The 57,071-nt window shown below is 60.0% G+C and carries 50 protein-coding genes and 2 pseudogenes (1 of these 52 running past the window's edge); 19 read left to right on the top strand and 33 right to left on the bottom strand.

The window, feature by feature from the left end; all coding sequences use genetic code 11:
- On the bottom strand, window positions 1-1,272 hold the 5' portion of the coding sequence (locus tag B9Z39_RS14440) for an ABC transporter ATP-binding protein (RefSeq protein ID WP_108302224.1). Its footprint begins 237 nt before the window's first position; only the first 1,272 of its 1,509 coding nucleotides appear in the window; the start codon lies at window positions 1,270-1,272; the stop codon falls past the left edge of the window.
- A 275-nt stretch (window positions 1,273-1,547) separates the two neighbouring features.
- On the opposite strand from B9Z39_RS14440, the gene B9Z39_RS14435 reads away from it, so the two are divergent.
- From B9Z39_RS14435 to B9Z39_RS14415, 5 genes are all read left to right on the top strand, one after another.
- The gene (locus tag B9Z39_RS14435) at window positions 1,548-2,657 is read left to right on the top strand and encodes an ABC transporter permease (protein WP_233249022.1); all 1,110 of its coding nucleotides are present in this window, start codon (window positions 1,548-1,550) and stop codon (window positions 2,655-2,657) included.
- Window positions 2,657-3,580 (top strand): ABC transporter permease, encoded by a 924-nt coding sequence (locus B9Z39_RS14430; RefSeq protein ID WP_108302178.1) that lies wholly within the window; start codon window positions 2,657-2,659, stop codon window positions 3,578-3,580. Before B9Z39_RS14435 ends, B9Z39_RS14430 begins: the two co-directional genes overlap by 1 nt.
- A 56-nt stretch (window positions 3,581-3,636) precedes the next feature.
- Window positions 3,637-4,716 (top strand): BMP family ABC transporter substrate-binding protein, encoded by a 1,080-nt coding sequence (locus B9Z39_RS14425; RefSeq protein ID WP_233249021.1) that lies wholly within the window; start codon window positions 3,637-3,639, stop codon window positions 4,714-4,716.
- Window positions 4,717-4,730: 14 nt separating this feature from the next.
- The gene (locus B9Z39_RS14420; RefSeq protein WP_108302223.1) at window positions 4,731-5,393 is read left to right on the top strand and encodes a cysteine hydrolase family protein; all 663 of its coding nucleotides are present in this window, start codon (window positions 4,731-4,733) and stop codon (window positions 5,391-5,393) included.
- A gap of 143 nt (window positions 5,394-5,536) precedes the next feature.
- Entirely contained in the window at window positions 5,537-6,589 is a 1,053-nt protein-coding gene (locus B9Z39_RS14415) for an adenosine deaminase (protein WP_108302176.1), read from the top strand.
- Window positions 6,590-6,601: 12 nt separating this feature from the next.
- On the opposite strand, the gene B9Z39_RS14410 is transcribed toward B9Z39_RS14415, so the two are convergent.
- Window positions 6,602-6,982 carry a HEPN domain-containing protein gene (locus B9Z39_RS14410; protein WP_233202729.1) on the bottom strand — a complete coding sequence of 127 codons (381 nt, stop codon included), beginning with the start codon at window positions 6,980-6,982 and terminating at the stop codon, window positions 6,602-6,604.
- Window positions 6,979-7,320 (bottom strand): nucleotidyltransferase domain-containing protein, encoded by a 342-nt coding sequence (locus B9Z39_RS14405; protein WP_108302175.1) that lies wholly within the window; start codon window positions 7,318-7,320, stop codon window positions 6,979-6,981. The genes B9Z39_RS14410 and B9Z39_RS14405 overlap by 4 nt, the downstream gene beginning before the upstream one ends.
- Before the next feature lie 36 nt (window positions 7,321-7,356).
- Between B9Z39_RS14405 and dcd the strand changes: the two genes are divergently transcribed.
- Both dcd and B9Z39_RS14395 read left to right on the top strand, forming a co-directional pair.
- Window positions 7,357-7,926, top strand: coding sequence for a dCTP deaminase (gene dcd, locus B9Z39_RS14400; protein WP_100147930.1), 570 nt, complete (start codon window positions 7,357-7,359; stop codon window positions 7,924-7,926).
- Window positions 7,927-7,987: 61 nt separating this feature from the next.
- Window positions 7,988-9,418 (top strand): DEAD/DEAH box helicase, encoded by a 1,431-nt coding sequence (locus B9Z39_RS14395; RefSeq protein WP_100147965.1) that lies wholly within the window; start codon window positions 7,988-7,990, stop codon window positions 9,416-9,418.
- Window positions 9,419-9,435: 17 nt separating this feature from the next.
- On the opposite strand, the gene B9Z39_RS14390 is transcribed toward B9Z39_RS14395, so the two are convergent.
- Window positions 9,436-10,284 carry a symmetrical bis(5'-nucleosyl)-tetraphosphatase gene (locus tag B9Z39_RS14390; protein ID WP_100147931.1) on the bottom strand — a complete coding sequence of 283 codons (849 nt, stop codon included), beginning with the start codon at window positions 10,282-10,284 and terminating at the stop codon, window positions 9,436-9,438.
- Window positions 10,285-10,413: 129 nt separating this feature from the next.
- On the opposite strand from B9Z39_RS14390, the gene B9Z39_RS14385 reads away from it, so the two are divergent.
- From B9Z39_RS14385 to B9Z39_RS14375, 3 genes are read left to right on the top strand one after another with little or no spacing between them, the layout of a single operon-like run.
- On the top strand, window positions 10,414-10,737 hold the full coding sequence (locus B9Z39_RS14385) for a type II toxin-antitoxin system RelE/ParE family toxin (RefSeq protein ID WP_108302174.1): 324 nt from the start codon (window positions 10,414-10,416) through the stop codon (window positions 10,735-10,737).
- A complete protein-coding gene (locus tag B9Z39_RS14380; RefSeq protein WP_108302173.1) occupies window positions 10,737-11,021 on the top strand; it encodes a helix-turn-helix domain-containing protein in 285 nt (94 codons plus the stop codon). The genes B9Z39_RS14385 and B9Z39_RS14380 overlap by 1 nt, the downstream gene beginning before the upstream one ends.
- A gap of 49 nt (window positions 11,022-11,070) precedes the next feature.
- A complete protein-coding gene (locus tag B9Z39_RS14375) occupies window positions 11,071-12,384 on the top strand; it encodes a hemolysin family protein (RefSeq protein WP_108302172.1) in 1,314 nt (437 codons plus the stop codon).
- On the opposite strand, the gene B9Z39_RS14370 is transcribed toward B9Z39_RS14375, so the two are convergent.
- Window positions 12,362-12,991, bottom strand: coding sequence for an alpha/beta family hydrolase (locus B9Z39_RS14370; RefSeq protein WP_146183341.1), 630 nt, complete (start codon window positions 12,989-12,991; stop codon window positions 12,362-12,364). The genes B9Z39_RS14375 and B9Z39_RS14370 overlap by 23 nt on opposite strands.
- A gap of 135 nt (window positions 12,992-13,126) precedes the next feature.
- Window positions 13,127-13,867, bottom strand: coding sequence for a class I SAM-dependent methyltransferase (locus B9Z39_RS14365; protein ID WP_100147935.1), 741 nt, complete (start codon window positions 13,865-13,867; stop codon window positions 13,127-13,129).
- Window positions 13,868-13,905: 38 nt separating this feature from the next.
- Here B9Z39_RS14365 and B9Z39_RS14360 point away from each other — a divergent pair, with 38 nt between their 5' ends.
- Together B9Z39_RS14360 and B9Z39_RS14355 are read left to right on the top strand one after the other, a co-directional pair.
- Complete coding sequence (locus B9Z39_RS14360; RefSeq protein WP_108302170.1) at window positions 13,906-15,627, top strand: NADH-ubiquinone oxidoreductase-F iron-sulfur binding region domain-containing protein; 1,722 nt, start codon at window positions 13,906-13,908, stop codon at window positions 15,625-15,627.
- A 12-nt stretch (window positions 15,628-15,639) separates the two neighbouring features.
- Window positions 15,640-18,669: a molybdopterin-dependent oxidoreductase gene (locus B9Z39_RS14355; protein WP_108302169.1), complete on the top strand. Its 3,030-nt coding sequence runs from the start codon at window positions 15,640-15,642 to the stop codon at window positions 18,667-18,669.
- Here B9Z39_RS14355 and B9Z39_RS14350 read toward each other — a convergent pair.
- Window positions 18,602-19,273 carry a hypothetical protein gene (locus B9Z39_RS14350; protein ID WP_199173008.1) on the bottom strand — a complete coding sequence of 224 codons (672 nt, stop codon included), beginning with the start codon at window positions 19,271-19,273 and terminating at the stop codon, window positions 18,602-18,604. The two genes, B9Z39_RS14355 and B9Z39_RS14350, sit on opposite strands and share 68 nt — an antisense overlap.
- A gap of 126 nt (window positions 19,274-19,399) precedes the next feature.
- Window positions 19,400-20,107: a hypothetical protein gene (locus B9Z39_RS14345; RefSeq protein WP_108302168.1), complete on the bottom strand. Its 708-nt coding sequence runs from the start codon at window positions 20,105-20,107 to the stop codon at window positions 19,400-19,402.
- A gap of 115 nt (window positions 20,108-20,222) precedes the next feature.
- Here B9Z39_RS14345 and B9Z39_RS14340 point away from each other — a divergent pair, with 115 nt between their 5' ends.
- Window positions 20,223-21,212, top strand: a complete 990-nt coding sequence (locus B9Z39_RS14340) for a tripartite tricarboxylate transporter substrate binding protein (RefSeq protein ID WP_100147938.1) — start codon at window positions 20,223-20,225, stop codon at window positions 21,210-21,212.
- Window positions 21,213-21,215: 3 nt separating this feature from the next.
- On the top strand, window positions 21,216-22,022 hold the full coding sequence (locus B9Z39_RS14335) for a class III extradiol ring-cleavage dioxygenase (RefSeq protein ID WP_233249020.1): 807 nt from the start codon (window positions 21,216-21,218) through the stop codon (window positions 22,020-22,022).
- Between the two features lie 209 nt (window positions 22,023-22,231).
- On the opposite strand, the gene B9Z39_RS17190 is transcribed toward B9Z39_RS14335, so the two are convergent.
- A complete protein-coding gene (locus tag B9Z39_RS17190; protein WP_233249019.1) occupies window positions 22,232-22,726 on the bottom strand; it encodes a hypothetical protein in 495 nt (164 codons plus the stop codon).
- A gap of 121 nt (window positions 22,727-22,847) precedes the next feature.
- Here B9Z39_RS17190 and B9Z39_RS14320 point away from each other — a divergent pair, with 121 nt between their 5' ends.
- The gene (locus tag B9Z39_RS14320) at window positions 22,848-24,074 is read left to right on the top strand and encodes an HD domain-containing phosphohydrolase (RefSeq protein WP_108302165.1); all 1,227 of its coding nucleotides are present in this window, start codon (window positions 22,848-22,850) and stop codon (window positions 24,072-24,074) included.
- Window positions 24,075-24,094: 20 nt separating this feature from the next.
- On the opposite strand, the gene B9Z39_RS14315 is transcribed toward B9Z39_RS14320, so the two are convergent.
- Window positions 24,095-25,138 carry an isopenicillin N synthase family oxygenase gene (locus B9Z39_RS14315; protein WP_146183340.1) on the bottom strand — a complete coding sequence of 348 codons (1,044 nt, stop codon included), beginning with the start codon at window positions 25,136-25,138 and terminating at the stop codon, window positions 24,095-24,097.
- 407 nt (window positions 25,139-25,545) lie between these two features.
- Between B9Z39_RS14315 and B9Z39_RS14310 the strand changes: the two genes are divergently transcribed.
- Window positions 25,546-25,782 carry a hypothetical protein gene (locus B9Z39_RS14310; protein WP_100147943.1) on the top strand — a complete coding sequence of 79 codons (237 nt, stop codon included), beginning with the start codon at window positions 25,546-25,548 and terminating at the stop codon, window positions 25,780-25,782.
- Between the two features lie 71 nt (window positions 25,783-25,853).
- The gene (locus tag B9Z39_RS14305) at window positions 25,854-26,168 is read left to right on the top strand and encodes an RNA-binding protein (RefSeq protein WP_100147968.1); all 315 of its coding nucleotides are present in this window, start codon (window positions 25,854-25,856) and stop codon (window positions 26,166-26,168) included.
- 123 nt (window positions 26,169-26,291) lie between these two features.
- Here B9Z39_RS14305 and B9Z39_RS14300 read toward each other — a convergent pair whose 3' ends face one another.
- The 14 genes from B9Z39_RS14300 to B9Z39_RS14235 form a co-directional block, all read right to left on the bottom strand.
- Window positions 26,292-27,419: a hypothetical protein gene (locus B9Z39_RS14300; protein ID WP_100147944.1), complete on the bottom strand. Its 1,128-nt coding sequence runs from the start codon at window positions 27,417-27,419 to the stop codon at window positions 26,292-26,294.
- Between the two features lie 52 nt (window positions 27,420-27,471).
- Window positions 27,472-28,353, bottom strand: coding sequence for an alpha/beta hydrolase (locus B9Z39_RS14295; protein ID WP_158269510.1), 882 nt, complete (start codon window positions 28,351-28,353; stop codon window positions 27,472-27,474).
- Window positions 28,325-29,029 (bottom strand): ABC transporter ATP-binding protein, encoded by a 705-nt coding sequence (locus tag B9Z39_RS14290; protein ID WP_108302163.1) that lies wholly within the window; start codon window positions 29,027-29,029, stop codon window positions 28,325-28,327. Before B9Z39_RS14290 ends, B9Z39_RS14295 begins: the two co-directional genes overlap by 29 nt.
- A complete protein-coding gene (locus B9Z39_RS14285; protein WP_199221223.1) occupies window positions 29,026-29,793 on the bottom strand; it encodes an ABC transporter ATP-binding protein in 768 nt (255 codons plus the stop codon). Before B9Z39_RS14285 ends, B9Z39_RS14290 begins: the two co-directional genes overlap by 4 nt.
- Window positions 29,790-30,764 carry a branched-chain amino acid ABC transporter permease gene (locus tag B9Z39_RS14280; RefSeq protein ID WP_100147947.1) on the bottom strand — a complete coding sequence of 325 codons (975 nt, stop codon included), beginning with the start codon at window positions 30,762-30,764 and terminating at the stop codon, window positions 29,790-29,792. Before B9Z39_RS14280 ends, B9Z39_RS14285 begins: the two co-directional genes overlap by 4 nt.
- Window positions 30,761-31,681, bottom strand: a complete 921-nt coding sequence (locus B9Z39_RS14275; RefSeq protein ID WP_108302162.1) for a branched-chain amino acid ABC transporter permease — start codon at window positions 31,679-31,681, stop codon at window positions 30,761-30,763. The genes B9Z39_RS14280 and B9Z39_RS14275 overlap by 4 nt, the downstream gene beginning before the upstream one ends.
- Window positions 31,682-31,733: 52 nt before the next feature.
- Window positions 31,734-32,906: an ABC transporter substrate-binding protein gene (locus tag B9Z39_RS14270; protein ID WP_100147949.1), complete on the bottom strand. Its 1,173-nt coding sequence runs from the start codon at window positions 32,904-32,906 to the stop codon at window positions 31,734-31,736.
- Window positions 32,907-32,964: 58 nt separating this feature from the next.
- Window positions 32,965-33,579, bottom strand: coding sequence for a 3-hydroxyanthranilate 3,4-dioxygenase (locus B9Z39_RS14265; RefSeq protein WP_100147950.1), 615 nt, complete (start codon window positions 33,577-33,579; stop codon window positions 32,965-32,967).
- Between the two features lie 5 nt (window positions 33,580-33,584).
- Window positions 33,585-35,060 carry an FAD binding domain-containing protein gene (locus B9Z39_RS17005; RefSeq protein WP_158269509.1) on the bottom strand — a complete coding sequence of 492 codons (1,476 nt, stop codon included), beginning with the start codon at window positions 35,058-35,060 and terminating at the stop codon, window positions 33,585-33,587.
- Complete coding sequence (locus B9Z39_RS14255; RefSeq protein ID WP_108302161.1) at window positions 35,057-35,542, bottom strand: (2Fe-2S)-binding protein; 486 nt, start codon at window positions 35,540-35,542, stop codon at window positions 35,057-35,059. The genes B9Z39_RS17005 and B9Z39_RS14255 overlap by 4 nt, the downstream gene beginning before the upstream one ends.
- Window positions 35,543-35,567: 25 nt before the next feature.
- A complete protein-coding gene (locus tag B9Z39_RS14250) occupies window positions 35,568-36,548 on the bottom strand; it encodes a dihydrodipicolinate synthase family protein (RefSeq protein ID WP_108302160.1) in 981 nt (326 codons plus the stop codon).
- Window positions 36,548-38,668: a xanthine dehydrogenase family protein molybdopterin-binding subunit gene (locus B9Z39_RS14245; RefSeq protein ID WP_199221222.1), complete on the bottom strand. Its 2,121-nt coding sequence runs from the start codon at window positions 38,666-38,668 to the stop codon at window positions 36,548-36,550. The genes B9Z39_RS14250 and B9Z39_RS14245 overlap by 1 nt, the downstream gene beginning before the upstream one ends.
- Window positions 38,669-38,754: 86 nt before the next feature.
- Window positions 38,755-39,726, bottom strand: a complete 972-nt coding sequence (locus tag B9Z39_RS14240) for a PA2778 family cysteine peptidase (protein WP_100147954.1) — start codon at window positions 39,724-39,726, stop codon at window positions 38,755-38,757.
- On the bottom strand, window positions 39,726-40,085 hold the full coding sequence (locus tag B9Z39_RS14235) for a PA2779 family protein (RefSeq protein WP_100147955.1): 360 nt from the start codon (window positions 40,083-40,085) through the stop codon (window positions 39,726-39,728). Before B9Z39_RS14235 ends, B9Z39_RS14240 begins: the two co-directional genes overlap by 1 nt.
- A gap of 292 nt (window positions 40,086-40,377) precedes the next feature.
- Here B9Z39_RS14235 and B9Z39_RS14230 point away from each other — a divergent pair, with 292 nt between their 5' ends.
- Complete coding sequence (locus tag B9Z39_RS14230; protein ID WP_108302159.1) at window positions 40,378-41,304, top strand: LysR family transcriptional regulator; 927 nt, start codon at window positions 40,378-40,380, stop codon at window positions 41,302-41,304.
- Between the two features lie 57 nt (window positions 41,305-41,361).
- On the opposite strand, the gene B9Z39_RS14225 is transcribed toward B9Z39_RS14230, so the two are convergent.
- The 9 genes and pseudogenes from B9Z39_RS14225 to B9Z39_RS14195 all read right to left on the bottom strand — a co-directional run bounded on the left by B9Z39_RS14225 (window position 41,362) and on the right by B9Z39_RS14195 (window position 49,138).
- On the bottom strand, window positions 41,362-41,757 hold the full coding sequence (locus B9Z39_RS14225) for a RidA family protein (RefSeq protein ID WP_108302158.1): 396 nt from the start codon (window positions 41,755-41,757) through the stop codon (window positions 41,362-41,364).
- A 12-nt stretch (window positions 41,758-41,769) separates the two neighbouring features.
- Complete coding sequence (locus B9Z39_RS17295; RefSeq protein WP_369908139.1) at window positions 41,770-42,039, bottom strand: hypothetical protein; 270 nt, start codon at window positions 42,037-42,039, stop codon at window positions 41,770-41,772.
- A gap of 4 nt (window positions 42,040-42,043) precedes the next feature.
- Window positions 42,044-42,121, bottom strand: a pseudogene (locus B9Z39_RS17290) (hypothetical protein); the annotation flags it as partial.
- Window positions 42,122-42,270: 149 nt separating this feature from the next.
- Window positions 42,271-43,449: pseudogene (locus tag B9Z39_RS14220) on the bottom strand (AMP-binding protein); the annotation flags it as partial.
- Between the two features lie 18 nt (window positions 43,450-43,467).
- A complete protein-coding gene (locus tag B9Z39_RS14215; RefSeq protein WP_233249017.1) occupies window positions 43,468-44,655 on the bottom strand; it encodes an acyl-CoA dehydrogenase family protein in 1,188 nt (395 codons plus the stop codon).
- Between the two features lie 2 nt (window positions 44,656-44,657).
- Window positions 44,658-45,518 (bottom strand): enoyl-CoA hydratase family protein, encoded by an 861-nt coding sequence (locus tag B9Z39_RS14210; RefSeq protein ID WP_108302157.1) that lies wholly within the window; start codon window positions 45,516-45,518, stop codon window positions 44,658-44,660.
- Entirely contained in the window at window positions 45,515-46,021 is a 507-nt protein-coding gene (locus B9Z39_RS14205; protein ID WP_108302156.1) for a MarR family winged helix-turn-helix transcriptional regulator, read from the bottom strand. The genes B9Z39_RS14210 and B9Z39_RS14205 overlap by 4 nt, the downstream gene beginning before the upstream one ends.
- Window positions 46,018-46,812 (bottom strand): SDR family NAD(P)-dependent oxidoreductase, encoded by a 795-nt coding sequence (locus B9Z39_RS14200; protein WP_108302155.1) that lies wholly within the window; start codon window positions 46,810-46,812, stop codon window positions 46,018-46,020. The genes B9Z39_RS14205 and B9Z39_RS14200 overlap by 4 nt, the downstream gene beginning before the upstream one ends.
- Before the next feature lie 4 nt (window positions 46,813-46,816).
- A complete protein-coding gene (locus B9Z39_RS14195) occupies window positions 46,817-49,138 on the bottom strand; it encodes a bifunctional salicylyl-CoA 5-hydroxylase/oxidoreductase (RefSeq protein ID WP_100147962.1) in 2,322 nt (773 codons plus the stop codon).
- A gap of 219 nt (window positions 49,139-49,357) precedes the next feature.
- Between B9Z39_RS14195 and B9Z39_RS14190 the strand changes: the two genes are divergently transcribed.
- Window positions 49,358-57,071, top strand: a 7,714-nt coding sequence (locus B9Z39_RS14190; RefSeq protein WP_199221221.1) for a VCBS domain-containing protein, incomplete at its 3' end; no start/stop codon positions are given.

Genomic DNA, 57,071 nt, shown 5'->3' with positions numbered 1-57,071 from the left:
CACCACCATCACTTTGGGCTTGAGCATGATCTCGCGACCCACGATGAACTTTTGCAAGTTGCCACCCGACAAGCTGGTGGCCAGTGCGTTGGGGCCACCGCAGGCCACTTTGAAGCGTTCAATCACCGCACGTGCAAAGGTGGTGGTGGCTTGGCGTTGAATCACACCCAGTTGCACCATGCCTTGGCGAGCCCCCGTGAGCAAGGCGTTGTTGGACAAACTCATGGGTGGCACTGCACCGCGCCCCAAGCGTTCTTCGGGCACAAAGGTCAGGCCCACGCTGCGTCGCTGCGCCGGGTTCATGCGTCCAACCGCTTGACCGCACAGAGTCACCGTGTGTGCAGCCTCTTGCGGCACTTCGCCTGAAATGGCGGCCAGCAGTTCTTTCTGGCCATTGCCCGAGATGCCTGCAATGCCCACGATCTCGCCGGCGCGCACTTGCAGGTCAATGTGCTGCAAGTGGGTGCCAAAAGGGTCCGCGCTGTGCAGGCTCAAGTCTTTGACTTCCAGCAGCACGGGACCAGCTTCTTGCGGCTGACTGGCGCATTCGGGCAGGTCGGTGCCAATCATCAGGCGCGCCAGTTGGCTGGATGTTTCTTGTTTGGGGTTGGCATAGCCCGTGACTTTGCCGCCGCGCAGCACGGTGGCGGTGTCGCACAAGGCACGAATTTCGTCGAGCTTGTGGCTGATGTACAAAATGCTGCACCCTTCAGCCGCTAAGCGGCGCAAGGTGTCAAACAAGACCAGCACGGCTTGCGGCGTCAGCACCGAGGTGGGCTCGTCCATGATCAGCAGCTTGGGGTTTTGCAGCAGGCAACGCACGATCTCCACCCGTTGCCGCTCACCCACCGACATGGTGTGCACCATGCGGCTGGGGTCGATCGGCAGCCCATAGCGTTGCGACACCTCGGTGATGCGGCCCGACAGGGCCTGGATGGATTCAGGCTCGTCCAACGACAGGCTGATGTTCTCGGCCACGGTGAGCGACTCGAACAAGGCGAAGTGCTGAAACACCATGCCAATGCCAAGGCGTCGCGCTTGGGCTGGGCTGTCGATGGTGACCTCGCGGCCTTCCCACACGATGTCACCGGCGTCGGGCTTGGTGACGCCGTAGACGATTTTCATGAGCGTGCTTTTGCCCGCACCGTTCTCGCCGAGCAAGGCGTGAATTTCGCCAGCGCGCACGGTGAGGTCGATGCCTTGGTTGGCGATGACGGTGGGGTAGCGCTTGCTGATACCACTCAAGACAAGCCGTGGGGTGTTGGAAGTCATGCGCAAGCAGGCCGCAATAACTGTGCCGTATGGCTGCGACGCATTGGCGCTGTCTGCGCTGCTTGATTTGTGTACGTCTCGCACTGCACCAGTGATTTGCATAGTTTTGTATGCGTCAAGCTGGTGCGATGCGCCTCTTTGTGGGGCTCTTTGAGGGTGGGGCTGCCGTGGGGTCTTGGTATGCAACTTGCGTCGCATACAGCACCTTCACTTGTTGCCATGAAACGCCTACCCCAAACCCTTCTCGCTCGTGCGATGTTGCGCCTGGTGTTGCCATGAGGCTCAAACTCGTTCCTCGCGCAGAGCCTTTGCAGTCGATGCGGGTGTGGGCACCCGTGATTGCGATTGGCCTGACCTTGCTGGCGGGTTTTTTGATTTTTATGGTGTTGGGCAAGAACCCTTGGTTGGCTTACCAAGCGTTTTTCATCGATCCGCTGCGTGACGCCAACGGCGTCAGCGAGTTGCTCTTGAAGGCCTCGCCTCTGTGCTTGATTGCGCTGGGATTGGCGGTGGGTTACCGCGCCAACATTTGGAACATCGGTGCCGAGGGGCAGATGTATGTGGGCGGCATTTTTGCCAGTGGCTTGGCGATTTATTTCCATGAGGTCGATGCGCCCTGGGTGCTGCCCTTGATGGTGGTGGCCGCTGCGCTGGGTGGGGCGCTGTGGGCGTCGCTGACTGCGCTGTGCCGGGCCCAGTTTCATACCAACGAAATTTTGGTGAGCTTGATGCTCACCTATGTGGCCGATCTGGTGGTCAAGTTTTTGGTTTACGGCCCTTGGCGCGATCCGATGGCCAACAACTTTCCCATCACCGTGTCGTTTTCCGACGCGGCCTTGTTTGCGCCGTTGGCTTCTTATGGCTGGGACCTGTGGGAGGGCACGCGCATCAACAGCTCGGTGTTCATCACCTTGGTGGCCATTCCTGTGGCGTGGTTCTTCATGCAAAGCTCTTATGCGGGCTTTCAGCACTTGGTGACGGGTGAGGCCCCAGCGGCGGCACGTTATGCGGGCTACCGAGACCGCTGGATCATCTGGATCACCTTGCTGATTGGTGGCGCTGCGGCGGGCTTGGCTGGTGTGTCGGATGTGGCCGGTCCGCTGGGGCAACTCAACGACCGCTGGACGCCAGGCTATGGCTTCACCGCCATCATCGTGGCAACCTTGGGCCGCTTGCACGCGCTCGGGATTGTGTTGGCCTCGCTGCTCATGGCCTTGCTGTACTTGGGCGGCGAAGCGGTGCAGGTGACCATGCAATTGCCCAAGGCGGTGAGCGAGGTGTTTCAGGGCTTGCTGCTGCTGTTCTTGTTGGCCTGCGATGTGTTGGTCAAGTACCGCGTGGTGTCGCTTGACGCCAACCCCAAAGCGCTGGGAGGCACCGCGTGATGGAGTCTCTCACCCCCTTGTTGGCCAGTGCCTTGGGTGCGGCTATTCCTTTGCTGTTGGCCGCTCTGGGCGAGCTGATTGCCGAGCGCGCCGGCGTGTTGAACCTCGGGCTGGAAGGCATGATGTTGTTGGGTGCCTTGGCCAGCTTCATGACGGTGGCCAACGGTGGCTCGTTGCCGCTGGCGGTGTTGGTGGGCATGGCGGTGGGCGTGTTGGCGTCGCTGGTGTTTGGTTTTGTCACCATCACCTTGCAGGCCAACCAAGTGGCGGCGGGTTTGTCGCTCACCATCTTGGGCTCGGGCATCACGGCCGTGTTGGGTCGCCCCTATGTGGGTTTCAGCGCCCCCACCAGTTTTGCGCCTGCGCCCATTCCTTATTTGCAAGATCTGCCGTTGTTGGGTGCGTCGTTTTTCTCGCTCGACCTGCTGGGCTATGCCGCGCTGGTGTTGCTGTTGGTGGTGATGTGGTTTCTGCGTCATACCCGCGCTGGGCTGACCTTGAAGGCCGTGGGCGAGTCGCCGGTGGTGGCGCGCTCCTTGGGGCTGCATGTCACGCGTGTGCGTTATGCAGCGGTGGCGTTTGGTGGGGCCTTGTCGGGCCTGGCGGGCACCTACTACTCGGTGGCGCAATTCAAGATGTGGCAAGACGGCCTGACCTCGGGCAACGGCTGGATTGCCTTGGCCTTGGTGGTGTTTGCCACCTGGCGGCCACACCGCGTGGCGATTGGGGCCTTGCTGTTTGGCAGCGTCACGGCGCTGGGGCTGTACTTCCAGGCCATTGGCATCAAGGTGTCTACCTTTGCGTTGGCCAGCTTGCCCTACCTTGCCACGGTGGTGGTGTTGGTGGTGCTGTCGTCCAACCAAGAAACCATCCGCCGCCATGCACCTGCATGGTTAGGCAAACCTTTTTACGACGACGCCTGAGGCGTCGGGTTGCTTTTTTCTCGCGCTTATCCCTTCATCCACTTAGGAGTTTTGACATGACATTTATGAAGATCAAATTGGCTTGCGCTCTGGCGCTTGGCGTTGTGGGCGTGACCCAAACCGCAGTGGCTGCGCCTCCTGTGAAAGCGGCCTTTGTGTACTTCGGCACACCGGGCGACGGCGGCTGGACCTTTGCCCACGACATTGCCGTGAAGCAGGCCAAAAAAGAACTGGGTGATGCGGTGGAAACCACCATTGTGGAAAACGTGCCTGAGAGTGCCGATGCAGAGCGCGTGATCCGCGACCTGGCCAGCAAGGGCAACCAGTACATCTTCACCACCTCGTTTGGCTACATGGAGCAAACCTTGAAGGTGGCCAAGACTTTTCCGAAGGTCGAGTTCTATCACAACACGGGTTTCAAATCGGCACCCAACGTGCACACCTACAACTCGCGCATGTACGAGCCCGCCTATTTGGCTGGCATCATTGCCGGGCGCATGACCAAGTCGAATGTGCTGGGCTATGTGGCTTCTTTCCCTATTCCTGAAGTGGTGCGCAACATCAACGCCTACACCATGGGTGCACGCAGCGTGAACCCCAAAGTCAAAACCAAGGTGGTGTGGATCAGCTCTTGGTATGACCCTGCCAAAGAGCGCCAAGCCGCTGAAACCATGATTGGCCAAGGCGCTGACATGCTGATGCAAAACACCGACTCTTCAGCCACCTTGCAAGCCGCTGCCGACAAGGGCGTGTTCGCCTTTGGTTGGAACTCGGACATGTCGGCTGTGGCCCCCAAAGCGCACCTGGCCTCTGTGACCCAAGTCTGGGGCAACTACTACACCGCCGTGCTCAAAGGCGCGGTGGCTGGCAAACCCATGAAAGACAACGTCTGGGGTGGCTTGAAAGAAAAGATGAACGGCTTGGTGTCGTTGAACAGCAGCTTGCCTGCCAGCGTGAAAAAAGAAGTCGAAGCCAAGCAGGCCGAGATCGTGTCTGGCAAGTTCAAGGTCTTCTCTGGCCCCATGAAGTTGCAAGACGGCACCATGAAGCTGGCCGCTGGTCAAGCCTTCACCGACGCTGACATCGACAGCATCAAGTTCTACGTCGAAGGCGTAGAAGGCCAGTTGCCCAACTGATGCCTGAGCTGACCATGTCAGACATTGCGGCCCAGCCCTTTGCCTTTGCCCTGCGGCCTGCACAGGCCGCGCTGCTGATCATTGACATGCAGCGCGACTTTGTGGAGCCGGGCGGCTTTGGCGAAAGCCTGGGCAACCGTGTCGAGCCCTTGCAAGAGATTGTGCCTACGGTGCGCCGAGTGTTGGACCATTGGCGAGCCATTGGGGGCTTGGTGGTGCACACCCGTGAGTCCCACGCGCCTGATTTGAGCGACTGCCCGGATGCCAAGCGCTTGCGTGGCAACCCCAGCCTGCGCATTGGCGATGTGGGCCCCATGGGGCGTGTGCTGGTGCGCGGTGAACCGGGCAATCAAATTGTGGAGGCCCTGGCCCCCATCGCGGGCGAGTTGGTGATTGACAAGCCGGGCAAGGGTGCGTTTTATGGCACCGACTTGATGGCGCAATTGCAGCAGCGTGGCATCACACAGCTGGTGGTCATGGGTGTGACCACCGAGGTGTGCGTTCAGTCCACGATGCGTGAAGCCAATGACCGAGGCTACGACTGCTTGTTGATCGAAGATGGCACGGCCAGTTACTTTCCTGAATTCAAAGCCGCCACCCTGGCCATGATCACCGCCCAAGGCGGCATCGTGGGCTGGATCTGCAAGGCCCAAGACCTGCTGTCAGCCAGCGTCTGAGCCGGTTTTTGCCACACTGGCAAAGCCCTAAAAATCATCTCTACCTTGGCCGTGTGCGGCCACCACGGCGTCTGCTATGCCGTGTTGTTCGCGGCATGGCTTTTTTTCTTTGTAGTATCTCCACACACAGCCAGGAGGTTTCTATGTTCAAAGTTCACGCCGTCGCCGCCCACCGTTTGCCCCAGCTCTTGCGTCAAATGCCCAAGGCTGAACTGCACATCCACATCGAGGGCTCGCTGGAGCCTGAGTTGATTTTTGCGCTGGCGCAGCGCAACGGTGTGGCCTTGCCCTACGCCAGTGTGGAGGCGTTGCGTGCGGCCTATGCCTTCACCAACCTGCAAAGCTTTTTGGACATTTACTACGCCGGGGCCAGCGTGTTGTTGCACGAGCAAGACTTTTACGACATGGCCTGGGCCTACTTGCAGCGCGCAGCGGCCGACCATGTGGTGCATGCCGAACTCTTTTTTGACCCGCAGACCCACACCGAGCGTGGCGTGCCGATGGCGACGGTGATCCACGGTTTGCACCGCGCCTGCGTGGACGCCAAGGCGCAGCTGGGCGTGGATGCCCAACTCATTCTGTGTTTCTTGCGCCACCTGAGCGAAGAGGCCGCCTTGCACACGCTGCAAGAGGCCTTGCCTTTCAAAGACAAGTTCATTGGTGTGGGGCTCGATTCCAGCGAAGTGGGGCACCCGCCCGAGAAGTTCACCCAAGTGTTTGCGCTAGCCAAGTCCCATGGGCTGCACTTGGTGGCGCATGCGGGGGAAGAGGGGCCACCCGCCTACATCTGGAGCGCGCTCGATGTGTTGCATGTCGAGCGCATCGACCATGGCGTGCAGGCCATCCACGACCCCGTGCTGATGGCGCGCTTGGCCAAAGACCGGGTGCCGCTGACGGTGTGTCCTTTGTCCAATCAAAAGCTGTGCGTGTTCCCCAACCTGGCCGACCACAACATTGCGCAACTGCTGGATGCGGGCTTGTGCGTCACCATCAACTCAGACGACCCGGCCTACTTTGGCGGCTACATGAACGACAACTTTGTGCAGACCTTTGCCGCCACGGGCATGAATGCCCAACAGGCCTATGCCCTGGCACGCAACAGCTTTGAAGCCAGCTTTGTCAGCGAGGTTCAGCGCCAGCACTGGCTGCATGAACTCAAGGTCTGTTTTGAGCGCTTTGTTGAGCACGATGACTGAGCCGTTGCGAGGTCAGAAAAACTGTTGCTCAATGGTGGTGACGAATGTATGAGCCTGTTCGGTTGCCCATTGTGCGTCGTCGATGGAAAGTGGATCACCCTTGTAATCAGCGATCAGGCGCAAGTCTTCAACTTTATTCAGCGCACGTCCTAACTCTAGCGATAGCCGACCCGTTTTGACAAGATGCAAAGAGAAAGCAGTGATCAACCCACTGTGTGTTTTGGCAATGTCTGGTGGCACGGGTGAATGGCTGGCCAATAAGGCGGCTCTTGCTGCATCGAACATGGCGTAATAAGCGCGATTGCAAGCCCCATCACTGTCGCCTTCCTTCAGAAGCGCAAAAGCTGATGCAAGGGCGCGGTGTGCCTTGTTCATCAGCTCTTTCGTGTTCATAGTTTGACCCCATCGCGGGCGATATTGCTCAGAAGTTGTGGGTTGGTGTACGCACTGGGATGTGCCCACTCATCTTCCCAAATGGGCAAGGGTTGTATACGAATGCCCGTGTCGAGCAAAACGTCATACGCGATGTCATCCATTGCAAGCTTGGTCGCTACAAAAGGGGCCGATGCGCCGCGCAATAAGACGGCTACATCGGCGTCGCTTTCTTCATGTGCTGTGCCGCGCGCGTGACTACCAAACAAAAAAACTTCGCTGATATCGTAGGTGCGCGCCAGTGCACGTGCAAACTGTTTTGCAGCTAGCAAAGTGGAGATATCAACGTGCGGAATCATGAAAATATTGTAGGCCGAAGCCCCTAAAATGCACCCATGAGCATCAAATCAGACAAATGGATTCGCCGCATGGCAGAGCAGCACGGCATGATCGAGCCGTTCGAGCCAGGTCAAATTCGCCAAAACGCGGCGGGCGAAAAAATCGTCAGCTACGGCACCAGCAGCTACGGCTATGACATCCGTTGCGCGCCCGAGTTCAAAGTGTTCACCAACATCTACAGCACGGTGGTGGACCCCAAGAACTTCGACGAGCGCAGCTTTGTCGACATGAACTCGGATGTCTGCATCATCCCGCCCAACAGCTTTGCATTGGCGCGCACCGTGGAGTACTTCCGCATTCCGCGCAATGTGCTGACCGTGTGCTTGGGCAAAAGCACCTACGCGCGCTGCGGCATCATCGTCAACGTGACGCCGTTTGAGCCCGAGTGGGAAGGCTATGTGACGCTGGAGTTCTCCAACACCACACCGCTGCCCGCCAAGATTTACGCCGGTGAGGGCTGTGCCCAGGTGTTGTTCTTTGAGAGCGACGAAGTGTGCGAGACCAGCTACAAAGACCGTGGCGGCAAGTACCAGGGCCAAGTGGGTGTGACCCTGCCCAAGACCTGAAATCGGCGGATTGGGTCCGATTTTGGGAGATTCGCCAGGGGTGCGACAATCAGCACCTGACATGACGACCTCTTTTTCCAATTTGCAGCTGGCCCCCGCGCTGGCACGCGCCGTAGCCGAAATGGGCTACGAGTCCATGACCCCCATCCAAGCCCAGGCCATTCCGGTGGTTCTGACGGGCCAAGACGTGATGGGCGCCGCCCAAACCGGCACGGGCAAAACAGCGGCTTTCTCGCTGCCTTTGTTGCAGCGCCTGCTCAAGCACGAAAACAGCTCCACTTCGCCTGCGCGCCATCCTGTGCGCGCCTTGGTGTTGCTGCCTACGCGCGAGCTGGCCGACCAGGTGGCCCAACAGGTCAAGGCCTACGCCAAGTACTGCAACCTGCGCAGCGCGGTGGTGTTTGGTGGCATGGACATGAAGCCCCAAACCTTGGAGCTGAAAAAAGGCGTCGAGGTGCTGGTGGCCACACCCGGGCGTTTGCTCGACCACATCGAAGCCAAGAACGTGGTGCTCAACCAAGTGGAATATGTGGTGCTCGACGAAGCTGACCGCATGTTGGACATTGGTTTCTTGCCCGACTTGCAACGCATCTTGAGCCACTTGCCCAAGCAGCGCACCACACTGTTGTTCTCGGCCACCTTCTCGCCCGAGATCAAGCGCCTGGCGGGCAGCTATTTGCAAAACCCCGTCACCATCGAAGTGGCGCGCCCCAACGAGACCGCGTCCACCGTGACGCAACATTTCTACAGCGTGGGTGTGGACGACAAATACCGCGCGCTCAAGCAGTTGGTCAAAAGCAATGGCATCACCCAAGCCTTTGTGTTTTGCAACAGCAAACTCGGCTGCGCCCGCTTGGCTCGCTCGCTCGAACGCGATGGCCTGCGCACCACCGCCTTGCATGGCGACAAGAGCCAAGACGAGCGCTTGAAAGCCCTCGAAGCCTTCAAGCGCGGCGAGGTGGACTTGCTGGTGTGTACCGATGTGGCCGCACGCGGCCTGGACATCAAAGACGTGCCTGCGGTGTTCAACTTTGACATTCCGTTCAACGCCGAAGACTATGTGCACCGCATTGGCCGCACCGGTCGTGCAGGTGCCTTGGGGCAGGCCATCAGCTTTGTTTCGGGCAGCGACCAGCGCTTGGTGGCTGACATTGAGAAGCTGCTCAAGACCAAGATCGAACTCGAAGCCGTGGAGTTTGAAGAAGACCGTCCGCGTGGCCGCATCAACACGGGCCGCCGTGCCTGGGGTGAAGATGACCCACGCGACGTGCTCGACAAGCCCCGTGCCCCAGAAGGTCAAGCCCGTGCTCGCCGCGAAAGCAACTACGCGCCTGTTGCACCCCGTCCTTCGCGTGACCCGTTCTTTGACAAACCCTACGAAGCACCGGTGCGGGCTGAGGGCGAATCGACCGCGCCCAAAGAACCCCTGCGCAAGTCGCCCAACATCAAGCCCAAGCGCAAAGTGGCGGCGTTGTTCAAAACCGTCGAGTGAGCCTCATGCCTTGAGTCTCATGCCAGCGGGTCCAGGGCTTGCTGGCATTTCACGCTCAGAACGGGGAGTTGACGCACATCGCCAATGACCTCTGGCTGCTCGATGCGCAAGGCACTCAAGCAGCCGCCCCACACACAGCCGTCGTCCAGACACACCACGTTGGGTTGGTTCACCTTTTTGAGCGTGGACCAATGGCCAAAGGCCACTGTTACATGGGCGCTGCGCCTGCCTGGCACCTCGAACCAGGGCATCAAGCCCTCAGGCGCTTGGTCTGCGCTTTCTTTCACACTGAAATCCATTGCGCCTTGCGCATCGCAAAAACGCATGCGCGTGAGCGCGTTGACGATCACACGCAAACGGTCGGCACCTTGCAAGTCATCGTGCCACTGGTTGGGTAAGCCGCCATACATCTGCGGCATGAAGGTGGCCAGCGCATCACCGCGCAACACGTCTTCCACTTCGCCGGCCAGTGCCAAGGTTTGCTCAGGTGTCCACTGCGGCAGCACGCCGGCATGCACCATCAGCACCTGTCCCAGGCGAATCGCCATGCGTTGCTGGCGCAACCAATCGAGCAACACCGTGCGGTCGGGAGCGTTCAAGATATCGGCGATGGTGTCTTGCCGGTGTGCAGCGCGCACCCCTTGTGACACCGCCAACAGGTGCAAATCATGGTTGCCCAAAATGCATTGCGCACTGCTGCCATAGGCCATCAAGCGGCGCAGCACACCCACGTTGTCGGGGCCTCGGTTGACCAAGTCGCCCAAGAGGTAGAGCGTGTCACGGCTCGGAGAAAAATCGACGTGGGTGAGTAAACGTGCCAAGGCTTCGTCGCAACCTTGTACGTCACCAATCAAGTAAGTCGTCATGATGGAATTGTCTAACGCTTTTTGGGTGCAACTTCACGCTCTGGATTGAGATTGCGTTCACATTTGCCTGCGTGTGATCGGGATGTCTCGGTGCCAATCGTTTGTATACTCAAATGGATATAATTCAAGATGAAACCTGTTCAATTTCTTGGCGACTCCCTCAAGAGGATTCGTGAATTTCCTGATGCAGCACGTCAGGACGTCGGGCGTCAACTCGATCTTGTGCAAAAGGGGAGGCAGCCCAATGACTTCAAATCCATGCCATCTATTGGCAAGGGTGTCGAGGAGATCCGTGTCTGGGATGAAGCAGGAACATTTCGTGTCATCTACACCGCTCGAATGAAAGAGGCGATCTATGTTTTGCATGCTTTTCAAAAAAAGACGCAAACAACCTCTAAGAACGATGTGGAAATTGCAACGGCTCGATTTAAATTGTTGAGAGGAGAAAAGTGATGAAGTCCAAACCAGACAGATTCAAAAGCGTTTGGGATGCCCTCGCCGATACACCCGAAGAGGCAGCCAACTTGCGCGTGCGTGCAGAACTCATGGACAAAATTATTCACTTGATCGCCAGCCATGGATGGACGCAAGCCGATGCAGCCATTCATTGCAAGGTGACGCAGCCACGTATCAACGACTTGGTTCGCGGAAAGATTTCCCGGTTTTCCCTCGATGCATTGGTCAATATTGCGGCAGCACTCGGGCAACATGTTCACGTTGAACTTGAGGCTGTCTGACGTTGACTCAGCTTCTATTTTTTAATCTTGTTCTACCCGATTGCCCCACATGGATGTTTTGCTGATTGTTTTACTGACCTTCTTGAATGGCATCTTCGCCATGTCCGAGATGGCGTTGGCATCCAGTCGCAAGGCGCGCTTGGCGGCACTCAACGAGTCGGGCGACAGCGGGGCGCGTGCAGCGCTCAAGCTGATGGCGCATCCGACCCAGTTTTTGTCCACGGTGCAAATTGGCATCACATCCATTGGTGTGCTCAACGGCATCGTGGGGGAGGCGGCTTTCAGTGCCAAGTTGTCGGATTGGTTGCTCACCCAAGGCGTGGCTGATCGCTTTGCCGAAGGCATGGCCACCGCGTTGGTGGTGACGCTCATCACCTTCAGCACGATCTTGTTTGGTGAGTTGGTGCCCAAGCGCATTGGCCAGCTCTACCCCGAACCGGTGGCACGTTTGGCGGCGCCCTTGATGTTGGCGCTGGCCACCATCGCGCGTCCGTTCGTGAGTCTGCTCTCGGCCAGCACCAGTGCCATGCTCAAGCTCTTGCGGGTGGAGGTGCATGGTGGTCGCACGGTGACCGAAGAGGAAATCAGTGCCAGCTTGGTGGAGGGGGTGGATGCGGGCGTGATTGAGCAGCACGAACACCAGATGGTGCAAAACGTGTTCAACCTCGACGAGCGTTCCCTCACCTCCATCATGGTGCACCGCTCTGACATTGAGTGGCTGGACGCCAAGACCACTGTGCCGCAAGCGCTGGCACAAGTGGGGGCGCAAGGCGCGCACTCGTGGTATCCGGTGTGCCGTGATGGCTTGGACGATGTGGTGGGCGCCGTCAGCGTGTCGCAACTGCTGCGTCTGCCGCCGGGCACCGACATGACAGTCGAGACCTTGGCTCAGCCGGTGTCGTTTGTGCCCGAGACCTTGAGCGGTTTGGATTTGTTGGAGCAATTTCGCCGCCCTGTGGAGCGGGCCACCGCGCATGGTCGCATGGTGCTGGTGGTGGACGAGTACGGCGTGGTGCAAGGCTTGATGACGCCGCGTGACCTGCTGGAAGCCATCACCGGTGAACTGCTGCAAGCCACCGCCACTGACGAAGCCTGGGCCACACCGCGTGCCGATGGCAGTTGGTTGATCGATGGCTTGATGCCGGTGGCCGAGTTCAAGGCACGCTTGCACATACGTGAATTGCCTGACGAAGACCGCGACATCTACAACACCGTGGCTGGTTTGATCATGGCCATCAGCGGCCATTTGCCTGCTGTGAGCGAGTGGGTGGACTGCGCGGGCTGGCGCCTGGAGGTGGTTGACCTGGACGGGCGCCGCATTGACAAGGTGCTGGCCACGCTCAACGTGAAAGAAAAGCGTTGATCCTGGCGCACACCTGAACCCACTCTGAGTGGGCAATGTTTTCGTAATCGTGGTTGGTGTGCAAGAACGACAACTCGATGGTGGGTGACAGCGGGTATTTGTGAGGCACCTCCTGTCCACCGTATTCGTCGTCAAGGCCTTGAAAAATCAAAAACGGTTTCTTCACGTGGGCCAAGTGCTGTGTGCGTTCTTTCTCTTCCGGTTTGTCCGGGTGTTTGAAGGGGTAACCGAAGCCAATGATTTTTTGAACGGTGGGCGCATCGGCCAGCAACGACGCCATCCGTGCACCCGCTGAATGGGCCAGCACATGGATGTTTTTTTCAGGCCCTAAAGAGGCCAGAACCTTGCGCAGTTTTTGCACTTGGTCCTCGATGCTGTGCGGCCTCAACACCTGCCAGAAATAAAACCAGCGGCTTGGATGCGGCAACAGCAACAAAGCCTTGATGGGTTTTTTGAACAGTTTGCGTAAGACACTCCATGTTTTGGAGGACAGCCACAGGCTGTGGCTGGTGGTGGCTTCGTAGGTCTGTGTGAGCCATCTTTCGGTGGCTGTTGTTTTAGATTCAAACCATACCAAGGTATAGCCTTGCGCTTGCAATGTGTCCATCAGACCTTGCAGTTGCGCTGAGCTCTTTTGATGGCTGCTGCGCCCTAAAAAGAACAACAACTTTTTGTTAGCAAGCGCTCCCAGGTGGTGGAGATGGCCACCTGCAACCGCACAAGATGAAAGGTTCATCCGCGTTTACACACGCCGTTGGAATGGCAGTTGGTACATCCATACCGGCCGTCCATCCGCGCCGTAGATCACACCTGATGGTTGCAACTCACGGGCCTCAAACTCCAGGCTCACCAACCACGCGCCACGACGCATTTCTGCCTCGGCTTTTTCCACTGCACGGGGCATGCTCTCTGGGCGTTGAAACAAATACACCAAGTCGTAACTGCGCCAGTCCACCAGCCACATGTCGCCCTGGCGAATGTTGGCAAACGAACAACGCATGGCGCTGAGCACGCGCAGCGGCCAGCTCATCTCCAGCCCATTCAAGTCGGCGCGTGGGTAGGCGTCGCGCAGCGCAATCAAGCCGTCGCCCATGCCGCTGCCTGCATCCAAAATACGCGCACCACCCAACAGGGTGATGTGTTCGGGCAACTGTCGCAACGCTCTTTTGGGGGTGGGGAACAGCGGTGCATCGCGCCACGCACTGCGTGGGTAGAGCAACACAATCAGCCCCAACAAAATCAACCAGCCCAAGGGCGGCATGGCAAAACTGCCCGATGAAGCGACCAGCGACAGCGGAAAACCCAGCACGATCAACGCGCGACGCATGGTGGTGCTGCCAAACGTGGTGAGTAAGCCACCACAAAAAGTGGCCACCAGCATGGCCACGGTGTCACTGGCACCTAGGTGACGCAAACCGAGGTAGCAGCCCCAGGCAGAGCCCCATGCGAGCAGGGCGGGAATAGGCCAATTCAAGACTTTCATGGGTGAGAATCATAGGGCTTCAATTCCTGACGTTTGGCATGACCATCTCTCCCCCTTCAGACCGCACCACGACACGACCTTTGGCCACGGTGGAGCAAATGCGCGAGACGATTCGTCGCACAGCCCAACTCAAAGGTCGCCAAGCCGATGCCGTTTCACGGCAAGAAGTGCGTGCTTTGTTGGGCAGCGGCCCGTATGCGCGTGATCGCTTGATTGAACATTTGCACTTGCTCAACGACGCCTACCGCGGTTTGTTTGAGCGCCACTTGGTGGCCTTGGGTCAAGAGATGAACATCCCCATGGCCGAGGTCTATGAAGTCGCCACTTTCTACCACCACTTCGAGGTGCTGCGCGACGACGCCAAGGCCCCTGGCTTGACTGTGCGCGTGTGTGATGGCCTGAGTTGCGAACTCGCAGGTGCGCAAGACCTGTTGGCCAAATTGCCTGCCTTGTTGGGCACGCCCGATGTGCGCGTGATCACCGCCCCGTGTGTGGGCCGTTGCGAACAAGCACCGGTGGCCGTGGTGCACCACCACGCTGTGGCCCATGCCACGCCTGAGCGCGTGGCTGCCGCTGTGAGCGCACAACACACGCAAGCGGTGCTGCCTGATGCGGTGGACCACGAGGCCTATTGCGCCGACGGTGGCTATGCGCTGCTCACTGCGCTCGCACAAGGAGACTTACCGTCTGAACAGGTGCTGCAAGCCATGGAAGACTCGGGCCTGCGCGGCTTGGGCGGCGCTGGTTTTCCGGCCGGGCGCAAATGGCGCATCGTGCGCGAGCAAGCGGCACCGCGTTTGATGGCGGTCAACATCGACGAGGGCGAGCCCGGCACCTTCAAAGACCGTACCTACCTGGAGCGCGACCCGCACCGGTTTTTAGAAGGCATGCTGGTGGCGGCCCAGGTGGTGGGCATCACGGCCATCTACATCTACCTGCGTGACGAATACCACGGCTGTCGCGCATTGCTGCAACAAGAACTGGCCAAGCTACAGGCCAACCCACCGTGCGTGTTGCCCCACATCGAATTGCGTCGTGGTGCGGGGGCCTACATCTGTGGTGAAGAGTCGGCCATGATCGAGAGCATCGAAGGCAAGCGGGGCGAACCCCGCATGCGTCCGCCCTATATTGCCCAAGTGGGCTTGTTTGGCCGTCCCACACTGGAGCACAACTTTGAAACCCTGTACTGGGTGCGCGACATCGTGCAAAAAGGACCGGCGTGGTTCAGCGGCTTTGGGCGTCATGGGCGTCAGGGTTTGCGCAGCTTCAGCGTGAGCGGGCGTGTCCAACAGCCCGGCGTCAAGCTGGCACCTGCGGGCATCACCCTGCAAGAGCTGGTGGACGAATACTGCGGCGGCATGTTGCCCGGCCACACGCTGTATGCCTACCTGCCGGGTGGGGCTTCGGGCGGTATCTTGCCCGCGCACATGAGCCACATCCCGCTCGACTTTGACACCTTGCAGCCGCATGGTTGCTTCATTGGGTCGGCGGCGGTCATCGTGCTGAGCCAGCACGACCGCGCGCGCGATGCGGCGCTCAACATGATGCGATTTTTTGAACACGAGAGCTGTGGCCAGTGCACGCCCTGCCGCGTGGGCACGGCCAAAGCTGCGCAGCTCATGCAGGCCCCGCTGTGGGACCACGCCACGCTCGACGACTTGAACCAAGTCATGACCGACGCCTCCATCTGTGGCCTCGGCCAAGCGGCGCCCAACCCGGTGCGCTGTGTGCAAACCTATTTCCAACACGAGGTGGCTTGAATGGGTGCCCCAATGACTTCTGCCCCAACAACCGCTGCCTCATTGCAGCCCGGCACCGTGACCTTGCGCATCGACCAACAGACGGTGCACGCGCAGGAAGGCGAAACCATTTTCAAAGCCGCGCAACGCCACGGCATAGACATTCCGCACCTGTGCTTCAAGGACGGCTTCCGCCCCGACGGCAACTGCCGCGCCTGCGTGGTCGAGATTGCGGGTGAACGCACCCTGGCCCCGAGTTGCTGCCGCACCGCCACCGCAGGCTTGGAGGTGTTGGTCAACAGCCCGCGCGCGCGCAAGAGCCAACAGATGGTGCTGGAAATGCTGCTCTCCGACATGCCCGATGTGGGCCACAAGTGGCTGGAAGACGGGGTGGGCCAACACGGCGAACTCAGCGACTGGGCGCAGCGCCTGGACGTGCAGGTGCGCCCCGCCTTGCAAGCGCTGCGCCGCACCCAACCTGCGGCCGATGTGTCACACCCCGCCATGGCGGTGAATTTGGATGCCTGCATCCAGTGCAACCGCTGCGTGCGTGCGTGCCGGGAAGAGCAGGTCAACGATGTGATTGGCTACGCCCACCGGGGCGCGCACAGCGCCATCGTGTTCGACCTGGACGACGCCATGGGCAGCAGCTGCTGCGTGGCCTGTGGCGAATGTGTGCAAGCCTGCCCCACGGGCGCCTTGATGCCGAAATCCCAAATGGGCTCGCAGGTGGTGGACAAACAAGTGGACTCGGTGTGCCCGTTTTGTGGCGTGGGGTGCTTGCTGACCTACAACGTCAAAGACAACCGCATCGTCAGCGTGGACGGCCGCGACGGCCCGGCCAACCACCAGCGCTTGTGCGTCAAAGGCCGCTTTGGGTTTGACTACGCGCACAGCCCGCAGCGGCTCACCGTGCCTTTGATTCGCAAAGCCGGTGTGCCCAAAGACCCGGCGGCCATCGCCCAGCTTAACCGCGACAGCGCCGATTGGTCGGCAGTGTTTCGCCAAGCCTCGTGGGACGAAGCCTTGGCGCTTGCAGCAGGCCAACTCACCCATTTGCGTGACACCCATGGCCACAAAGCGCTGGCCGGCTTTGGCTCGGCCAAGGGCAGCAACGAAGAGGCCTATTTGTTCCAAAAGCTGGTGCGCACCGGCTTTGGCTCTAACAACGTGGACCATTGCACCCGGCTGTGCCATGCCTCCAGCGTGGCGGCATTGCTCGAAGGCGTGGGCTCGGCGGCGGTGAGCAACCAAGTCAACGACGTGGCGCATGCTGAGCTGATATTTGTCATCGGCTCCAACCCCACGGCCAACCACCCGGTGGCCGCCACTTGGATGAAGAACGCGGCCAAGCGCGGCGCCAAGATTGTGCTGGCCGACCCGCGCGTCACTGACATCGGCAAACACGCGTGGCGCACCTTGCCCTTCAAGCCCGACACCGACGTGGCCATGCTCAACGCCTTGATCCACACCGTGATCGACGAAGGCTTGGTCAACCAAGACTTCATCCGCGACCGCGCCAACAACTTCGAAGCCCTGAAGCAGAACGTGCAGGGTTACAGCCCCGAGGCCATGGCCCCCATCTGCGGCATTCCTGCCGCCACCTTGCGCGAGGTGGCGCGTGCCTTTGCCACCGCCAAAAGTGCCATGGTGTTGTGGGGCATGGGTGTGAGCCAGCACGTGCATGGCACCGACAACGCGCGTTGTCTGATTGCGCTGGTCAGCGTCACCGGCCAAATTGGCAAACCCGGTTCTGGCCTGCATCCGCTGCGGGGCCAAAACAATGTGCAAGGGGCCAGCGACGCGGGCTTGATCCCCATGATGTACCCCAACTACCAACGCGTGAGCAATGCTGCTGCACACGCTTGGTTTGAAAAGTTTTGGGACACACCACTCGACAACCAACCCGGCTACACCGTGGTCGAGATCATGCACAAAGCCCTGGCCGACGACAGCGACCCGCACAAGGTGCGCGGCATGTACATCATGGGCGAGAACCCGGCCATGAGCGACCCTGATTTGAACCATGCGCGCCATGCCTTGGCGTCGCTGGAGCACTTGGTGGTGCAAGACATCTTCATGACCGAAACCGCCTGGCTCGCCGACGTGGTGTTGCCCGCCACCGCGTGGCCTGAAAAAACCGGCACCGTCACCAACACCGACCGCATGGTGCAACTCGGCCAACAAGCCATCGATCCGCCGGGCCAAGCCCAACCCGACCTGTGGATCATTCAACAAATCGCACAGCGTATGGGCCCCCACGCGAGCGCACTGCGCGAAGCTCAGCCCCATGCGAGCGCGCTGCGCGGCTCGCTGCCCCCCGAGGGGGCGTCGCCCGCCTTGGGGCGGCCCGGCGGCGGGCGGGCCTTGGCATGTGGTTATGCCGGCCCGCAGAGCGGTGTGGCCGAGGTCTACGAGGAAATGCGTCAAGCCATGCACGGTGTGATTGCGGGCATCAGCTGGGAGCGTTTGCAGCGCGAGTCCAGCGTGACCTACCCGTGTTTGAGCGAGAGCGACCCGGGTGAGCCCACGGTGTTCACCCAACACTTTGACACCGACGATGGCCGTGTGCATCTGGTGCCCGCAGACATCATTCCCGCCAACGAACGGCCTGATGCCGACTACCCGTTTGTGCTCATCACCGGTCGCCAACTGGAGCACTGGCACACCGGCAGCATGACACGCCGCTCGGGCGTGCTCCATGCCATTGAGCCCACGGCCACCGCGTCGATGTGCGGTGCCGACCTGCTGACCCTGGGGCTGAACGCGGGCGATGTGGTCACCCTGGCCTCACGCCGTGGCCAGGTGAGCTTGCGGGTGCGCCGCGACGACGGCACACCCATCGGTTCGGTGTTCATGCCGTTTGCGTATTACGAAGCGGCAGCCAACTTGATGACCAATGCCGCGCTCGACCCCTTTGGCAAGATCCCTGAGTTCAAGTACTGCGCCGTGGCGGTGCGTGCGGGTGGTGAGCTGCCACACAACGCCGGGTTTTTTAGTCGCGACCGCGTGGGCCGCGTCGCTCTTGCGGCCCCTCCATCGAAGGGCGTTGCTCAGGCCTAGGCGCTGATTCCTGCCTAGACCTCTGCTCCTGGTAGTGCTGACGCACCACAGGCTCTACCGGGCTGTAGGGGTAGTGCTGCTCATGCAACTGCTGTTGCTGTTCATGTGGGTAGTGGCTGCCCGAATAGCCGCGTTGGTAACTGGGCAAGGGCGCTGGCGAAACATAGGCGGGACGATGCCCTGGGCCCCAATCGGGTCGACGTTCGCCCCATGCGGGGCCCCAGTGTTCACCCCAACGTGGGGCCGCATCGCGTTGCCAGCCTTTGAAGTAGGGCGGAGGGCTTCTGTAATAGCGCACCGGGGTTTGCAGCAAATACAGCGGCACGGCCTCGGGGGTCACCAAAGACCACGGGCCGTTGTACCAGGAACTGGCGTACCAGTTGTCGTTTTGGTAGACCCAGTGCATGCCGTCGTAGAAGAAGAAATTCAAGTTCAACCCCGGCGCGTAATACACGGGTGAACCTGGCACTGGCACCAGTCTCGGATATACCGGCACATGGATGCCAATGTTCACGTTGGGCAAACCAATGCCAATACTCACTTGGGCAGCCGCTGATAAGACAGTGCCTGCCAGCAAGGCCAATAGCGTGATGAGATAACGCATGGTTGTTTCCCCTAGAGTGGAGCTTCTTTAACGCACACCCTTTGGATGACGTTTACCAAAGCTATCTTGGGGCAATCAGCAAAGCCACGCTGTGCGCTGGAGCACTTAAGCTGGCGTGTGCCTCAATCAGTACAAGATTTGCCGTGCAGCAAGGTTGACAATGGCGTTGCAAGCCTGTTTGAGTGATGCCACCGCTTGGTCCGGGTTGGCCACCACAGCCTCAAAGTTGGGGAAGGTTTTTGTTGAATAGGCGTGTTGCCAGCCTTCTTCGCTGGGCTTCCAGCCAGTCGCCAGATAGCCTTTGTACAAAGGGGTCTGGTGGTCTTTGCCTAACAGCGTCATCACGGTGGTGACGGTGGGCGCGTAGCCTGCTGCATCGCGTGGCGAGACAAAGCCCATGATGGTGGGCGCAATTACCAACACCGCATCGGCGTCTGACGTAATGTCTGCATACGACAAGGTGTAGCGCCCATCGTCTTCAACCCAGGGCCCGTCTTGCACCGACACCTCGTAGCCGGCTTGTTTGAAGCGTTGGACCATGGTGTGGGTCAAGCTGTCGGCAAATGAAAAGTTCTGTTGTGTGATCAGCTGTGTCAGCGCCAGTTGCCAATATTTAGACGCACTCACCGACACCTCTAAGTTCATCGTGCCAAACACAAAACCAGGGTCGTAAAAATTCATCACGGTGTACTCGCGCGGCTCACGCGGGCGAATGATGGTGATGGTTTTGACACCTTCCAGTGCATTTTTGGTTTTGTCTACTTTGGGTAAAGGTGGGTTTGCGCAGCCCACCAAACCAGTGATGCAGACCAGCAGAAAAACAATTATTTTCATGACATGCTATTTCAAATAAATTAAATCAATAGTACTGCATCAGAGGGTGCGCAAAGTCGCTGAAGTGGCGTGTGCATCGAGGACAGTGCTTAATTTGGGCGGAGAATTCGTCACCATGACTTCACCCCAACACCGTCACTTCATCTGTCTTGCTGCTGTATGCGCAGCACTGCTTGCAGGGCCCTTGTGCAGCAACGCACAAACTGCGTTTCCAAGCCGCGTGATTCGCGTTGTGGTGCCCGTAGCACCTGGTGGTGGTGCCGACATGGTGGCGCGCATGGTGACCGACAAAATGTCGCACAGCCTGGGCACCTCCATCATCATCGACAACAAGGCGGGTGCGTCGGGCTCCATCGCTGCGCTCGACGTGGCGCGTGCCGCCCCTGATGGCTACACCCTGATGCAATGCTTTGTGGCCACCCACAGCACCAACCCGGCGGTGCTGAAAATCAAATACGACCCGATTGCCGACTTCACCCCCGTGGGCATGATGGCGCGCACCTCCAACGTGCTGGTGGTGGGCGATAAAAACAAAGCCAAAACCTTGCCCGAGTTTTTGGCCCTGGCACGCAGCAAGCCTGGGGCCATGAGCTACTCGTCGGCGGGCAGTGGCTCGGCCACCCACCTCATCATGGAGTACTTGGAGAACCAGGCCAAAGTGGGCTTGGTGCATGTGCCCTACAAAGGCGCGGCGCCTGCCATTCAAGATTTATTGGGCGGCCAGGTCGACGCCATGTTCCCCAGCCTCACCACCGCCTTGCCCTACATCAAGGCGGGCAAGTTGCGCGCACTGGCTGTGGCCTCGCCCAAGCGCGACCCGTTGCTGCCCGATGTGCCCACCGTGGCCGAAATGGGCTTTGCAGGCTTCAGTGCCATCCAGTGGTGGGGCTTGTGCGCACCTGCCAAAACCCCAGAACCGGTGGTGGCCAAACTCAACAAAGCGCTCAACGAGGCGCTGCAACAACCCGACATCACCAAACGCTTGAGCGACATTGCCGCTGAACCCACGCCCATCACGCCACAGCAGTTTGACGACTTCTTGAAAAGCGAAGTGGCCAAGTGGACCAAGTTGGTCAAAGACGTCAACCTTCAAATCGAGCAGTGACCCATGACCGAGACGCATCGCCCCACACGCATGCCCGCCATGTATTTGCCGCATGGTGGCGGGCCTTCATTTTTCATGACCGGCGAGCGCAAGCAGCGCTACCAAGACACCGAAAACTTTTTGCGCAGCGTTCGCAGCACCTTGCCTGCGACACCCAAGGCCATTTTGTTGGTTACTGCACACTGGGAAACCGCCGTGCCCAGCTTCACCGGTGGCCAGGCGCCTGAACTGATTTACGACTATTACGGTTTTCCGCCCGAAACCTACGCCCTGCAATACCCCGCACCTGGTCTACCCAAGCTGGCGACGCAGGCCGCGCATTTGCTGCAACAAGCGGGCTACCCCGCACAAGTGGATGCACAGTATGGATGGGACCATGGCGTGTTCATTCCCCTCAAGGTCATGTTTCCCGAGGCCGATGTGCCGGTGGTGGCCATGTCGTTGCACCACAGCCTAGACCCGGCGCTGCACTGCCAATTGGGGCAGGCCTTGCAAGCCTTGCGTGACGACGGTGTGTTGGTGGTGGGCAGTGGCATGAGCTTTCACAACCTGCGTCATTTCAGTGAGGGCGGACCCGCATCGCAGGCGTTTCATCACTGGCTCGATGTGGCCCTGGATGGCAACTGGGCGCACCGCACCCAACACCTGTCGCACTGGGCGCAAGCCCCGGGTGGACGCGCTTCGCATCCACGTGAAGAACACCTCATTCCCTTGATGGTGGCCAGCGGTGCGGGCAGTGACGCACCCGCTAAAAAAATGTGGTCTGGCATGGTGGGGCCGACCCATCTGGCAGGCTGGATGTTTGAATGACCGATTGGCTTTGAGGCGGACCCGTGGTACAGCGTGGTGGCCCCAGCGGGCACACCACTCGCCATGTTTCAAAAACTCAACCAGCTGATCAATGCCAGCCTGGCTGAGCCAGAGGTCACGACAAGACCCAAGTCCGCGGGTGCGGTGGCCATACGCGCCCGGTGGTCACCCACGCGTGCATCAAGGCCGATTGATTGCGTTGCTTTGCTTCAAATGGCCTGGTGGCGTGCTTTTTTAACCATTGCATTGGCTTCAAACGACATCTTCACGGCCTCTGCTGCCGCATCAGATGCACGTCGCGTGGCCTCGGCAGCCTCAGACGACATTTGAAGCAACGTTGTCTCTGCCTGCTGCGCCACGGCCGCAGCAGCAGCAGCTGACGCGGCCGATGCGGCTGCTGCGGCTTCCATTGCTGCTTCTGCAGACGCGGTGGCGGCTTCGGCCGCCGCTTCGGCCGCTGCAATCACCAATTGGTTGGCGGCTTCTTTGGCGGCAATGGCGCATTTACTGGTGGCTGTGAATGCCTTTTCGGCCGCCACACAAGCGCGCTTGGCCGCGTCAGCTGCGCTCACCGTGAGCAAACGCAACGATGACAAGGCCGTGGTGTATTTTTCGTTCACCACGATGTAGCCTTTGCGAAGATTCATGATCTCGGTTTCATGCGCAATCAGCTTTTCGTAAATCTTGGCCAATTCGTCTTGCATGATGGAGTTCTTTCAAGTGAGCGCCTAACTTTTTAAGCTTGATAACAATTCATTATGCGCCCTCGGGTCTTAGCGTTCTGTGCGCATTCGCACACAGTGCCAATCAGAGTAGAGTGGCACGATGACAACAGACAAATCACTCGGGCATTTAGGGGTCAGCGATTCGGTAGACCGCCGCAATGAGCTAGAGATGCTCAACTGGGCACTGTTGGCCCAAAACAAAGCGGCCTCAGCGTTGAGCCGTGCAGACGACAAGGACTCATTGCTGAAAGAGGTTTGCCAATCCATCGTGGAGCAAAAGCCCTACGAGTTGGCCTGGGTGGGTTTTGCGCAGCATGACGCTGAAAAATCTGTGTTCATTGCTGCCGCTGAGGGTGCAGCCAAAAAGTACGTCACACAGATTCAGGTCAGTTGGTCGGCCGACTCGCCCTTTGGTGCAGGCCCGGCTGGTACTTGCTTACGAACTGGCACGGCCAGCTTGTTCAAAGACTGCACACGTGATGCTGGTTTTTCTGCCTGGAGCGAACGCGCCGCATCTTTCGGTTTGCGCTCAGTGGTGGCTGTGCCTATTTTTGATGGCGAGTTGCCCGCCATTGCCACGCTGCTGGTGTACGCCTCGGTGCCCAACGCCTTTGGCGACAAAGAACTGCTGCTCTTTGAAAGCCTGGCCAAAGTCATTGGCACAGGCCTGCGCAATTTAGAGCGACAAGGCCGCTTGGCCAACGAGGTACAAAAGCGCGAAGAAACACAACAACGTTTGGCCGACGCACTACGCGCCACCATTGAGGCCGTGTCTAAAACCATGGAGTGGCGTGACCCCTACACCGCAGGCCATCAACGACGCGTGGCGCAAATTGCCGTGGCCATTGCACGCAAGCTGGGGTGGACCTCTGAAAAAATCGAAGGCCTGTACTTGGCCGCCATGGTGCACGACATTGGCAAAGTGGGTGTGCCGTCAGAAATATTGACCAAGCCCATGCGACTGACCAGCGTAGAAACGCAACTGGTGCGCGAGCATGCAGAAACGGGGTATCAAATACTCAAAGACATTCCGTTTCCCTGGCCCATTGCAGAAATGGTGCGCCAACACCACGAACGCATGGACGGCACGGGCTACCCCAAAGGCCTGAGCGCCCCCCAAATATTGGACGAAGCCAAAGTGATTGGTGTGGCCGACACTCTGGAGGCCATGGGCTCGCATCGCCCGTATCGGCCAGCGCTTGGACTTGCCGCTGCCATCGATGTCATCACCAGCGAATCTGGCACCGCCTACGACCCGGCCATTGTGCAAGCCGCGTGCTCTTTGATGGATGCACAAAACACCTTGCAAAGCATCTTGGACAAATGAACACGGGGCCCAACAAACGTCTAAGTTTGGCCTTGCATCAATTCGTTGCGATAGGTGTGCGTGTCGTCAAATCGGCTCTGTAAATACTCGCCTGAGATCATCGGCGCATGCTTGGGCTTTTCACCGGGCTGCAAGCAAGTGGGCAATGTCTCAATCTTCAAATGGTAGGGCGGCGTGACAAACAGTGGGATGGAGTAGCGGTGTGTGTTGGCTGGATTGACGACGCGATGGGGGTTGGACACATACCGGTCGTTGGTCCAGATGGACAGCAAGTCCGCCAGGTTGACCACCAGATGGTTGTCGGGAATGGTGACGTCGATCCAATCACCCTCTCTGGGTTTGACTTGCAGGCCGCCCACGCCATCGTCTGACAACACGGTGATGGTTCCGTAATCGGTGTGTGCGCCGCATCCAATGCGTCCATCCTCGGTGTTCACGCGGCTCTCAGGCGGGTAATGCAACATGCGAAGGTTCAGCAGCGGGTAGCCAGGCAAGTTTTCAAAAAAATTGGCATCCAAACGCAACGCAATGGCAATGCCGCGCTGAATGCGACGGGCCGCTTCGTACACCTCATCAAAGTAGGCTTGCCAGGCTTCACGAAAGCCAGGCAAGTCTGGCAATTGGTTGGGTCCGTGCAACGGCGTGCCTGCCATCACTTCAGGGTGGTTCGGCCCGTCTTCGGTGCCCGAGTCAATTGACTCTTTCACATCGCCTGCACCATAGGTTTTGCCCAAGGCCTCATTGGCCAAAGCGCCTTCGAGGTTTTCAAGGCCTATCCCAACATAGCCTCGGTGGACCGGGCTTTTGCCAATGGCAATCTTTTCTTTCTCGGATGCTGGCAAGTCAAAAAACTCTTTCATTTTGGCCAGCAAATTGGCTTTGGTTTGAGGGGCCACACCATGTCCCGTCACCAACAGAAAACCTATGTTTTTGCAGGTGTCGTCAATGACTTGCCCCACCGACAAAGCCTCTGGCGAGTTGTATGACAAACCTGTGGCGAGGCTTGACACGTCGATGGTTGGAATGGATGGCGCTGTGGAGGTGGGCATGGTTCGGATACTCACGGGTGTGTCTGTTGTGCTTGAGGAAACATTTGAAACCGCTGCTCAATGTTAGGTCCTAAACCGCTTGCGGTTTTGATCGGGGTCAAGTGATGAAGGTATGGTTTGCAGCTGTCGTTGTTGCATGTGATCGAGATACTTGTTGTGCGATCCCGATAACTCAGTTACATTAGGTGCGTTGCAGCATTTTTGCTACCTCATGTTGCAAACAAGTTCGATTTGAGCAGCGGTACTCCCAACACCGCACACCTCCACCACCCCAGACGATCTGGGATCCCACTGGTGGTCTGACTTTCTCCCTAGGCAAGCTTTTTTTGGGTGACCTTTACACCGTCGCCAACGATCATGTTTAGTTGTACTTTGCAACTGCATGAATCCGGGCGCTGAGCGCCCGAACATCACTGGTTTTCATGTCATTTGCTTCTTCACATCCGTTTGCCGTCGGCAATTTTCGGATCACACCGCTCAGCCGGTCACACGACGCGGGTCATCACACTGCCGTTCTCTCCATCCGCAGGGGTGAGGGATCGCAGACCAATGACCGCATCTACACCTTCAAACCTGAATTCAAATGTCAGGACAGCGCGCTGATGTATGCAGCCGCGCAAGGTCGCTACTGGCTGATCAATCCAAGCTCGCTGGCTTGAATCCTCAACACTCTGTTTTTTTACCTGCGTCCGATGCATTTGCAAGGCGCATTTTTTTGAAAGGCTCCAAAATGAGCAGCAAACTTTATGTCGGCAATCTGACCTATTCGGTTCGTGATGAAGATCTCCACCAACAATTCTCTGCCTTTGGCCAAGTGCAATCTGCCAAGGTGATGATGGAACGTGACACGGGTCGCTCCAAAGGCTTTGGCTTTGTCGAAATGTCTAGCAGCCAAGAAGCCGAGGCAGCCATCCAAGGCCTGCACGGCAAGAACATGGGTGGCCGTGACCTGACCGTGAACATCGCCCGTCCCATGGAAGCTCGACCACCCCGCAGCGGTGGTTTCGGCGGAGGTTACGAAGGTAACCGTCGTAGCAGCTATTAAAGCTTGAACGTCGATTCAGAAAAGCCAGCATCACTGCTGGCTTTTTTTTGCATGGATGGGTTGGACATGTTGTCTGGCGTGTGCCACTTGGCCCAACCGCTGACAACCGCAACCGCTGCAAACCTAAGGGTTGATGGATTTCTTAAGACACAAGCGCGTCAAATCATCCGCCACCGCATTCAAAGCCCCTGGCCAATCGCCCACGCGTTGTTGTCGGTACAAGCGCATGCTGGGGTACCACGGCGTTTGTGCCGTGTGCATACCCCAGCGCCAATCGGGCACAAATGACAGCAGCACCCACACCGGTTTGCCCATGGCACCCGCCAAGTGCGCCACCGAGGTGTCCACGGTGATCACCAAATCTAGGTCTGCGATGCAGCGTGCCGTGTCCAAGAAATTGCCAAACACCTGCGGCTCACCGAGCGGCGCAGGGGCCGCATGCTCGCCTTGTTGCAGATTGACCCAGTGCACACCAGGCACCGTCCACAACGGGGCCAACAGGGCTGTGGAGATGGAGCGGTTGGCATCGTCTGTGTGCGTGGGTCGGCCTGCCCACACCATGCCCACGCGCATACCCGTGTGACCAGTGCCGCGTGCGCCTCGTTTGTGTGCGGGTGCTGACGCAATGTGCAGATAAGGGGCGTTGCAGAAAGCGGGGTTGAAGTTGGGCAGCAGGCTGGGCAAATCCAACAGGGGCAAGTGCGCATCAAACGCGCTGGTGCTGCCCGGTTGTGGCTGAAAGATAGGAACGTGCGGCAAGGTTTGTGCAAACAGCGCTTGCAAAGGTTCGGGACATTGCAATTGCAGTTGCAGGCCTTGTTGTTGTAGCCAAGGCAGGTAGCGCACAAACTGCAAGGTGTCGCCAAACCCCTGTTCGGCCCAAAACAAAAGGGTGGTGTTGGGTTGAATGCCTCCGTCCCACAGATGTGCTTTGGGGTAGTGCATGGTTTCTGTCCATGCGGGGGTGTCCCAGCGGTTGCGGTAGAGCTGCCAACCATCGGCATGCCCCATGTGCAAACGCAGCATCCCTAAGTAGGTTTTAGCCTGCGTATGCCCTGGTTGCACACGCAACACGGCCTGTGCTTCTTGCATGGCGGCCTGGTAGTCACCCATGGCACGCAGCACCACCAGCCGGGCCATCCGAAAGTGCGGCTCGTCAGAGCCTTGCAGCGTGCGCAGTGCCTCGTCCAACTGCCCGCGTGCCAACAGTGCGCGCGCAGCGTCTATGGGGTTGATGTGGGGCTGCGTCATGGTGCTTATTTTGTCGGCACAGTCACTTGCCTACAGACTGTGCGCAAGCACTTCACCTGTGCATCAACCCCATCGTGGCTTGAAACAACGCACTCTGCGCATCCATCCAGTCGAGCACGATGTTGAAGTGGTTGCGCTGCGGTGCTTCATGCCAGGTCACCGGGTTGCCATGCGCACGGCACTCGGCAGCGTAGTCGTGTGACTGGCGTTTGAATTCATCGGTGTCGTGCTCGGCCACAGCCACATACAGCGGCACTTGTGGGTGAGGCAGGTGGTGCATGGGGCTCAAGGCCTGGGCTTGTGCCACGCTCAGGTTCAGCCAGGTGTTGGGCACGCAGCGTTGCACGGGCTCCAGGTCGTACAAGCCGCTGAGCAGCACGCCACCGCACAGTGCGTTGGGGGCCAAGCCGTGTTCAGCTTGCCACTCAGGCGCAAGCAGCATGGCCGCCAAGTGCGCCCCGGCTGAGCTGCCCGTCAGCACGGTGCGTGGCGGTGCCACGCCATGTGGCGCGGCGTCTTTTAACAGCCAGGCCACGGCGCGTTGACATTGATCCACGATCTGCGCGAGCGTGGCTTGGGGGGCCAAGGTGTAGTTGATGGCGGCCACCGCCACGCCATGCGCGGTGAACTGCTGCGCCATGAATACCGAGTCTTGGCTGGTCAGTGCACGCCAGTAGCCGCCGTGGATGAACACCAACAAGGGCGCATCGGGACGGCCCGCCACCGGAAACAGGTCCAGCGTTTCATCGGACCCGCTGCCATAGGTCACATCACGCACGCAGGGCGTGAGCTGGTACATGGGAGTCGAGCTGTCGCGGTAGGCTTGGAGTTCAACCGCAATGTCGGGCACGGTGGCGCGTGCGTCGTATTGGCGTTCTAACTCAGCCTGCGGCCAACTGCGCCAATCAGACACCGAGGCTGTCCTTGAGTTCATGCCGTGCATCCATCAGGCTGTCGGAGCTGCCGTGCCAAATAGTTTGGCCTTTTTCCAAGATGTAGTGGGTGTCGGCCAGGCGCATCAAAGGCACCAGGTTTTTGACCGACAAGCCCGAGGTCTTGAGGGTGTGCAAGCAGTGCCAAATCTCGGCGCGCACCAGCGGAGCCAGGCCCTCGGTGGCTTCGTCCAAGATGAGCAAACGTGGGTTGGTCATCAGCGCACGGCCAATGGCCAGCATTTGTTGTTCACCGCCTGAGAGGTTGGCACCCAAGTTGCCCGCACGTTCTTTGAGGCGTGGAAACAACTGGTACACACGCTCCAGCGTCCACGGCTCGCGTTGGTTCAAACGGTTGTGGGCCGTGGCCACCAGGTTTTCATAGACCGTGAGGTTGGCAAACACTTGGCGTTGCTCAGGCACCAGGCCAATGCCTAGACGGGCGATTTGGTGCGAGGGCAGGTGGGTGATGTCTTGGCCCGCAAACACAATGCGCCCTTGGCGTGGCGTCATGATGCCCATGACCGAACGCACCGAGGTGGTTTTGCCCATGCCATTGCGCCCGAGCAGGGTGACAAACTCGCCCTCGGCCACCGACAGGCTGGCGCCAAACAGGGCTTGCGCGTCGCCATAGAAAGTTTCTAGGTCGTGCGCTTGCAGCAAAGCGGTGGTGCTCATGCGGGCAGCTCCTCATCGCCCAGATAGGCGGTGCGCACATCGGGGTGTTGGCGAATTTCTTCGGGCTTGCCGCTGGCAATGATGGCGCCATTGACCAGTACTGAGATGGTGTCGGCCAAGGCAAACACGGCCTGCATGTCGTGCTCCACCAGCAGCAGGGTGTAGCGGCCCTTGAGGGCGGCCAACAAATCGACCACCTTCATCGATTCTTGGTGGCTCATGCCGGCCATGGGTTCGTCCAGCAGCAGCACTTTGGGTTGGCTCACCAGCACCATGGCCAGCTCCAACTGACGGCGCTCGCCGTGGGCCAGCTCAGACACGCGCTGCGTGATGCGGTGGCTCAGGCCCGCTTGGGCAATGGCGTGTTCTGCGGGGTCGACCAACTGCGTGCGTTGCAGCAGGGTACGCCAAGCGCCAAAGCTGTGGCCCGCATGCGCTTGTTTGGCCAAGGCCACGCATTCAAGCACGGTGAATTCTGGAAAGGCCGACGAAATTTGGTATGAGCGGGCCAGGCCACGCAAGGCACGGTCAGCGGCGGGCAGGGCCGTCACGCATTCGCCTTGCAACAACACATCGCCGCTGTCGGGCCGCAGCTCGCCACCGAGTTGACCAATGAGTGTGGTCTTGCCCGCACCATTGGGGCCAATGATGGCGTGCAGTTCGCCTTGTGCCAGGGTCAGGCTCACATGGTCGGTGGCCAGCAAACCGCCATAGCGTTTCACCAGCGCGTGTGTCTGCATGGGGGTGTGGGTGTGTGCGCTCATGCCGACGCTCCGCGTGACGCATGACGCGACGCTTGGCGTGCATCCCAATCCAGCGCCAGGCCATACAAGCCCCGACGTGCCAGCAATACCACCAACACAATGAAGGGGCCCAGGATGATGGGCCAGTGTTCGGTCAGGCCTTTGAGCCACTCTTCACAACCCAGCAAAGCCAAGGCGCCCACCAAGGGGCCCAGCACGGTGCCCATGCCGCCTAGCACCACCATCACAATCAGCTCGCCCGAGACCGTCCAGGCCAGGTACGCGGGTGACGCATAGCCCGTGAGGTTGGCGTACAAAAAGCCCGCCACACCGGCGAGCACGCACGACAGCACATAGGCGCTGAGCTTGTAGCGCAGCGTGTGAAAACCCAAGGCGTTCATGCGCCGCTCGTTCATGCGGCAGGCTTGCAACACCATGCCAAACGGGGCGTGCACCATGTGCTGGGTCCACACCACCACCGCCAGCACGCAGGCAAACGCGGTGTAGTAAAGCGTGAGCGGCGCGCCCATGTCCAGGCCCAGCAATTGGCTGCGCAGCGAGATCGACAAACCGTCGTCCCCGCCGTACTGTTTGAGGCTGACAAACAGGTAATAAAACATTTGGGCAAAGGCCAGCGTGATCATGATGAAGCCAATGCCACTGGTGCGCAGCGACACCCAGCCCGTGGCCAGGCCCACCAAGGCACACAGCACCACCGTAGCCAGCAGTTGCAGCGCGCCGTTGTCTATGCCGTGGCTGGCCAAAATGCCCACGCTGTAGGCCCCCAAACCCAAATACAAGGCATGACCAAAACTCACCAGGCCACCAAAGCCCAGCACGATGTTCAGGCTCAACGCCGCCAAGGCCAGCACCAAAGCGCGGGTTGAAAAGGTCAACAAGAAGGGCTCTTGCACCCAACGTGCGTACAAAGGCAACACGGCCAGTGCGAGCAGCAGCAGCACCGTGATGGACAAAGACAAGCGTGGCTTCATGCGTTCTTCACCGGGAACAAGCCTTGTGGGCGCAAGGCCAGCACAGTGGCCATGAAGATGCAAGTCAGCATGGACGCGATGGCGGGGCCCGCCGCTTGGGCGCTGCTGCGGTCGATGAACTCGCGCAACAGCATGGGCAAAAAGGCACGGCCTGCGGTGTCAATCACGCCCACCATCAAGGCGGCATAAAACGCGCCTTGCACCGAGCCAATGCCGCCAATCACGATGACGATCATGACCAAAATCAAAATCGGTTCACCCATGCCGGGTTGCACCGACAAGATGGGGCTGCTCATCAAACCCGCCAAGCCCGCCAGCGCGCCACCGAGCGAAAACACCAAAGCGTTGAGCAGGCGGATGTTCACGCCCAAGGCCGCCACCATGGTGGGGTTGAGCGAGCCCGCACGAATCAGCATGCCCACCCGTGTCTTGGCAATCAACAGGTAGCAGCCCAGCGCCGCAATCAGACCGGCGCTGATGATGGCAAAGCGGTACATGGGGTACATCACGCCCAGGATGTCGATCGTGCCCGACAAGGCGGGTGGCACGTTCATGTACGAGGGCGATGCACCCCACACCCAACGTGCCAGTTCGTTGAAAAACAAAATCAGCCCGAACGTGGCCAACACGTGGTCTAGGTGGTCGCGCGTGTACAAGCGCCGTGCCACCACCCACTCCACCAAGGCGGCCAACACACCACCGCCCACCACTGCGGCCACACCGGCGGCCACAAACGATTCGGTGGCCGCGTACACCGTGGCCGCAAAGTAGGCGCCCATCATGTACAAGCAACCGTGTGCCAGGTTGACAAAGCTCATGATGCCAAACACCAGCGTCAAGCCAGCGGACAACATGAACAGCAGCACACCGAGTTGCAGGCCGTTGAGGAGTTGTATGAAAAACAGCGACGACGTCATGCGTTCAGGCCATGGCGTGTCGCGTGGGGCGTCTTGAAACCCAGGCCCATCATCAGTTCATGGTGCACTGGCTGGCGTAGGCGTCGGCATGGTCTTTGAGCACCACACCTTTGTTCACCAAGGCCGCTTGACCGCTGCTGTCTTTGGCCACGTCCACACGGTAGAAGTTGCGGATGGGGAACTGGTTGTTGTTGAACTTGAAGGGACCAGCCACCGATTTGAAGTTGGCTTGCTTCAAGGCTGCGCGGAAAGGCTCGCGGTCGAGCTTGCCTTGGGTTTTGAGCAAAGCCGAGTTGATCAACATGGCGGCGTCATAGCTTTGTGCGGCATACAGCGATGGCACGCGGTTGTATTTTTTGCGGAAGTCGTCCACAAACTTTTTGTTTTGTGGGTTGTCAATGTCAGGGCTGTAGGGCGAGCTGGTGATCACGCCCAACGCGATGTCTTTGAGCGCGGGCAGCGTGGTGCCGTCCACGGTGGAGGCCGACAGCAGCGGCACCTTGCCCAGCAAACCAGCTTGCTGGTATTGCTTGACGAAGTTCACGCCCATGCCGCCTGGGTAAAACACATACACCGCGTCAGGCTTGGCGGCTTGCAGTTGGGCTATTTCAGCCGAGTAGTCGGGTTGGTTGATCTGGGTGTAAATCTCGTCCAGCGCTGCGCCTTTGTATTGGGTTTTGAAACCCGCCAACGCGTCTTTGCCCGCTTGGTAGTTGGGCGCCATCAGGTAGACGCGCTTGTAGCCTTGCTCGCGGGCGTAAGCGCCCATCGACTCGTGCAGCGAGTCGTTGTTCCAGGAGGTTGAAAAATACATGGGGCTGCAACCCTTGCCCGTGATGGGCGTGGGGCCCGCATTGGAGCCAATCAAGAACACGCCCGCATCGGTGATGGGCTTGTGCACGGCCATCATCACGTTGGAGAAGGTCACGCCCGTGATCAGACCCACTTTGTCTTTTTCAATCAGCTTCTTGGCCAGCTCCACGCCCACGTCGGGCTTGAGCTGGTCATCTTCTTTCAACACCTGCACCGTGCTGTTGCCCAGCTTGCCGCCCAAATGCTCAATGCCGAGCATGAAGGCGTCGTACTGGTCTTGCCCCAAAGCACCCGCCGGGCCCGACAAGGTGCCCAAGAAACCAATTTTCAGGGGCTGCTGCGCCTGGGCAGCCAGGCCGGTCATGGCCAGCGCACAGGCCACCGAGAAGGACTTGACGGAAATTTTCATCATAGGAAGTCTCTTGAGGTTGAAAGTTGAAAGGCTGGAGAAATTTTAATCTTGAAATAATTTATGGCATCAGGGTTTTCACGAAACTACGGCCGCAAATTTGGTGCCAAGTTTGCCAGTCGCGTCCGCTGTGCACCGTGCCGCATTGGGTGCAGGTGCGTTCGGCGTCAGACGTGTCGTAAAACGAGGCAAAGGCCTTGGGCAAGTCTTCCACAATGCTGTGCAGTTGCAACTCGCGGCGTGCCACTTGGTGACCGCATTGGGCGCAGTACCACTCAAAGGCATCGATGTCGCCTGCGGGGCGGTTGCGCTCAATCACGGTGCACAGGCTGCCCGCTTCGGGCCGTTGTGGGGAATGGCGCACGAAAGCGGGCAGCAAAAACACATCGCCCTCGCGCAGGTGGATGCGCTCAATCTTGCCCCGGTCGGCAATCAGCAGCGACGCATTGCCCTTGAACTGGTGAAAGTACTCTTCAAACGGGTCCACATGAAAGTCGGTGCGCTGGTTGGGGCCACCCACCACGGTGCAAATCAGGTCAGAGTTTTTCCAGATTTGCTGGTTGCCCACCGGCGGCTTGAGCAAATGCGCATGCTCATCCACCCAATGGTTGAAGTTCAGCGGCGCGCTGTACAGCGTGGGAGAGGGCGGCTGATTCGACGAAGGAGCTGAAGACATGGTGCTTACTTTCTGAAAATAAGTGGGTGCCAGTGACGAAAGAATTCGGCGATAGCCGAAAAGAAACCGCGCTTTGGCGGGCTGGCGTCTTGCCCAGACAACACGCGCGCCAAACGCTCAAAAAATTGTGTGCTCAAGCTGCGTGCGCTGGCTTGCATGAGCCGATTGCCCAGCTGCGCCAGTTGACCACTCATCTGCGGCGTGGCTTGCCACTGTAAGTGCGTGCCTTGGGCCGCAGGGCTGGTGCCTGTCGCGTGGGCGCGCAGTTGCACCACCACCTCGGCTTCGCCTTGGCCCAAGCTGCCAGCGTGGCCCGACAGGTGCAAACGGCAAACAGCAGGCTCGCCTTGTGAGGGCGTGCACAGGGGCATGACGCATATCTGTGTCTCAAAGCGCGCCGACACCGGGCCCAGCCCCACCTTGACCACGGCGGTGTACTGCGTGTCGCTCAGGCGTTGTATCGACTCGCAACCCGGAATGCATTGCTGCAACACCACTGGGTCCAACACCGCGTCCCACACCACCGCCACGGTTTGCCCCAAGTGGTGGCTGCCGCTGATGGCCGTCGGGTTGTTCGTTGGCTGCGTCGCGCTGTGGGCGCGGTCCTTGAGCACGCGTGAGGCTGGCGCTCGGGGCGTGCTGGAGGGTGTGGGCCTGGGCAGCTGCGCGTCCTCGCCCGTGTGTGCCGCCACCGCACGGCGACACAGCACTGCGCTCAAGTGGGCGCGGTAGCTGGCGCTGGCGTGCACATCGGTGTGCGCCAGCTCAGCGCTCAGGTGCACACCGTTCAAGGCCTGCACCGACCAGTGTGCTTGCAGGGCAACTTCAGCTTCAGGCCAACGCGTGACACCGTTGCCCAAGCCCGTGATCGCCACGCGCACGGGGCTGTGGTCGTGCCTGGTGGTGCGTGTCACAGCCACCCCCACCATGGCAAAGCGCGAAGCAGGTTGTTCGTATTTCACATACTGCGCCGAGGCACACGCGGGCCACAGCACACCCAGCAACACTTCACCGGCGTGCAAGGACGTGGTGAACAAGTCGGTGAAGAACTGGTCGGCAGGTATTTCGCGCTGGCTGGTGAACAAGGTGGCGTCATAGGCCAACACACCGGCAGGCCAACAGGCCGCAGGGTCGTTGTTGACCAAAGACCCACCGATGGTGCCCACGTTGCGCACCTGTTGGTCGGCAATGCCATGCGCCAACTTGGCCAGCATGGGGTGGTGTTGCTGAATCTCTGGATGGGCGGCAATGCGGGCGTGGGTGGCCATGGCACCGATCCACACGCCGTCGTCGGTGACCCGAATGTCTTGCAACTCTGGCACGTCTTGCAGATCCACCAGGTGCGAAGGCTGCGTCAGCCCGAGGCGCATGGCCGCGAGCAAACTTTGCCCGCCCGCCAGCAACTGGGCCTGAGGGTGTTGCTGCAAGCAGGCCTGCACCTCGGCAAGCGAGGTGGGGCGCAGGTATTGCACACCGCTCATGGCGCGGCCTCTTGGCGCAGCAAGCGCAGGCCTTCGCACACGGCTTTGACAATGCCCTCGTAGCCGGTGCAGCGGCACAGGTTGCCAGAGAGCGCGGCACGCACCGCGTGTTCTTCGGCGGGCACAGCCTCGTGCACCATGGCCAGCGCGCGCATCACAAACCCTGCGGTGCAAAACCCGCATTGCAGCGCGTGGTGGCGGGTGAAGCATTGCTGCATCACGTGCAGCGCGTGTTCGTCGGGGGCCACGCCTTCAATCGTGGTCACGCTGCGGCCCTGTGTTTGCAAGGCCAGCCGGTTGCAAGACTTCACCGCCAGGCCGTCCACCAGCACGGTGCAGGCACCGCACTGGGCGGTGTCGCAGCCTTGGTGGGTGCCCGTGAGTTGGCAGCTGTCGCGCAGCACGTCGATCAGCCAAGCCGAAGGCACCACCTCCAGCGACTTGGGCTGGCCGTTGAGCGTGAGCTGCAAAGCACGGTGCATGGTGTGACGCTTGCTGGTGTGACGTTTACTTGAGGCGCAAGCCCGACTCGGCAAAGGCTTGGCGCGTGGCCTCGCGCTCGGCGTCGGTCAGTTGCAACAGCGGGCGACGCACCAAACCACCGTGTTGGCCCAGCAGCTCTTGCCAGTACTTGCTGTGGGCCTGGGGCTTGCCTTTGGGCTTGGATTTGCGCATGGCCTGACGCACGGGGTCGAGGCTTTGGCTGACTTGGCGTGCTTCGTCGAACTTGCCTGCAAACGCCAGACGGGTGTACTCGTTCATGCGTTGGTCCACCTTGGTCTGCAACAAGAACGGGGGGGTGGAGCACAGGTAGAGCTTCCAGCCCAGCTCGATGATGTTGTCCAGCCAGTCTTCTTCGTCGGGGTTGCTGACGTGAATTTTGTGGCCAGACAGTTGCGTCAGTCGGGTGTAGGCCGCCCGGTCGGTGCTGTACTTGATGGCCACCACGCTGGGCAAGTCGGCAATGCGGTCGCACAGCTCAGGGCTCATCACGTAGCCGCAGTCGGGGTGGTTCCACATGGCCAGGCCAATGTCGAGTTGCTCGGTCAGGTAGCGGTAGTACTCGTAAATGGTCTCATCCGTGTGTGCGCCAAAGTGCAGCACCGGGCTGTGCACGATCACGTAGTCGGCCCCAATCTCTTGCGAGTAACGGCCCAGCTCCAGCACCACGTCGAGGTTGGTGTCTGAGCACGAGGTCACGATGCCGCAGTGGCCCATGCCACCCCGGTCACCGGCTTTGGCCGCTTCTTCCACGGCAATGCGCATCAAGGTTTTGCGCTCGTCGATGCTCATCGAGAAAAACTCGGCCTGCTTGCCCGCAATGAACAGACCGCCAAGTTGCAGGTCGTTGATCCAGTGTTGCAGGTTCTCGCGGTAAGCCTGCTCGTCGAGCTTGCCCTCGGCATCAAACGGTGACAGGCTGGCCGCCCACACCCCCACCATGTGTTGGCGGGCATAGGCTTTGGCGTCAGATTTTTTGTACTTCATCACAGGTCCTCTTCAAAGTGATCTTGCATGGCACGCCAGAGTTGCTCTGACGTGAGGGGAAAGTTCAACGCGCACTCACCCAGGGGCGAGAGCGCATCGCGTGCGGCATTCATCAAAGCGGCGGGCACACCAATGCAGCCGGCCTCACCCACGCCCTTGGCACCCAGCAGGTTGTTGGGGCTGGGGGTGTGCAACGAGATGATCTCGATGGCAGGCATGTCGTCGGCGCGGGGCACGGCGTAGTCCATCAGCGAGCCGGTGATGAGCTGGCCTTGTGCGTCGTACACCAAGCGCTCCAGCATGGCTTGGCCCAGGCCTTGTGCGGCCCCGCCCACGAGTTGCCCGTGCGCGAGTGTGGGGTTGACGATGTGGCCCGCGTCGTCGGCCCACACCAGGCGTTCCACTGTGGGGTGGCCGGTGTCGGGGTCTAGGCCCAGGCGTGCCATCACGCAGCCACAGCTCCAGGCTTCGTCGCTGGTGAAGCGCTCGTCCACCACGATGGGGTACGTCGCGCCGCCCTCGCGCAAAGCCAGCGCTCTGCGACAGGCTTGCACAATCGCGCTGCCACCAATCGCGGTGCTGCGGCTGGCCAACGCGCCCGTGCCGTCGGGGCAGTGGTCGGTGTCGCCCATGAGCACCGTCACAAGTGACGCGTCGCAGCCCAGTGCCTCGGCGGCAATCTGTGCGAAGGTGGTGGCGTGGCCTTGGCCTTGCGCAGGTGCGCCGCTGGCCACAGTGACGCGGCCATCGCCGTGCAGGGTCACGCGGGCCGACTCAAAGCCCTGACCACAGGGCTCTACATACAAGGCCAAGCCAATGCCCACCCACTCACCGCGCGCGCGGCGCTCGGCTTGTTGTTGTCGTTCTGCGGTGTAGTCAAACTTCTCGCAGGCTTGGCGCAGCAAGGCCGCGTAGTCGCCCGAGTCGAGCACCTCACCGCTGGGTGTGGTGTAGGGCATGTCGGTGGCGGCAATCAAATTCTTCAGGCGCAAAGCCACCGGGTCGATGCCCGCTTGGCGCGCCGCTTGCTCGACCAAGGTTTCCATCAGCAAGGCGGCTTCGGGGCGCCCAGCGCCTCGGTAAATGTTGACCGGGGCCGCATGCGCCTGGGTGGCCTGGCCTTGCACATCCAGCGCTGCCACGCGGTAGGGGCCAGGCAAGATGCGCGCCGCATTGCGCAAGGGCACCACGGCTGAAAATGGCAACCAAGCGCCGAGGGTGAAATGCAACTGGGCCGACAAGCCGGTGAAGTTGCCCTGTGCGTCCAGGCTCAAACGACCGTTCAGTTGCGAGCCTCGGCCTTGCATGCCGGCGGCAAAGTCTTCCGAGCGGGTGGCGGTCCAGCGCACGGTGGCGCGCAGGTGCTGGGCGGTCAAGGCGACCAACAAGTCTTCGGGGCTGACCGAGGCTTTGGCACCGAAAGCACCGCCCACGTCGGGGCTGATCAAGCGCACTTGGCTGTGCGGCAGACCGAGCACACGCGCCATGTCGGCGCGCGCGCGTGAGGGGGTTTGGCTGCCCAGCCAAATGGTGACGCTGGCCGTGTCGGCGTGCCACTGTGCGCTGCACGAACGGGGCTCCATGGCCATGGCGGTGACACGGGGTGACACCAACTGCACCTGCACCTGGTGCGCGCTGTGGCTGGGCAGCTGACCGTGGCGATGCTGGGTGTGGGTGGTGGGGGCTTGCGCGTCGGACCAATCGGTGCGGGCCGGTAAAGCCTGGCAGTGCAGCACCACCTGTGCGGCGGCGGCTTGGGCCGTTTGGCGCGTGTTGGCCACCACCACTGCCACGGGTTGGCCCACGTAGTTCAGGCTGGTGCTGGCCAGCAGCGGAAAGTCTTGGGGCTGCAGCAGTGGCAGCAGTGGGTTGATCTGGGGCATGTGGTGCTCGCCCAGATCGGTGGCCGTGAGCACTGCCACCACACCGGTCATGTCTTTGGCGGCTTGTGCGTCAATGCGCAGCAAGCTGGCATGCGCATGGGGGCTGCGCACAAAGGCCATGTGCCATGCGCCTGGCAGTGCCACGTCTTGCCCAAAACACGCTTGGCCGCGCAGCAAAGCGTTGTCTTCACGGCGTGTGGTGTGCTGGTTCGCACTGGATGGGGTGGTCGATGTCACCCCTGTATTCAACCAAAGCCTGCTTCAGAGTCGAAGCGAAATAAATTGAACAATCATGCAGAGAAGCTGTGCAATCTTGTGGATGCTCATGGCGTTGATGGTTGGGTCTTGCGCAGGTTGGCCAAGGTGTTTTGGTAGGTCTGTGCGTGCGGACCACCCAAGGCCACGGCGCGCAGAGCGGCTTCGTTGGCGGCTGCGGTTTGTCCCATCTCGTGCAGCACCTGTGCCAAGTTGTTCCAGGCGTCCCCCGCTTGCGGGTGGTGCAGCGTGGCTTGGGTGTAGGCGGCCCTGGCATCGGCCAGCGCATGTTGGCGGTAGCTGGCATTGCCCGAGGCCATCAAGACTGGTAAGTGGGTGGGCCAGGCTTTGAGTGCTGTTTGGTAGGCCTGTTGGGCTTGCAGGGGCGCGACACGCTCCAGCGTGATGGCGGCGCTCACATAGTCTGTGGCCCTTGCTGTCGCAGGCAAGGTGTCGGTGCGTAATGCCACAAAGGCCCAGCGCTGCGCCCTGGCCCAACTGCGGTCGAAATCTTCGACCGACATCACCAGTCGTTTTTGGTCACCCGAGCGCAGCAGCATCGTGCCCGCATTCAAGTCGTAACCCACCACCACGGCGTAGTGCCACAGTGGCAAGGCATTGAACCTGAGGTTTTGCAACACCACCACCGGGTGCCCGGCCGCCAGTTCGGCCAGCAGCGCTTGCGGTTGCGCTTGCAGCACATAGGGCAGCGCACCGGCACGCCGCGTGGCACCCAGCATTTCTAGTTGAAGGCTGCCCTGGCGTTGCGGCAGGTACACCTCGTCTTCCAGCAACTGCGGCGAACGCAGGATCCCGGCGTGGCTCAAGACCATCGCCAGGGAGGAGGGGCCGCACTGGAAATCGTCTTGCGGGTAGAACGGCACGTTGACCAGTTCAACCTGTTGCGGCAGGCTGTTTTGCGCGCGGTAATCCGCCAAACGCGACACGTCCACGGACGCCGGGCTCACGCACCCCGCCAGCAGCCAAGACAGCGGCCCGGCCAGCCACCAGAGCGACCAGCCCAAGGAGCGCTGCGCCATCAGATGGCCACGGCGACCAAAATGGCGACCATCAGAATGATCACCATGTCCATCTGGCTCAGGGTGCCGCCTGCGGGCATGGCATCAATGCGTTGCGCCAAGGCGTGCACTTCTTGTTCGCTCAGCGCATCCACGCGGCCCTGGGACACCAGCCCCCCCACGCCCATGGCTTCGAGTTTTTCTTTCACGCTGGCGCGCTCGACAAAGCTTTGCACTTTGGCGCGGTCTTGCTCCAACTGGGTTTGTGCATTGAGGGCCTCGGTCTCGACGATGTCGGCTTTGGCCAGGGGCGCTTGGGCGAGCATGGCTGTGGTCAATACGGCGGTGAGCACGCGGTAAAAAGCAGTGTGGTATTTCATGATGGTTCCTTTAAAAAGTGAGACAGACAGGAGAGACACGCCATGGCTGACCGTGCCGGTGCCGCCACCCGACAAACCTGCTGCATCGCAGAGGTTTGATCCTTGGTCAAACCTTCCCGATGTGTGTTGTGTGTCTGGTGCGGTGTTCATATTGCGCTTATGAAGATCGTTTTTGTGAGTTTATATCAAAAATGTGCGAAAAGCACATTTATTAATAAATTCATCAAAAAGTGCTCATACACGCCCGCTAGCCTGAGCCGACCCGTTCAAACGCGCGACATAAACTTGGACGATGTCTTCCCAACTCGCCACCTCCAATCTGAGCTTGCGCCAACTGCGTGCTTTCTTGGCCGTGGCCCAAGAGTCCAGCATGACGCGTGCGGCGGCCAAGCTGCACCTCACGCCTTCGGCTTTGTCGATGCTGGTGCGTGCCATGGAAGACGACTTGGGCGCACGCTTGTTCGAGCGCACCACGCGTCGCTTGGTGTTGACGGAGGCCGGTCAACAGTTTTTACCCACGGTCGAGCGGGTGTTTGAAGAGCTGGAGCAAGGCTTGAGCCGTTTGCACGCAGCACAACACATGAAAGATAGCCTGCTGCGTCTGGTGGCCACGCCTTTGTTGGCCAGCGCCTTGTTTCCTCAGTTGATTGCGAGTTTTCGCTTGCAGCACCCGCAGGTGCGGGTGGAGTTGCTAGACGGCCCTGTGGATTCGTTGCCCGCGCTGGTACGCCAGGGCCACGTGGACATGGCGGTGTGCACCGCCAACGATGACAGCGTGGATTTGCTGGCTACACCGCTGTATGCCGACACCTTGATGCTGGCATGCCACACCTCGCACCCTTTGGCCGAGCAGCGCGAGGTGGCGTGGCAAGACCTCTTGAGTGAGCCCTTGATTTTGTTGCGTCATGGCAGCGGTTTGCGCACGCTGGTAGACCAAGCGTTTGCGCGTTGGAGTCGGCGCATACAACCCGCGTATGAGGTGTCGCAGGTGGCCACAGCCCTGGGGCTGGTGGTGGCGGGTGAGGGCGTGTCGGTGTTGCCGTCTTACGCCATTTCGCGGGCGCAAGCCTTGTCGCCTTCCTCGTCCATTGCCACGCTGGCCTTGGTCTCGCCCACGGTGTCGCGCCAAATTGTGGCGCTCACCAAATCAGGGGCCGACATTTCGCCTGCGGCGCAAGCGTTCATGGAGCATTTCAAAAAGCACGCAGGCAAGGCCTGAGCGTGTGCCTCAGTCAGAGCACGAGAGAGAGCGTCTGTTTGTGCTGCTGCCCAGGTGTCAGTCAGGCACCACCGCAGTGACTTCAATTTCCACCTGCGCGCGGTCTTCCACCAAGTCGGCCACTTGCACCAAGGTCATGACGGGGTAATGGCGCCCCATCACCTGCTGGTAGACCTGGCCGAGTTCGCGGCCACGCGCTAGGTATTCTTTTTTGTCTTTCACATACCAGGTCATGCGCACCATGTGCTGTGGGCCCGCCTTGGCGCAGGCCAAGGTGTCCACAATGTTTTGCAGCGCCTGCGCGCATTGCGCCACAAAGTCGTCGCTCTCAAACTGGGCTTGGCCGTTCCAGCCAATCATGCCCGCCACATAAATTTGGCGACCCCGCGCCTCAATGCCATTGGCATAGCCTTTGGGAGCAATCCATCCTTCGGGTTGTAAAACATGCCACATGGGGAGCCTTTCTCAGTGCGGTGTTTGCGCCATTTGGCGCAGACGAAAACGTTGCAATTTGCCGGTCTCAGTGCGCGGCAGTTGGGCCACGAAGTCGATGCGACGTGGGTATTTGTAGGGTGCGATCTGGGCTTTGACAAAGTCTTGTAACTCGCTGGCCAACGCGTCGCTGGCCACCACGCCAGCTTTGAGCACCACATAGGCGCTCACCACATGGCCGCGTGCTTCGTCGGGGGCGCCCACCACGCCGCATTCGGCCACAGCCGGGTGTTGCAACAACACGCTCTCAACCTCGGGGCCTGCGATGTTGTAGCCCGCCGACACAATCATGTCGTCGTTGCGCGCGAGGTAGCTGAAGTAGCCGTCGGCATCCATCACAAAGGTGTCACCGGGCAGGTTCCAGCCGTCTTTCACGTAGTCGGTTTGGCGTGGGTCGTCCAAGTAGCGACAGCCCGTGGGGCCACGCACGGCCAGGCGTCCAGGCGTGCCGGGCGGCACGGGCTGCATGCCGTCATCCACGATTTGGGCTTGGTAGCCCGGCACCACTTGGCCCAAGGTGCCGGGGCGCCAATCTTTGCCAGCGCTGGCGATGTAGATATGAATCACCTCGGTGCCACCAATGCCGTCGGTGATGGGAATGCCCGTGTGTTGCAGCCACAGTTGGCGCGTGGCCTCGGGCAAGGCTTCACCGGCAGACACTGGGTGGCGCAAGCTGCTCAGGTCCACGCCATCGGCCAAGAGCGCCATTTGTCGGTAGAACGTGGGCGCGGTGTAGCACTGGGTGGCACGGTATTTTTCAATGGTGTGCAGCAGCAACTCGGGTGTGAGTTTTTCCAGCAACACGGTGCTGGCGCCATGGCGCAGCGGAAACGCCAGCAGGCCACCCAAGCCAAAGGTGAAGGCGATGGGCGGGGTGCCGCACACCACATCGTCAGGCCCCATGTGCAGCACATGGCGTGGGAACAAGTCGCACATGGCCAGCACGTCGCGGTGAAAGTGCATGGTGCCTTTGGGCTTGCCGGTGGTGCCGCTGGTGAAGGCAATCAGGCACACGTCGTCGCGGGTGGTGGGGTGGCCCCCATAGGGCTGGTCAAAGCGCTGCATGCGCGCTTCCAGCCCATTGGGCGCATCGCTGCCAAACACCACCATCTGCTGCAAGCTGGGTGCGTGTTGCGCGTGTGCCGGGTCCAGGCAGTGTGCCAACTCGTCGGCCAAGCTGCTGGCGCACAGGGCGGCGCTGACCTGGGCTTTGTCGAGGATTTGTTTCAGCTCGGTGGCTCGCAGCAAGGGCATGGTGGGCACCGCCACCATGCCGGCTTTGAAGGCGGCCAAGCAGCAGGCCGCCATCATGGGGCTGTTGGCACCGCGCAGCAGCACCCGGTTGCCTGACACCAGCCCCATGTCGTGGATCAGCACCTGGGCGATGCGGTCGATCTGTTGTTGCAACACCCGGTAGCTCCACGTGCCCTGGGGGCCGTGGATGGCCGGGCGTTCGCCCCGGCCCTCTTGCACATGCCGGTCCACCAGTTCGACGGTGACGTTTAAAAAGTCGGGGTAGTGCAGCTCGGGCTGGTCAAACACAAACAGCGGCCATTGCTCGGGCGGGGGCAGTCGGTCACGGGTAAAGGTGTCAAGGTGTGACGAGGCACTCAGCGGTGCGTTGTCAGGCCCTGGATGGTGTGTGTGTGTCATGCCACGCCTTTCGTCCTGTCAGGGCTTGAGCAGGTCACGCCCGATGATGAGCTGCTGCACTTCGGTGGCACCTTCGTAGATGCGCAAGGCGCGGATCTCGCGGTAGAGCGACTCGACGATGCTGCCTTTTTTCACCCCCATGCCACCGTGCAGCTGCACTGCCATGTCAATGATTTGCTGGGCGCTCTCGGTGGCGGTCATCTTGGCCATGGCCGCTTCGCGGGTGATGCGCTGCCCCTGGTCACGCAGCCAGGCTGCACGGTAGGTGAGCAAGGTGGCGGCATCCAGCAAGGTGGCCATTTGTGCGATCTTGCTTTGGGTGATTTGGAAGTCGCCCAAGTTGTGGCCAAACATTTGCCGTGTACGCACCCAGCTGATAGAGGCGTCCAGGGCCCGCCGTCCAAAGCCCAGAGCAGCGGCTGCCACCGAGGTGCGAAACACATCGAGCGTGGCCATGGCCACTTTGAAGCCTTGGCCGCCTTCGCCCATGCGTTGTGACACGGGCACGCGTGCGTTGACAAAACGCAGCGTGGCCAAGGGGTGAGGCGCAATGACGTCAATGCGTTCTGAAATTTCCAGCCCCGGTGTGTCGGCGTCGACAATGAAGGCGCTGATGCCGCGTGACCCCGGGGCCTCTTGCGTGCGCGCAAACACCACGTAGAAATTGGCAATGCCGCCGTTGGAGATCCAGGTTTTTTCGCCATTGAGCACGTAGTGGTCGCCATCCAAGGTGGCGCTGCAAGCCATGGCGGCCACGTCCGAGCCGGCGTGGGGTTCGCTCAAGGCAAAGGCGGCGATGGCGCTGCCTTCCACCACGCGCGGCAGGTAGTTTTGTTTTTGCGCTTCGGTGCCAAACAGGCTGATGGCCCCCGAGCCCAGGCCCTGCATGGCAAAGGCGAAGTCGGCCAAACCGTGGTGCCAGGCCAGCTCTTCGCGCAGCAAGCAGATGGAGCGGGTGTCAATCACATCCTGGTCGCCGCCGTAGGCCAAGCCCGCCACGGCATAGCGCAACCAGTCGCCACGGCCCAAGGCCTGTACCCAATGGCGGCACTGGGCATCGACATCGTGGTCGTGTTCGGCTTCACCGCCAATGTGTGCGATACACCAAGCATGCAGGTCGCTTTTGAGTTGACGGTGTGCGTCGTCAAAGAAGGGCCAATCCAGTTCGGGTGGCCACTCACCGGGCATGGGTCTGAGGCGGGTCATCGTCAGTCTCCTTGGAAAACCGGAGTTTGCTTGGCCACGAAGGCGTGATAAGCCCGGTGGAAGTCGTTGGTCATCATGCAAATGGCCTGGGCTTGGGCTTCGGCCTCGATGGCTTCGTCCACGCCCATGTTCCATTCTTGTTGCAACATTTTTTTGGTCATCGCATTGGCAAAGGTCGGGCCGTGGGCCAGCTCGCGTGCCATGGCCTGGGCTTGGGCCAACACCTCGTCGGGGGCGCAGACGCGGTTGTAAAAGCCCCAGCGTTCGGCCTCGGCACCGGGCAAGCCACGGCCGCTGTAGAGCAACTCAGACGCACGGCCTTGCCCAATGACACGCGGCAGCAGCGCACAGGCGCCCATGTCGCAGCCGGCCAAGCCCACCTTGTTGAACAAGAAATAGGTTTTGCTGCGCTCGGTGCCGTAGCGCAAGTCGGAGGCCAGCGCCAACAGCGCACCGGCACCGGCACAAATGCCGTCAATGGCCGCCACGATGGGTTGCGGGCAAGCCCGCATGGCTTTGACCAGGTCGCCCGTCATGCGCGTGAAGGCCAACAAGCCCGGCATGTCGAGTTGGGTGAGGGGGCCAATGATTTCATGCACATCGCCACCTGAGCAAAAGTTGCCGCCTGAGCCGGTGATGACCACTGCGTGCACATCATCGGCGTAGCACATGGCGCGAAACAGGTCGCGCAGTTCGGCATACGAGCCAAACGACAGCGGGTTTTTGCGCTCGGGTCGGTTGAGGGTGATGGTGGCGACGCCGTCGTTCACTTCGAATAAAAAGTGTTCGGCTGGGTAACCCGCCAGGGTTTGGCGGTGACGTGGCAGTTGGTGCGGTTGGCCGTTGAGGTAGGTGGTGCTCATGCGTGCTCCGAGGGCGGGTTGGACTGGCTGTGGTGGATGCTGGTTTTGAGGTGGCCCAGCAAGTTGCTGAGTTTCTGCTGTTGGCGCTCTGACAAGCCGCTGAACAAGGCCACCACCCAGCCTTCGTGGGCCGAGGCCATGCTGGCGAAGGCTTTGTGGCCCGAGGGCGTGAGCAGCACACGAAATGAGCGGCGGTCTTTGGCGGCGACTTGGCGCTGCACCAGCTGTTCTTTTTCCAGTTGGTCCACGATGACGGTGGTGTTGCCGCCGCTGACCATCATGCGGCGTGACAGCTCGCCCATGGTCAGCCCTTCGGGGTGGCGTTCGAGTTGCGCCATCAAGTCAAAGCGCGAGAGCGAAATGTCGAACTGCTCGCGCAGTTGCTGCCGGATGGCGTCTTCCACCAGGGTGGTGCACGACAGCAGGCGCAGCCACAGGCGCAGTGAGGCGTGGTGGTCGTCGCGCGCGCGCAACTCCAGGTCTTCGGTTTCTAGGTGGTTCATCCTGCCAACTCCCCGCCATCGACGGCGATGGCTTGTCCGTTGATGGCATTGCTGCCGGGCAGGCACACGCTGAGCACGGCGTGCGCCACTTCCATGGGTTGCACCAAGCGTTGTTGTGGGTTGCGTTCGGCCAGTGCAGCACGCGCCTCGTCGGGCGTCTTGCCGGTTTTCTGCACGATGTTGGCAATGGCCTCGGCCACGATGTCGGTCTCGGTATAGCCGGGGCAGATGGCGTTGACGGTGATGCCTTTGCGCGCCAATTCCAAGGCCAGTGACCGGGTCAGGCCAATCACGCCGTGCTTGGCGGCGCTGTAGGCGCTGACGTAGGCGTAGCCTTGCAGGCCTGCCGTGCTGGCCACGTTGACGATGCGCCCAGGCGTGCCTTGGGCGGCGGCTTGCAGCATGCTGGGCAGTGCCGCATGGGTGCACAGGTAGGTGCCGGTGAGGTTGACGTTGAGCATCTGTTGCCACAGCGCCAAATCGGTTTTGCCAAAGGGCAGGCTGGCTGCTTGGCCTGCGTTGTTGACCAGAATGTTCACCGGGCCCAGGGCCTGCACGCTGGCCGCCATGGCGCGCTCGATGGCGGCTGCATCGCTCACATCGGCGGCTTCGATGTGCACGCGGACTGTGGGGCCGAGTGTGCGAGCCAGTGCTTGCAGGCTGTCGGCGTTGCGCCCCATCAAGGTCAGGCTGGCACCGGCATCGGCCAGTTGCTTGGCGATGGCAGCACCAATGCCACGGGCGGCGCCGGTGATCACGGCATGACGTGCGTGGAGGGGAAGGGTTGTCATAGGTTTATTTGAGTGCTTGTGTGGCCGCGCGTTCGAAGTTGGCTTCGATTTGGCGCTTGGCCGATAGGTATTGCTTGGGCCATGACACGGCTTGGTAGCCGATCCGGGCCGCTTCGGTCAAGGTCCAGGCGGGGTTGGCCAGATGCGGGCGGGCCACGGCGCACAAGTCGGCACGGCCTGCGGCAATGATGCTGTTGACGTGGTCGGCTTCGCTGATAGCACCCACGGCGATGGTGGCAATGCCCGCTTCTTGTCGAATCTGGTCGGCAAACGGGGTTTGGAACATGCGGCCAAACACGGGCTTTTCTTGTTTGCTCACCTGGCCCGACGAGCAGTCGATCAGGTCAGCGCCTGCGGCTTTGAAGGCTTTGGCCATCAGCACCGCATCGTCTGGCGTGATGCCGCCTTGTACCCAGTCGTGGGCGGAGATACGCACCGACATGGGCAGGTGCTCGGGCCACGCCGCACGCACCGCCTGGAACACTTCCAGCGGGTAGCGCAGCCGGTTGTCGAGCGAGCCACCGTACGCGTCGCTGCGGTGGTTGGTGAGCGGTGAGATGAAGCTTGAGAGCAAATAGCCGTGCGCGCAGTGCAGCTCCAACCAATCAAAGCCGGCCCGTGCGGCCCGCTGCGTGGCCGCCACAAAGTCGGCTTTGACGCGGTCCATGTCGGCGCGGGTCATGGCGTGCGAGGTTTGGCTCACGCCTTCGATGTATTGCTGGGGCGACGCGCTCAAGAGCGGCCAGTTAGCTTCGGTGTCGTCGTCGCTCAGGGGTTGGTCAATGCCGTCCCAGGCGCGACGGGTGGAGCCCTTGGCTCCGGCGTGGCCGATTTGTGCGGCCATTTTGGCGTCGCTGTTGGCGTGTACCCAGGTCACGATGCGTTGCCACGCGTCGGCTTGTGCGTCGTTCCACAGGCCCGGGCAACCGGGGGTGATACGCGCGTCGGGGCTGGTGCAAATCATTTCGGCAAACACCAGGGCTGCGCCGCCCATGGCGCGCGCGCCTAGGTGCACCAAGTGGTAATCGCCCGCGATGCCGTTGACGGCCGAGTACTGCGCCATGGGCGAGACCACCACCCGGTTTTTCAGCGTGACCGAACGCACGCTGTACGGCGTGAACATAGGCGGTGTGGCGGGCAAGGCCGGGTTGTCTTGGGCGAACCAGTGCTCATAGCCGTCCAGCCAGGCCTTGTCGCGCAAGCGCAGGTTCTCGTGGCTGATGCGCTGGCTGCGTGTGAGCATGGAGTACATGAATTGCTCAGGTTCCAACTGGTCGCAGTAGCGTTCGCCACACACCTCGAACCAGGCCATGGCGTTCCAGGCGGCGTTTTGAATTTTCAGCGTTTCAATGCGGCGCGCTTCTTGGTAGGCCTTCAACACATCGGTGATGTGGCTGGGGTCATCGCCGAGCAGCTCGAACTGGCGGGTGAGTTCAATCGCATCTTCAATCGCCAGCTTGGTGCCCGAGCCAATGGCAAAGTGGGCTGTGTGCACCGCATCGCCCATCAGCACCACGTGGCTGTTGTGTTGGTTTTTGAGCCACCACTGCTCGCAGACCACGCGCTGAAAATTGAGCCAGGCCGAGCCGCGCAGATGGCGCGCATTGGTCATCAACTTGGCACCTTGCAGGTTGTCGGCAAATAGTTTTTCGCAAAACGCAATCGAGGCTTCTTGGTCGGCTTTGTCTAGGCCGTGGGCCAGAAACACATGCTCTGGGCACTCGACGATGAAGGTGGTGGTGGTGTCATCAAACTTGTAGATGTGGGCTTGGAACCAGCCGTGCTCGGTCTTTTGAAAATCAAAGGTGAAGGCGTCGTACAGGCGGTGCGTGCCCAACCAGATGTAGCGGTTGGGGCGCGTCACGATGTCGGGCTTGAAGGTGTCTGCGTAGCGGGTGCGGACGGTGGAGTTGATGCCGTCACTGGCGATGATCAGGTCGGCATCGGGGAAGTCGAGGTCGGACTGCACATCACAGTCAAACACCAACTTCACGCCCAGTTGCTCGCAGCGTGCCTGCAAGATGTTGAGCAGTTTTTTGCGGCCAATGCCCACAAAGCCGTGGCCACCTGAGCGAATGCGACGGCCTTTGAACAGCAGCTCAATGTCGTCCCAATGGTTGAAGGCTTCTTGAATCTGATCGGCTGTCTCGCGGTCCCAGGCGCGCATGTTGTCCATGGTGGCGTCTGAGAACACCACGCCCCAGCCAAAGGTGTCGTAAGGGCGGTTGCGTTCGACCACGGTGATGTCGTGGGCTGGGTTGCGCTGCTTCATGAGCAAACCAAAGTACAGCCCCGCTGGGCCTCCTCCGATACAGACGATTTTCATGACGCACTCCTGATTTGTTTCGGACTTGTATATTTCAATATTGAAATAACTTTCCTTCAAATTCAAAAATCTGTCAAGTGCTTTTCTTGCGCAACGCCTTGCTGCGCTTGGAATCTAGGCCATATAACCAAAGTTATATGACCCTTGTTAATCTAGTTTTTAACAATTTTGATGAATAAACTATTTCTCACAAATACAGTAAAGCAATGAGGATGCCACGTGGCCGAAGCAAATATCTCTACCAGCCAACAGGCCTTCGACGCGCAAGAGCTCGACAGCTTGAATGTTCAGCAGCAACTGGCTGAGCAGGGGGATTCTTCTGCGCCATCAGGCGGCCCCACCCAAAATCGGGTGGATACGCCCGTGGCAACGCCTGCTGCTGGCGTGCAAGACGGGCCGAGTTTGTTCTCTAAAGATCCGGTGCCAACGCACAACCAGGAAGACCTCAACAGCAGTGCCCGAGCGGCCGAGTCGAACGATTCACAAACCAGTGGCAGCAACAGTGACCGTTCGGGCCGCAGTGCCGATCTGGGTGGCGTGAACACCTTGGCAGGGCTGGCGGCACCAGTTGCCAATAACAATGTATTGCCCACAGGGCTTGTGGCAGGTGGCGCGGGCCCAGATGTGGCCGTTCAGCAAGTGACCGTGGCAGAAGCAGGTGGCATGAGAACGGGCCTTGCACAAGCGCAGGTGGCTCGCGCTGGCGTGACAGCCGGGTCAGGCGCTGCGAGTGTGACCAATGCAACAGCAGCCACCGTGACGGCTCCCAGCGTGACACCTGTCACACCCACGGTGACAGCGCCCACGGTGGCCAGTCCGGCCGAAGCCGTGGCGGCAGCTGCGGTGGTGCCTGTGGTCGCCCCAATCAGCAGTCCGACAGTGACCAATGCGGTGATCACGCCCACGCAGGTGTTTCAGCCCAACACAGCAGCCTTGTTGGTGACCCCGATCACTCCCACCAACACGGCTCCAGTGGTGACGGCTCCTTTGGTGGTGAGCACCATTGAAGACAGTGCAACTCTGCGCGTGGATGCTTTGCTCAATGCATCAGACCCAGATGCGGGCACTGTCTTGAGTGTGGTGAATTTGCCCAGCAGTTTGCCCAATGGCGTGACTTTCAACGCCAGCACCCACTCGTTTGTGATTGATCCCAGTCATGCGGCTTTTCAGTCGCTGGCGGCGGGACAACAACAAGTGATTCAAATTGATTACGGCGTCAGCGATGGCAGCTTGGTCACCCCGACGTCGGTGAAGCTAACCGTCACAGGTACCAACGATGCGGCAGTGATCACAGGCACAAGCACGGTTGGCTTGGTAGAGGCCAACAGCGCAGCAGCATTGAGCACCAAAGGTGTTTTGTCGGCCACAGACGTGGACGGCAGTGCTTCGTTTGTGGCGCAAAGCAATGTGGCGGGAAACAACGGTCATGGCCAGTTCAGCATCGGCACCGACGGTGTTTGGACCTACACGGCCAACAGCGCGCACAACGAGTTTGTGGGTGGCCAGACCTATACAGACAGCTTCACGGTGGCCACAGCGGATGGCACCAACCAAGTGATCACGGTCAGTATGACGGGCAGCAATGATGCTGCGGTCATCACCGGGACCAGCACCGCTAGCTTGACGCAGAGCACCACGGTTGCGTCGTTGAGTACCACGGGGTCGTTGTCTGCGACGGATGTGGACAGCAGTGCCGCCTTCGTTGCTCAGAGCAATGTGGCTGGGAATAACGGCTACGGTCAATTCAGCATCGGAACCGATGGCGCCTGGACGTACACGGCCAACAGTGCGCACAACGAGTTCGTCGGTGGACAGACCTACACCGACAGCTTTACGGTGGCGACGGCGGATGGCACCTCGCAGGTCATCACGGTCAGTATGACCGGCAGCAATGATGCAGCGGTCATCACCGGAACCAGCACGGCCAGCTTGACGGAAACAAACGCAGCAGCATCGCTCTCCACAACAGGCAGCTTGAGTGCCTCGGACGTGGACAGCAGCTCGGCCTTCGCTGCCCAGAGCAATGTCGCTGGCAACAACGGTTACGGTCAATTCAGCATCGGAACCGACGGTGCCTGGACCTACACGGCCAACAGTGCGCACAACGAGTTCGTGGGTGGCCAGACTTACACCGATAGCTTCACGGTGGCCACAGCCGATGGCACTAGCCAAGTGATCACGGTCAGCATGACGGGTTCGAATGATGCAGCCGTCATTACTGGAACCAGTACCGCTAGTCTCACCGAAACAAACGCAGCAGCCTCGCTCTCCACCACGGGCTCACTCTCGGCAACAGACGTCGACAGCAGTGCGGGGTTCGTCGCTCAGAGCAATGTGGCCGGTAACAACGGTTATGGTCAATTCAGCATTGGCACAGACGGCGCTTGGACCTACACCGCCAACAACGCACACAACGAGTTTGTGGGTGGTCAGACTTACACCGACAGCTTTACGGTGGCGACGGCGGATGGCACCTCGCAGGTCATTACCGTCAGCATGACGGGCAGCAACGATGCAGCGGTCATCACCGGCACCAGCACAGCCAGCTTGACCGAAACCAATGCAGCAGCATCGCTCTCAACAACCGGCTTCCTCAGCGCGACGGATGTGGACAGCAGTGCATTGTTTGTCGCTCAAACAGGCGTAGCCGGTAACAACAGCTACGGCCAGTTCAGCATCGGCACGAATGGCGCTTGGACCTACACCGCCAACAGCGCGCACAACGAGTTTGTGGGTGGACAGACCTACACCGATAGCTTCACGGTTGCCACCGCAGACGGAACAAGCCAAGTCATCACCGTCAGCATGACGGGCAGCAACGACGCGGCAGTCATCACAGGAACCAGCACGGCAAGTCTCATCGAGACCAATGCAGCAGCATCGCTCTCAACTACAGGTACGTTGAGCGCCACCGACGTGGACAGCAGCGCCGCCTTCGTTGCTCAAACAGGCGTAGCCGGCAGCAACGGCTACGGTCAATTCAGCATCGGCACCAACGGCGCTTGGACCTACACCGCCAACAGTGCACACAACGAGTTTGTCGGTGGACAGACCTATACCGATAGCTTTACGGTGGCGACCGCAGACGGCACGAGTCAAGTGATCACCGTCAGCATGACGGGCAGCAACGATGCGGCCGTCATCACGGGTACCAGCACAGCGAGCTTGACCGAGACCAATGCAGCAGCCTCGCTCTCCACCACGGGCTCACTCTCGGCAACAGACGTCGACAGCAGCGCAGCCTTCGTTGCCCAGAGCAATGTGGCCGGTAACAACGGTTATGGTCAATTCAGCATTGGCACAGATGGCGCTTGGACCTACACCGCCAACAGCGCACACAACGAGTTCGTGGGGGGGCAGACCTACACCGATAGCTTCACAGTCGCTACGGCCGATGGCACCAGCCAAGTGATCACGGTGAGCATGACTGGATCGAATGACGCAGCAGTCATCACCGGAACCAGCACGGCCAGCTTGACGGAAACAAACGCAGCATCTTCCCTGAGCACCACGGGCTCACTGTCTGCAACAGACGTTGACAGCAGCGCAGCCTTTGTTGCGCAGACTGGTGTTGCTGGTAACAACGGCTACGGTCAATTCAGCATTGGTACTGACGGTCAGTGGACGTACACGGCCAACAGCGCGCACAACGAGTTCGTCGGTGGGCAGACTTATACCGACAGCTTCACAGTCGCGACAGCGGATGGCACGACACAGGTCATCACAGTCAGCATGACCGGCAGCAACGACGCGGCAGTCATCACAGGCACCAGTACGGCCAGCTTGACCGAGACCAATGCAGCAGCCTCGCTCTCAACTACAGGTACGTTGAGCGCCACCGACGTGGACAGCAGCGCAGCCTTCGTCGCTCAAACAGGCGTAGCTGGCAACAACGGGTACGGCCAGTTCAGCATTGGCACCAACGGCGCTTGGACGTACACCGCCAACAGCGCGCACAATGAGTTCGTGGGTGGTCAGACTTACACCGATAGCTTCACAGTCGCGACAGCCGATGGCACGAGCCAAGTGATCACGGTCAGCATGACGGGTTCGAACGACGCTGCGGTGATCACCGGAACCAGTACAGCTAGCCTGACTGAGACCAACAGCGCAGCGTCGCTCTCCACAACCGGGACACTCAGTGCCACTGACGTTGACAGTAGCGCCGCCTTCGTTGCTCAGAGCAATGTGGCTGGGAATAACGGTTACGGTCAGTTCAGTATCGGCGCAGATGGTGCCTGGACCTACACGGCCAACAGCGCGCACAACGAGTTCGTCGGTGGTCAGACCTACACCGACAGCTTCACAGTCGCGACAGCCGATGGCACGAGCCAAGTGATCACGGTGAGCATGACTGGATCGAATGACGCAGCAGTCATCACTGGAACCAGTACGGCCAGCTTGACGGAAACAAATGCCGCCGCTTCGCTCTCCACAACAGGCAGCTTGAGCGCCACGGACGTGGACAGCAGTGCAGCCTTTGTGGCGCAAACGGGCGTGGCAGGCAACAACGGCTATGGTCAGTTCAGTATCGGCGCCGATGGTGCCTGGACCTACACGGCCAACAGCGCACACAATGAGTTTGTGGGTGGTCAGACTTACACCGACAGCTTCACGGTGGCGACAGCCGATGGCACCAGCCAAGTGATCACCGTCAGCATGACCGGCAGTAACGATGCGGCAGTCATCACAGGCACCAGCACAGCCAGCTTGACCGAGACCAATGTAGCAGCCTCGCTCTCAACTACAGGTTCACTTTCGGCAACAGACGTGGACAGCAGTGCCTCCTTCGTCGCTCAAACTGCAGTAGCCGGCAGCAACGGCTACGGCCAGTTCAGCATCGGAACCGACGGTGCCTGGACCTACACGGCCAACAGCGCGCACAACGAATTCGTCGGTGGGCAGACTTATACCGACAGCTTCACGGTGGCCACCGCTGACGGAACAAGTCAAGTGATCACCGTCACGATGACCGGCACAAACGATGCCGCGGTGATCACCGGTACCAGCACCGCCAGCTTGACGGAAACAAACGCAGCTGCCTCTTTGAGCACAACTGGTACTTTGAGCGCTACAGACGTAGATAGCAGCGCCGCCTTCGTCGCCCAGACTGGTGTTGCAGGTAGCAACGGTTACGGCCAGTTCAGCATCGGTACCGATGGCGCCTGGACGTACACGGCAAACAGCGCGCACAACGAATTCGTCGGCGGTCAGACTTATACCGACAGCTTTACAGTCGCGACTGCAGACGGAACAAGTCAAGTGATCACCGTCACGATGACCGGCAGCAACGATGCTGCGGTGATCACCGGTATCAGTACAGCAAGCTTGACCGAGACCAACAGCGCAGCCTCGCTCTCCACAACAGGCAGCTTGAGTGCTACCGATGTAGACAGTAGTGCAGCCTTTGTTGCGCAGAGCAATGTGGCCGGTAACAACGGCTACGGTCAATTCAGCATCGGTACAGACGGTTCCTGGACCTACACGGCCAACAGTGCTCACAACGAGTTTGTCGGTGGTCAGACCTACACCGATAGCTTCACGGTGGCGACAGCTGACGGAACAAGTCAAGTGATCACGGTCACGATGACCGGTACGAACGATGCTGCGGTGATCACCGGCACCAGCACGGCAAGTCTCACCGAAACAAACGCAGCAGCTTCTTTGAGCACAACTGGTACTTTGAGCGCTACAGATGTGGATGGCAGCGCTGCCTTTGTGGCGCAGACTGGAGTGGCCGGTAACAACGGTTACGGCCAGTTCAGCATTGGCACCGACGGCGTCTGGACCTACACCGCCAACAGTGCGCACAACGAGTTTGTCGGTGGTCAGACCTACACCGATAGCTTCACGGTGGCGACAGCCGATGGCACGACGCAGGTCATTACCGTCAGCATGACGGGCAGCAACGACGCAGCAGTGATCACAGGCACCAGCACGGCAAGTTTGACCGAGACCAACAGTGCAGTCTCTTTGAGTACAACGGGTTCGTTGTCTGCGACAGACGTCGACAGCAGCGCAGCTTTCGTGGCGCAAACAGGCGTAGCCGGTAACAACGGCTACGGCCAGTTCAGCATCGGCGCAGATGGTGCCTGGACCTACACGGCCAACAGCGCGCACAACGAGTTCGTCGGTGGGCAGACTTATACCGACAGCTTTACGGTGGCGACTGCAGACGGAACAAGTCAAGTAATCACCGTCACGATGACCGGCACGAACGATGCCGCTGTCATCACTGGTACCAGCACCGCCGGCCTGACTGAGACCAACAGCGCAGCGTCGCTCTCCACAACCGGGACACTCAGTGCCACTGACGTTGACAGTAGCGCCGCCTTCGTTGCTCAGAGTAATGTGGCTGGGAATAACGGTTACGGTCAGTTCAGTATCGGCGCAGATGGTGCCTGGACCTACACGGCCAACAGCGCGCACAACGAGTTTATGGGTGGACAGACCTACACCGACAGCTTCACGGTAGCGACGGCGGATGGCACGAGCCAAGTGATCACGGTGAGCATGACTGGATCGAATGACGCTGCGGTCATCACAGGAACCAGTACGGCGAGCCTCACAGAAACAAATGCAGCGGCTTCTCTGAGCACCACTGGCTTACTATCTGCCACGGATGCGGACAGCAGAGCTTTGTTTGTCGCCCAAACAGCTGTGGCAGGCAGCAACGGTTATGGTCAATTCAGCATCGGAACCGACGGTGCCTGGACCTACACCGCCAACAGCGCGCACAACGAATTCGTCGGTGGTCAGACCTACACCGACAGTTTCACAGTCGCGACGGCCGATGGCACGAGCCAAGTGATCACCGTCAGCATGACGGGTTCGAACGATGCAGCGGTCATTACCGGAACCAGTACAGCTAGCCTGACGGAAACAAACGCAGCTGCCTCTTTGAGTACAACGGGCACGTTGTCCGCCACGGATGTGGACAGCAGCGCAGCCTTCGTTGCGCAGACTGGTGTTGCTGGTAACAACGGCTACGGTCAATTCAGCATCGGAACCGACGGCGCCTGGACCTACACGGCCAACAGTGCTCACAACGAGTTCGTGGGTGGTCAGACCTACACCGACAGCTTCACGGTCGCAACGGCAGACGGAACAAGCCAAGTCATCACCGTTAGCATGACGGGCAGTAACGACGCGGCAGTCATTACTGGAACCAGCACGGCAAGTCTCACCGAGACCAATGCAGCAGCTTCTTTGAGTACGACGAGTAGCTTGAGCGCTACAGACATCGATAGCAGCGCAGCCTTCGTCGCTCAGAGCAATGTGTCGGGTAACAACGGCTACGGTCAATTCAGTATCGGTGCTGACGGTGCCTGGACTTACACCGCCAACAGCGCACACAACGAGTTTGTCGGCGGACAGACCTACACCGACAGTTTCACGGTGGCCACAGCCGATGGCACCAGTCAAGTCATCACCGTCAGCATGACCGGCAGCAACGATGCGGCGGTGATCACTGGAACCAGCACGGCAAGTCTCACCGAGACCAATGCAGCAGCGTCGCTCTCTACAACCGGCACCCTCAGCGCCACCGACGTCGACAGCAGCGCAGCCTTCGTTGCCCAGAGCAATGTGGCGGGTAACAACGGCTACGGCCAGTTCAGCATCGGAACCGATGGTGCCTGGACCTACACGGCCAACAGCGCGCACAACGAGTTTGTGGGTGGACAGACCTACACCGATAGCTTCACGGTAGCAACCGCAGACGGAACAAGCCAAGTCATCACCGTCAGCATGACGGGCAGCAACGACGCGGCAGTCATTACTGGAACCAGTACAGCCAGCTTGACTGAGACCAATGCAGCAGCCTCGCTCTCAACAACCGGCACCCTCAGCGCCACCGACGTGGACAGTAGCGCAGCCTTCGTTGCCCAGACCAATGTGGCGGGTAACAACGGCTATGGTCAATTCAGCATCG

Source organism: Limnohabitans sp. JirII-29, from assembly GCF_003063395.1.
Lineage (GTDB): Bacteria > Pseudomonadota > Gammaproteobacteria > Burkholderiales > Burkholderiaceae_C > Limnohabitans.
The sequence above is the reverse complement of the archived record's forward strand: the minus strand, read 5'-3'. Positions and strand labels throughout refer to the sequence as shown.

Coding starts and splice junctions, on each gene's coding strand:
- B9Z39_RS14435 (WP_233249022.1), top strand. CDS start 1,548: ATGAGGCTCAAACTCGTTCCTCGCGCAGAGCCTTTGCAGTCGATGCGG.
- B9Z39_RS14430 (WP_108302178.1), top strand. CDS start 2,657: ATGGAGTCTCTCACCCCCTTGTTGGCCAGTGCCTTGGGTGCGGCTATT.
- B9Z39_RS14425 (WP_233249021.1), top strand. CDS start 3,637: ATGACATTTATGAAGATCAAATTGGCTTGCGCTCTGGCGCTTGGCGTT.
- B9Z39_RS14420 (WP_108302223.1), top strand. CDS start 4,731: ATGTCAGACATTGCGGCCCAGCCCTTTGCCTTTGCCCTGCGGCCTGCA.
- B9Z39_RS14415 (WP_108302176.1), top strand. CDS start 5,537: ATGTTCAAAGTTCACGCCGTCGCCGCCCACCGTTTGCCCCAGCTCTTG.
- B9Z39_RS14410 (WP_233202729.1), bottom strand. CDS start 6,982: ATGAACACGAAAGAGCTGATGAACAAGGCACACCGCGCCCTTGCATCA.
- B9Z39_RS14405 (WP_108302175.1), bottom strand. CDS start 7,320: ATGATTCCGCACGTTGATATCTCCACTTTGCTAGCTGCAAAACAGTTT.
- dcd (WP_100147930.1), top strand. CDS start 7,357: ATGAGCATCAAATCAGACAAATGGATTCGCCGCATGGCAGAGCAGCAC.
- B9Z39_RS14395 (WP_100147965.1), top strand. CDS start 7,988: ATGACGACCTCTTTTTCCAATTTGCAGCTGGCCCCCGCGCTGGCACGC.
- B9Z39_RS14390 (WP_100147931.1), bottom strand. CDS start 10,284: ATGACGACTTACTTGATTGGTGACGTACAAGGTTGCGACGAAGCCTTG.
- B9Z39_RS14385 (WP_108302174.1), top strand. CDS start 10,414: ATGAAACCTGTTCAATTTCTTGGCGACTCCCTCAAGAGGATTCGTGAA.
- B9Z39_RS14380 (WP_108302173.1), top strand. CDS start 10,737: ATGAAGTCCAAACCAGACAGATTCAAAAGCGTTTGGGATGCCCTCGCC.
- B9Z39_RS14375 (WP_108302172.1), top strand. CDS start 11,071: ATGGATGTTTTGCTGATTGTTTTACTGACCTTCTTGAATGGCATCTTC.
- B9Z39_RS14370 (WP_146183341.1), bottom strand. CDS start 12,991: ATGGACACATTGCAAGCGCAAGGCTATACCTTGGTATGGTTTGAATCT.
- B9Z39_RS14365 (WP_100147935.1), bottom strand. CDS start 13,867: ATGAAAGTCTTGAATTGGCCTATTCCCGCCCTGCTCGCATGGGGCTCT.
- B9Z39_RS14360 (WP_108302170.1), top strand. CDS start 13,906: ATGACCATCTCTCCCCCTTCAGACCGCACCACGACACGACCTTTGGCC.
- B9Z39_RS14355 (WP_108302169.1), top strand. CDS start 15,640: ATGACTTCTGCCCCAACAACCGCTGCCTCATTGCAGCCCGGCACCGTG.
- B9Z39_RS14350 (WP_199173008.1), bottom strand. CDS start 19,273: ATGCGTTATCTCATCACGCTATTGGCCTTGCTGGCAGGCACTGTCTTA.
- B9Z39_RS14345 (WP_108302168.1), bottom strand. CDS start 20,107: ATGAAAATAATTGTTTTTCTGCTGGTCTGCATCACTGGTTTGGTGGGC.
- B9Z39_RS14340 (WP_100147938.1), top strand. CDS start 20,223: ATGACTTCACCCCAACACCGTCACTTCATCTGTCTTGCTGCTGTATGC.
- B9Z39_RS14335 (WP_233249020.1), top strand. CDS start 21,216: ATGACCGAGACGCATCGCCCCACACGCATGCCCGCCATGTATTTGCCG.
- B9Z39_RS17190 (WP_233249019.1), bottom strand. CDS start 22,726: ATGCAAGACGAATTGGCCAAGATTTACGAAAAGCTGATTGCGCATGAA.
- B9Z39_RS14320 (WP_108302165.1), top strand. CDS start 22,848: ATGACAACAGACAAATCACTCGGGCATTTAGGGGTCAGCGATTCGGTA.
- B9Z39_RS14310 (WP_100147943.1), top strand. CDS start 25,546: ATGTCATTTGCTTCTTCACATCCGTTTGCCGTCGGCAATTTTCGGATC.
- B9Z39_RS14305 (WP_100147968.1), top strand. CDS start 25,854: ATGAGCAGCAAACTTTATGTCGGCAATCTGACCTATTCGGTTCGTGAT.
- B9Z39_RS14300 (WP_100147944.1), bottom strand. CDS start 27,419: ATGACGCAGCCCCACATCAACCCCATAGACGCTGCGCGCGCACTGTTG.
- B9Z39_RS14295 (WP_158269510.1), bottom strand. CDS start 28,353: ATGAACTCAAGGACAGCCTCGGTGTCTGATTGGCGCAGTTGGCCGCAG.
- B9Z39_RS14290 (WP_108302163.1), bottom strand. CDS start 29,029: ATGAGCACCACCGCTTTGCTGCAAGCGCACGACCTAGAAACTTTCTAT.
- B9Z39_RS14285 (WP_199221223.1), bottom strand. CDS start 29,793: ATGAGCGCACACACCCACACCCCCATGCAGACACACGCGCTGGTGAAA.
- B9Z39_RS14280 (WP_100147947.1), bottom strand. CDS start 30,764: ATGAAGCCACGCTTGTCTTTGTCCATCACGGTGCTGCTGCTGCTCGCA.
- B9Z39_RS14275 (WP_108302162.1), bottom strand. CDS start 31,681: ATGACGTCGTCGCTGTTTTTCATACAACTCCTCAACGGCCTGCAACTC.
- B9Z39_RS14270 (WP_100147949.1), bottom strand. CDS start 32,906: ATGATGAAAATTTCCGTCAAGTCCTTCTCGGTGGCCTGTGCGCTGGCC.
- B9Z39_RS14265 (WP_100147950.1), bottom strand. CDS start 33,579: ATGTCTTCAGCTCCTTCGTCGAATCAGCCGCCCTCTCCCACGCTGTAC.
- B9Z39_RS17005 (WP_158269509.1), bottom strand. CDS start 35,060: ATGAGCGGTGTGCAATACCTGCGCCCCACCTCGCTTGCCGAGGTGCAG.
- B9Z39_RS14255 (WP_108302161.1), bottom strand. CDS start 35,542: ATGCACCGTGCTTTGCAGCTCACGCTCAACGGCCAGCCCAAGTCGCTG.
- B9Z39_RS14250 (WP_108302160.1), bottom strand. CDS start 36,548: ATGAAGTACAAAAAATCTGACGCCAAAGCCTATGCCCGCCAACACATG.
- B9Z39_RS14240 (WP_100147954.1), bottom strand. CDS start 39,726: ATGGCGCAGCGCTCCTTGGGCTGGTCGCTCTGGTGGCTGGCCGGGCCG.
- B9Z39_RS14235 (WP_100147955.1), bottom strand. CDS start 40,085: ATGAAATACCACACTGCTTTTTACCGCGTGCTCACCGCCGTATTGACC.
- B9Z39_RS14230 (WP_108302159.1), top strand. CDS start 40,378: ATGTCTTCCCAACTCGCCACCTCCAATCTGAGCTTGCGCCAACTGCGT.
- B9Z39_RS14225 (WP_108302158.1), bottom strand. CDS start 41,757: ATGTGGCATGTTTTACAACCCGAAGGATGGATTGCTCCCAAAGGCTAT.
- B9Z39_RS14215 (WP_233249017.1), bottom strand. CDS start 44,655: ATGACCCGCCTCAGACCCATGCCCGGTGAGTGGCCACCCGAACTGGAT.
- B9Z39_RS14210 (WP_108302157.1), bottom strand. CDS start 45,518: ATGAGCACCACCTACCTCAACGGCCAACCGCACCAACTGCCACGTCAC.
- B9Z39_RS14205 (WP_108302156.1), bottom strand. CDS start 46,021: ATGAACCACCTAGAAACCGAAGACCTGGAGTTGCGCGCGCGCGACGAC.
- B9Z39_RS14200 (WP_108302155.1), bottom strand. CDS start 46,812: ATGACAACCCTTCCCCTCCACGCACGTCATGCCGTGATCACCGGCGCC.
- B9Z39_RS14195 (WP_100147962.1), bottom strand. CDS start 49,138: ATGAAAATCGTCTGTATCGGAGGAGGCCCAGCGGGGCTGTACTTTGGT.